Raw genomic sequence first — 57,530 nt, forward strand, 5'->3', positions numbered from 1 at the left:
CAGGGCATCCCGATCCTCGCCGACATGGCCTACATCGGTGCGGGCGACTGGGTCACCACTGCCAAGCGCCGCCCGCCAGGCGGTGAACTCACCCTCACCGAGCGGACCCAGAACCGGGCTCTGTCCGCAGCCTGGGCACCCGTCGAACGAGGCATGGCACGACTGAAGTCCTGGCAGATCTTCCGCAGATCCCGCATCAGCCCCAACCGCATGAGCGTCATCACCAAAGCCGTCCTCACCCTGGAGAAGCAACGCTGAAAACGCTCACTGATCGGGTGACGCCGGTGAGGACGAGGTGAGGGCCGCAACGCACAAGGCCCCCGGGCCGTTGGGGGAGGTGTTCGAAGTCTCAACCCATTGGCACAGGAGCCCTGTTGGTTCTCCATCCTGCCGCACTCGACCTCTCGCCCGCCCTGCCGGGCCGCACCCACGACCTGACCGCAGCCCGCACCCACCGCATCATCCGGATCTGCGAACGCCAGGGCGTCCCGATCCTGGCCGACCGCGCCTACCAAGACGCCGACCCCCGGCATCACGGCACCCGACGGACGCGCGCGGCTGGACCGCCCCTGCCGTTCCCCTGATCCGACGCTCGAGCCGAGCCGAGGCGCCGCCGCCATCGCCGCGCACCTGAGGTCAGGCCGTCCGTCGATCGCAGGCGCCGCACGCCTCGCCAACACCCGCGAGCGGACCGACACACCGGCACAAGTCGGCCAGGGAACCTGTGACAGACCCCTTCGAAGTGAACAAGGGCATCCGGTGGAGACGCCGTGACAGGATGTCGACGTTTCACCGGACGGCTGGATGTAGTCAACTCAAGGGGGATATAGGGAAGATGAAGATATTTCGGCGGCGCGGAGCCTCTCAGGGCCGGGATCGTACCGAGCAGGCGATCCAGGAGTACCGGACGGCCTACGAACGGGGGCTCGCCGCCGAGCAGAGCCAGGGGCCGGCACAGGCGCTGGCCGAGTTCGTGCGGGCGCAGCACGCCCTGGACCGTTTGGACGCCGCCTCCCCGGACCTGCCTGAGGTTCCCCAGGCCAGAGCGGGACTGCTCTACGCCATGGGACGGGCCAGGACTGATGTCGGAGACGTGACCGGTGCAGTCGCAGCCCTGGACCAGGCCGAGGAGCTGTACCAGCGGATGGAGTCGGAGCAGCTTGCCACCCGGAAGGAGGGTGAGCAGCGGGGTGACCGGCAGGAGACGGGTCCCGTTCCCGCGGTCTTGCTGACGGCCGATGTCCGGCTACGAAGGGCCCGGGCCTATGCCGAGTGGGACCGTCCCTTCAGCGCCCTCAGCGATCTGGACATGTCGATCGGTGGGTACATGCGGGCGGGAGCCTTCACTCCCTTCTCGGACCGGTCCGGGGACGCGGCCCGGATCCTCGCGGTCGGGGCGGGGATCCAACTGCGGGTAGGGGACCATGAACTGGCTCTGGAATGCGGCCAGGAGTCCCTCGCCCGATACCAGGAGATGGGCGGGATCGGCCCTGAGGCGATCCCGTACGCGATCGGTTTCGCCGCCCCGGTCGTCTCCATGCTGGAGGCGGCGCGTGGGCAGTGGGACGCGGCGCTGGCCGTGGACGGCTTGATTCTGGAGGCCGCAGAACTCGGCCGGGGCGGGAGTTCCGGGGCTCATGCCCGGATCGGTGTCCACCTGAGAGAGGCCGGGCGGGATGCGGAGGCGGCCGGACATCTGGCCATGGCCGCCCGCGGGTCGCATGATCGGATCGCGGAGATGGAGCGGGAGTTCGGGTCGGTGCTTGCGCCGAGTCTGCGGGAGGTGCTGCTGGAAGCGGAGCGGACGGAGTCCGCGAGGCTCGCAGGCGGCGTGCGGGCCGGCGCTCTGGATCCGCCGGAGATCCGGACGCTGCGACTCTCCCTCTGCGGCGGGGACGGAGCCAGGTTCTCGGCTACCGGCCGGATGAACGTGGTCAATGCTGTGCCACGTCAGGTCACTTCGCTCGCCCGGATCGGCCACCAGCTGATCGCATCCGACCGCCTTCCCGCGGCCCTGCGCGTACTCTGGGAGGCACTGCTCCTCTGCGATGCCGCCCGCCGCTGGACCACCTTGAACACCGGCGACTCCACCGCGACCGTGCCGCTGCGCGAGGCCGAGGAGAGAGCCTTGGCCGGAGCGGCCGTTCTCGTCGACATACTGGAACGAGCCGGGGATCCGATGAGCGACGCGCTCACCGCCGACCTGAGGAACGCCAGGGAACGCCTGGGCCTGTCGGCACACTGAGTATTTTCAGCGCTGACGGTCCTGGTGTCGGAGGGAGACCGACTTGCGGGTGCGGTGACGTTGTCATTACGAGGCCGTCGGGCTCGTTGCTCTTCGTCTGACTGGTCGTTGAGCGTGACTGGTCGTTGAGCGCGGCATGACTACGTGGGACGACGAGGGGACACCCTTGGTGGCCTTCGCACGGCTGACGGACGCCTCCTGGCTGGACAGCGACGACGGTGACCGCCGAGGGCGTGGTGAACTTCTTGGCTATGGCTCAGCGCAGCCCGGCTCCGGCCGGGGAGGCGACCTGCCCGGCGGACGATCGTCGGCAGGCAGGGCCCGGCTGGTCATGGTTGCCGTGGCGGCGCTCACGGTCGTTGCCGCTCTGGCGGTGTCGCTGGTCCGACCGGACACCGTGGCGCCGGCGCCCCTCGGCTACCTGGGGTGCTACGACTGGGCGAGGGTAATGGTGGCAGTGACCCGTTTGCCGGGTAACAAGACCCGCGAGGCGTCGCATCCGATCTCCAGAGTCTGGCCCGATCAGCAGGCCGGTCCGTCCGATCCGCTCGACATCGAGATGATGGTGCGCCATGCCTGGCAGAACCGGAAGGAACCGTCCGTCCGCTGAGGGACACGTCTCATGCTCTGTCCCGCGATGGTGGAAAGAGCCGGGAGGTACCGTCACGAGCCCGGTTGCGGTGTGCCTCGGCACGATCTGTTCCCGCGAAGCCGGCTGCCCTACGGGGCCGCGGGCGGGGTCTTCCTTTTCCGGCGTGCCCGGCCTCTCCTCGATGCGGCTGTGCTGCGAGTTCCGGGCCCCGACGTTTGTCGGCGGCCGGTCGGCGCCCGGCAACCGAGTCGTCCACCTCGTGCAGGAGCGTACGCGGCTGATCATCGCCTTGCACGACCGCTCTTGCCGGACAGCGGCGGAACGTCCGACATGGACCTGCGCGGTCTGTTGCAGCAGGGGTCGGTGCGGCCAGCGCCGGGCGAGGACGTGCAGCGGGGACGTAGCCGCGGCCGGGGAGTTGGAGGCGGCCACGCGGTCGTGGCAGGCCGCCGCCGATCCTCGAGTGCCAAAACCACGTGGCCGACGGGCGGCAGCGGCAGGCCCTGGCGGGCGATGTCGTCCCAGGCGATCCCGACGCCGGTGTGGCAGGAGCGGAACCGTCTCAGGGTCTCCGGCGGGCAGCCGCATCGAGCGCCGAGTGTCCGAGCACCCCCTGCCGGATGTAGTTCTTGCCATTCGGTACTCCGTCGTCCGAGCCGACGGCCGCTGTCCGTCGGGGGCTGCGGCCGCCGGCGTCAGGTGGTGAAGACCTTGCCCGGGTTGAGGATGCCCGCCGGATCCCACACCCGCTTGATGCCACGGTGCAGGTCCAGTACCGCCGGGCCCAGTTCGTCGGCCAGGCCGCGCATCTTCAGCAGGCCCACGCCGTGCTCGCCGGTGACCGTGCCTCCCAGAGCGAGCGCCTGGTCGACGACCTCTTCGAACACCCCGCGGCAGCGGGCGAGTTCCCGCTCGTCGCCGCGCGGCACGACCAGCATCGGGTGCAGGTTGCCGTCCCCGGCGTGCGCCAGGGTGGCGATGTGCACGCCGTGCCGCGCAGCGATGTCCTCGAGGCGGGCGAGCATCTCGGGCAGGAGACTGCGGGGGACGCAGACGTCCTCGCTGAGCACCATGCCCAGGCGTTCCAGCGCGGGGTAGACCAGGCGCCGGGCCGCGAACAGGGCGTCCGCCTCGGCCGGGTCGCCGGACCGCGCGCTCCAGGTGGCACCGGCCGCCTCGAAGCAGGCCAGCACGGTGTCCGCCTCCTGTGCGCCCACCGCGCCGGGCGCATCACAGCGGGCCAGCAACAGCACGTCGCCACCGTCGGTGAGGCCCATGTTCTTCCACTCGTCGACGGCGCGCAGGGAGAAACGGTCCACGAGTTCCAGGGCGCTCGGGACCACACCGGAGGCCACCGCCCGGGCGACGGCCCGGCCGGCGCTCTGCAGGTCGGCGAAGTAGCCCACGACGGTGTGCTCCTGGGTGCGCTCGCCCCGCAGCCGCACCGTGACCTCGGTGACCAGGCCCAAGGTGCCCTCCGAACCGACCAGCAGACCGGCCAGTTCGAAACCGGCCGAGCTCTTGGCGGTGCGCCGTCCCAGCCGGACCACGTCACCGCGACCGGTGACCACCTCGAGGCCCAGCACGTAGTCCCGGGTGACGCCGTACTTCACGCAGCACAGTCCGCCCGCGTTGGTGGCGACGTTCCCGCCGATGGTGGACCAGGGGGCGCTGGCCGGATCCGGCGGGTACCAGAGGCCCTTGGCGGCACACGCGGCACGCAGGTCCTCGTTGACGACGCCGGGCTGCACGACGGCCAGCCGCTCGTCCGGGTCGATGCGCAGGACCCGGTCCATCGCCGAGAAGGACACCACCACCGCGCCCTCGACCGCGTTGGCGCCGCCGGACAGGCCGGTGCCGGCCCCGCGGGCCACCACCGGCACGCCGCGCTCCGCGCAGTAGGCCACGACGGCCGCCACCTCGGCGGTGTCGTGGGGCTGCACCACGGCCGCCGGGAGCGCGTAGGGCGCGCCCGCCGCTTCGTCGTGGGCGAAGGACGCCACCCGGGACGGGTCGGTGATCACCCGTCCGGCCGGGAGGAGCCCTGCGAGATCAGTCGGTGTCGTGGTCACCCCGGCGAGGTTGGCATCCGGGGCGGCAGCCGTTCAATTGGCCGTTGGTACAGGCCGTGGCGCCTGTACCAACGGCCAATTGCCCGGTCCTCGAGACTTCGGCCAGCCTTGCTCCACGTCAGGTCAAGGCCGTTTCCGCATCAGGTTGAGGCCGTGTCCGCGATCCTCAGGAGGGTGAGTAGATGACGGCAGTGCTGATGGGAATCGGAGGCTTCCTCCCGCCCGTGGCGGTCACGAACGACGACCTCTCCCGCACCCTGGACACTACGGACGAGTGGATCCGTACCAGGACGGGCATCCGGGAGCGGCGGTTCGTCTCCGAGGGGCTGTCGACGGGGAGCATGGCTGTGGCAGCCGGTGAGCGTGCCCTGCGGTCGGCCGATGTGCCCGGGGTGGACGCCGTGGTCGTGGCGACCACCTCGCCCGAGCGTCTTTGCCCTGCGGTGGCGCCGGAGGTGGCGTCGCGGCTGGGTCTGGGACCGCTGGCCGCGTTCGACCTGACCTCGGCGTGCAGCGGCTTCCTGTACGGGCTCGCCACCGCGTCCGGCCTGATCGCCGCCGGCACCGCCGACACCGTGCTTTTCATCGGGTCGGAGGCGTTCACCACTCTCGTGAACCCGGAGGACCGGTCCACGACGCCGATCTTCGGCGACGGCGCGGGTGCGGTCGTCCTGCGCAAGGGCGAACCGGACGAGCCCGGCGCGCTGGGCCCGTTCGACCTCGGCAGCGACGGTGCGCTGGCCGACCTGCTGGCCATTCCGGCGGGCGGTTCCCGGCAGCGTTCCGCCGACGGGGGCCTGGGACACGGCACGGTGCCGACAGGTGACTGGTACCTGCGGATGGAGGGTCGTCCCCTCTACACGCAGGCCGTCGAGCGGATGACGCAGTCGGCGCAGGCGGCCCTCAAACGCGCCGACTGGTCCGCGGCGGACGTCGACTGGTTCGTCGGCCACCAGGCCAACATCCGGATCGTGCGTGCGGTCGCGGAGGAGCTGGATCTTCCCGGGGAGCGGGTCGCGGTGAACATCGACAGGGTCGGCAACACCCTGGCCGCGTCCGTGCCCCTGCTGCTGAACGACTACGTCGCCCGCGGGGACCTGAAGGCGGGTCAGCGGGTGCTGCTCTCCGCCTTCGGGGCCGGTCTGTCCTGGGGCTCGACCACACTCGTGTGGCCGGAGCTCCAGGCGGAGTTCGTCGACTGACGGCTCCTCGGTTCCGCGTCCCCTGTTCCCTCTTCACCTCTCCAACCCCTACAACCTTCCAGGAGGAGACATCATGAGTTCTGCCCACGACTCCGTCGTCGAGGTCTTCGTCGCCCGTTTCGATCTGGACGCCGAGGCGGTGGTGCCCGAGGCCACCTTCGACGACCTCGGTCTCGACTCCCTGTCACAGCTCGAACTGGCCACCGCCCTGAAGAAGCGCCTGGGCGTCGTGATCAGCGACGAGGAGCTGTCCGAGATCTCCACGGTCTCCGACATCGTCGCCCTGGTCGAGAAGAGGGGTGCCACGGTCCGATGACCGGCTTCGCGACCGCCGTCACCGGCATCGGGCTGGTGACTCCCGCCGGTATCGGCGTCAAGGAGAGCTGGGACCGCGTGGTCGAGGGCCGGCCGACGGCGGCGCACCACGCCGATCTGGAGGGCCTGCCGGTGACCATGGCCTGCAGGGTGCCCGATTTCGCCCCGGCCGCTCTCGGGCGCACCGCCTGGCAGTGGGACCGCTACTCCCAGTTCGCCATCGCCGCCACGCGCGAGGCGCTGGACCAGGCCGGGCTCGTCCCGGGCGAGTGGGCGGACAGCTCACGGGTGGCGGTGATCCTGGGCTCCGGCGCCGGCGGCACCGCCACGCTGGAGGCGCAGCACCGCGTACTGCTGGAGGAGGGACCGGAGGAGATCTCCGCCATGACCCTCCCGATGGGGCTGCTCAACATGGCCGCCGGCCAGGTGGCGATCGACATCGGGGCAAACGGGCCGTGCTTGGCCCCCTGCACGGCGTGCGCGGCCGGGGCCAGCGCGATCGGCCTGGGCCGCGAGCTGCTCCGGTCGGGGCTGGCCGACATCGTCGTGGCCGGTGGTGCCGAGGCGCCGATCACGCCGCTGTACCTGTCCTCGTTCGCGAGGATGCGGGCGCTGTCACGACGGCTCGACGATCCGGGGACCGCGTCGCGTCCCTTCGACACGGCCCGCGACGGGTTCGTGCTGGGCGAGGGCGCCGGAGTCGTCGTGCTGGAGTCCGAGGAGCACGCGCGGGCCCGGGGCGTGCGGCCGGTGGCCCGGGTCATCGGGTACGGCGCCTCCGCGGACGCGCACCACGTGACGTCCCCGCACCCGGAGGGCAAGGGCGCCGAACTGGCGGTCCGTGCGGCGCTCGCGGACGCCGGGCTGACCGGCCGGGACATCGGCTACGTCAATGCGCACGGCACCTCGACCCCGCTCAACGACGTCATCGAGGCGGGGGTGATCCACCGGGTGGCCGGCCCGGACGTGCAGGTGAGCTCAACCAAGGGCGTCACCGGGCACCCGCTGGGCGCGGCCGGTTCCATCGAGGCCGTGTTCGCGGCGCTCACCGTGCACCACGGGGTGATTCCGCCGTCGGCGAGTACCGCCGAGGTCGATCCGCAGGTGGAGGTGGACGTCGTGCACGGCGCGGCGCGCCACGCCCGCGTCGACGTGGCCCTGAGCAACTCGTTCGGCTTCGGCGGCCAGAACGCGGCCCTGTTGATCGCCTCGGCCTGACCCTTCCCGAGCTCCGCCTGATCGCGGCGGCTCTCTCCGCCGGTCCCCTCACGACCCCACCGCGGGAGTCACAGCCGCGGGAAAGGACCCACACATGACCTCGTCGGCCTCCGCCGGACTGTCCCGGCTGCTCTTCGACGGCAGGTACGAGCAGACGCACCAGGACCTGCACGAGCTGCTGCTGGACCCCGTCTTCGACTCCCGCGAAGGGCTGAACATGACCCAGGCCGGGAAACTGGCCTACGAACGGTCGCGAGCCGTGCACGCCGGACTGGAACGTCCGCGGGAGATCCTGGCCGATCCATGGCGGCTGTTTGCCTTGGCCGAGTGGCCGTCGCTGGTGGACGTCTCCACGTTCTCGCTGCTGATGGTGCACTACAACCTGGCCTTCGGCACCGTCGTGGAGCACGGTGACCGGGAGGACTTGAAGGACCTGTTCGATGAACTGGACCGGCTGGACTCCTTCAGCCCGTACATGGCCACCGAGCTGGGCTACGGCAACAACGTGGCCGCCCTGCGCACCGAGGCCGTCTACGACCCCGCCACCGAGACGTTCGTCCTGAACACGCCCGACGCCCTCGCGCAGAAGCACATGTCCTACAGCGGGTTCCAGGACGTCCCCAAGCTGGCCGTGGTGATGGCCCGGCTGAAGGCGGACGGCAAGGACCACGGCGTGTACCCGTTCCTCGTCCGGATCAGCGACGGGAAGCAGTTGTGCGAGGGTGTGCACGCCGCGCCGTGCCCGGAGAAGCCGGTGCAGGGCCTCGACAACGGCCTCACCTGGTTCGACAACGTGCGCGTCCCGCGTCGCCAGCTGCTCCATGGCGACATGGGCGGCTTCGACGACGACGGCGTGTTCCGTCCGGCGTCCGGCAATCGGCGCAAGCGGTTCCTGCAGGCGATGAACCGCATTCTGCCCGGCCGGCTGTGCGTGTCCAGCGCGGCGACGGGTGCGGGCAGGGCGAGCGTGTACATCGCGCTGCGGTTCGCGGCGCAGCGGCTCACCAACGCGCCCGGCCGCAACGACCTGCCGATCATCGAGTACCGCAGCCACCAGCTCGCGCTGTACACCGCGCTGTCCCGGACGTACGCGATGACGCTGCTGCTCAACCATGCCAAGCGGGAGTTCACGGCGGCGGCTCAGGACGCCCTCCCCGCCGAGCTGAACCATCTGGTGTCGATCACCAAGGCGCTGTCCACCTGGGAGATGACCGACGTCGTCGCCACCTGCCGGGAGCGCTGCGGTGCGCAGGGCATCTTCAGCGCGAACCGGATCGCGGACTACGGGTCGCTGCTCCAGGGCCTGGTCACCGCGGAGGGTGACAACCAGGTGCTGCTGGCCACCACCGCGGGGCAGATCATCGCGCAGTACGGCGACGGCGACGGCGCCGAGCCGGCCGTGGCTCCCGACCCGGCGGGCCGGGACCTGGGGGACCTCGCGTTCCTGGTGGCGGTGGTACGGCACCGGGAGGCGGAGCTGCTCCGGGAGGCCGCCGCGGCCATGGCGGACGACACCGGCGACCGGACGTACTTCGAGGCCTGGAACGGCACCATCAACACCGGCTTGGAGATGGCCCGGGCCCGGGGCGTGCGGACCGCGCTGGAGTGCTTCGCCGCCGCGGTCGGCACGCTGGAGGACGAGTCGGCGCGGACGGCGCTCGGCCTGCTGGCCGCGCTGTACGGGCTGAGCGAGATGCGCCGGGACGCCGGCTGGTACCTCGCGCGTGGTGTGCTGACCGCCGAGCAGGTGGAGCGGCTGCCCCGGGAGGCGGACCTGCTGTGCGCGCGGCTCCGGCCGTACACCGACGCCCTGATCGGCGGCTTCAACCTCTCCCCGGAGCTGCTGAGGGCGCCGATCGCCGCTGACGACTACGTGAGCGCCTTCCAGCAGCGCACCGGCGCCTTCGGACCGGCCGCCGACGCGGTCGCCGAGGGGAGCTGAGCGTCATGGCGAGGCACAGCTACTTCTGCCCGATCCGCTGGTCGGACATGGACGTATACGGAATCGTCAACAATGTCTCCTATGTGCGCTACCTGGAGGAGGCGCGGGTCGACTTCATCTTCCGGATGGCGCCGAACGACGGCGACGCCTTCTTCAAGGACGGGTCGGTGGTGGTGGAGCACCGGATCCGCTACCGGCGCCAACTGGTCCACCAGCACGAACCGGTGGAGATCGAGATGTGGGTCTCCGATCTCCAGTCGGCGACGGTGGCCGTCGACTACGTGGTCCGCGACGGCGACACCGTGTACGCCACCGCCTCGACCGTGATGGCGCCGTTCGACTACCGGGCCGGGCGGCCCCGGCGGCTGACCGAGGAAGAGATCCGCTTCTTCGAGAAATACCTCGAGCAGACACCGGCGGCCGACTGAGATGCGGCTGCTGCGGATCGGACCGCCGGGCGGTGAGCGGCCCTGCGCGGTGGGCCCCGGCGGCGTCGTGCGGGACCTGTCCTCGTGGGTGCCGGACTGGACGGGCGCGGCCCTGGACCCCGACGCGCTACAGGAGACGGCGGCGCGGCTGGCACGGGAGGCCGCAGGGCTGCCGGAGGTCGACTTGGCCGCCGGGCGGGTCGGCCCGCCCGTCCGGCCGGGCGGGCATCTGCTGTCGATCGGACTCAACTACCGGGCCCACGCCGCCGAGGCGGGCCTGGCAGTGCCCGGCGAGCCGATCGTGGCCAGCAAGGCGCCGACCACGCTGGTCGGCCCGTACGACGACCTGCTGCTGCCGCCGGGCGGTGAGAAGACGGACTGGGAGGTCGAGCTGGCCGTGGTGATCGGCCGGCGCGCGCAGTATCTGCCGGACCCCGCCTCCGCGCTGCGCCATGTCGCGGGGTACGCCACCGGCAACGACGTGTCGGAGCGGAGCTGGCTCCTGGAACGCGGTGGGCAGTGGGTGAAGGGCAAGTCCTTCGAGTCGTTCAGTCCGCTGGGCCCGTACCTGGTCACCCCGGACGAGGTGGGCGACCCGGGCCGACTGCGGCTGACCTGCCGGGTCAACGGCCGGATGATGCAGGGCGGGTCCACCGCGGACATGGTCTTCGACGTGTCCCACCTGCTCTGGTACCTGAGCCAGTGCATGGTGCTGCACCCCGGTGACGTGGTGCTGACCGGGACGCCTGGCGGCGTCGCGCTGGGCCGCCCCGACCAGCCGTACCTGCGGGCCGGTGACGTGGTGGAGGCGGAAGTGTCGGGGCTGGGCGCACAGCGGCAGCGGTGCCGGGCGGTGGTCCTGGGCGACGCCGGGACGGCCGCCCCTGTCCTGCCTGCCGCCTCCGCACGGACCCGGTCGTGACCGGGTGTCGGCCCGGCGCGGTCCGCACCACCCCGGGCCCCGCCGACCACGGCGCCTGTGAGTGCGTAGATCGCGGAAGGAGAGGAAACGGATGACCGTCCAGCAGGAAATCACGGAGCAGTTGCCGGGCCCGCGCACCGACATCCGGGCGCGGGTGGCCGACCTCCATGTGACCAGGGAAGGGGCGCGCGGCGGTCCGAGCGAGCGCGCGACCCGGGCCCAGCACGCCAAAGGCAAACTGACCGCCCGCGAACGGATCGGCGTACTGCTGGACGCGGGGTCGTTCAACGAGATCGAGCAGCTGCGTCGGCACCGGGCGGTCGGCTTCGGCATCGAGGACCGCAGACCGCACACGGACGGCGTGATCGCGGGCTGGGGGACCGTCGAGGGCCGCACCGTGTTCGTGTACGCGCACGACTTCCGGATCTTCGGTGGGGCGCTCGGCGAAGCGCACGCGGAGAAGATCCAGAAAGTCATGGACATGGCCATCGCGGCCGGTGCTCCCCTAGTCTCGCTCAACGACGGTGCCGGAGCGCGCATCCAGGAGGGCGTCTCGGCCCTGGCCGGCTATGGCGGCATCTTCCGCCGCAATGTGCGGGCCTCGGGGGTGATCCCGCAGATCTCGGTGATCCTGGGCCCGTGCGCGGGTGGCTCGGCCTACTCTCCCGCCCTGACCGACTTCGTGTTCATGGTCCGCGGCACCTCGCAGATGTTCATCACCGGACCCGACGTGGTCAAGGCCGTCACCGGCGAGGACGTCAGCCAGGAGAACCTCGGGGGCGCCGATGTCCACGCGGAGCTGTCGGGTGTCGCGCATTTCGTGTACGAGGACGAGTGGACCTGCCTGGGTGAGGTCCGGTACCTGCTGTCCCTGCTGCCGTCCAACAACCGGCAGAACCCGCCGTCCGTGCCGTGCGTCGACCCGGACGACCGGCGCAACGACGCCCTCCTCGGCCTGGTTCCGGCCGAGGGCCGGCTGCCGTACGACATGCGCCGGGTGATCGAGGAGATCGTCGACCACGGCGATTTCCTGGAGGTCCACGAGGGGTGGGCACGCAACGTCGTGTGCGGGCTGGCCCGGCTCGGCGGCCAAGTGGTGGGCATCGTCGCCAACCAGCCGCTCGCTCTGGCCGGGGTGCTCGACATCAAGGCCAGCGAGAAGGCCGCCCGGTTCGTGCGGACGTGCGACGCCTTCAACATCCCTCTGCTGTCGCTGGTGGACGTGCCGGGCTTCCTGCCCGGGGTGGACCAGGAGCACGAGGGGGTGATCCGCCGCGGAGCCAAGCTGTTGTACGCCTACTGCGAGGCCACGGTGGCGCGGGTCCAGTTGATCTTGCGCAAGGCGTACGGCGGCGCGTACATCGTCATGGACTCCCGCTCGATCGGCGCCGACCTCTCCTACGCCTGGCCGACCAACGAGATCGCGGTGATGGGCGCCGAGGGCGCCGCAAACGTCATCTTCCGCAAGCGGATCGCCGAGGCCGACGACCCGGAGGCCCTGCGCGCCCAGCTGGTCAAGGAGTACCGGTCCGAGCTGATGCATCCCTACTACGCGGCCGAGCGCGGTCTCGTCGACGACGTGATCGACCCCGTCGAGACCCGGGCGCTGCTCATCCGCGCCTTCCGGATGCTGCGGAGCAAGCACGTGGACCAGCCGTCCCGCAAGCACGCCAACATTCCCCTGTGACAACCCGTGATCCCATGCCCCGGAGCGCACCCATGACCATCACCTTCACCACCGAGACCGCTGTCCGCCGGCCGGCCGCCGAGCGGGCGGCACTGATGGAGTCACCCGCCTTTGGCGAGGCGTTCACCGATCACATGATCAGCATCGACTGGGAACGGGACCAGGGCTGGCACAACGCCCGGCTGCACCCGTACGGGCCGCTGGTGCTCGACCCGTCGGCCCAGGTGTTCCACTACGGCCAGGAGGTCTTCGAGGGCATGAAGGCGTACCGGCGCCAGGACGGCACGGTGGTGACCTTCCGCCCCGACGCCAACGCGGTCCGGCTGAACCGCTCGTGCGCGCGCATGGCGATGCCGCCGCTGCCCGAGGAAACCTTCGTCGAGGCTCTCGAGACGCTGGTCGGCGCCGACCGCGACTGGGTCCCGGACCGGCCCGGGCACAGCCTCTACCTGCGCCCCTTCATGATCGCCACCCAGCCCACCATCGGCTTCTACGGCCCTTCATCCGCCTACCGGTTCATGGTGATCGCCTCGCCCGCGGCCTCCTACTTCACGGCCGGGGCGAAACCGCTCACCGTGTGGCTCTCCCAGGACTACACCCGGGCGGCCCCCGGCGGCACCGGTGAGGCCAAGTGCGGCGGCAACTACGCGGGAACGCTGGTCGCACAGGCGCAGGCCAAGGAGATGGGCTGCGACCAAGTGGTCTGGCTGGACTCGGCGGAACGCCGCTGGGTGGACGAGATGGGCACCAGCAACCTCTTCTTCGTCTACGGCGACCGGCTGGTGACTCCGGAGCTGTCCGGGACGCTGCTGGCGGGCGTCACCCGGGACTCGGTGCTGACCCTGGCGGCCGAGCTCGGCCACCGGGCCGAGGAGGGACGGATCAGTGTGGAGCAGTGGCAGGCCGACGCGGAGTCGGGAGAACTGACCGAGGTGTTCTCCTGCGGCACCTCGTCGATGATCACCCCGGTCGGCTTCGTCCGGAGCGCGGACGGGGACTGGACGATCGGCGGCGGCGTGCCCGGCCCGGTCACCGAGCGGCTGCGCGCGGAGCTGACGGGGATCCAGGACGGTTCGCGACCCGACCCGTTCGGCTGGGTCCACAAGATCGCCTGACCGGCGTCCGCCGGGTCCGGGCCGACCGAAGATACAGAAGGGTGCGTGGAAGACATGAGCCGTTCGGTCCTCGTGACCGGAGGAAACCGGGGAATCGGCCTCGCCGTGGCGCGTGCCTTCGCGCAGGCCGGCGACAAGGTCTCGCTGACCTACCGCACGGGTGAACCGCCACGGGCCGCGACCGACCTCGGCTGCCTCGCCGTCACCTGCGACGTCACCGACTCCGCGCAGGTGGAGCGGGCGTTCAATGAGGTGGAAGCGGCACACGGTCCGGTGGAGGTGCTGGTGGCCAACGCCGGCATCACCCGGGACCGGCTGCTGCTGCGGATGGCCGAGAAGGACTTCACGGACGTGATGGACACCAACGTGACGGGCGTCTTCCGGGTGGTCAAGCGGGCCGCCGAGGAGATGGTCGACGCCCGGCGGGGACGGATCGTCCTGATCTCCTCGGCGGTCGGCCTGCTGGGCGCGGCCGGGCAGGCCAACTACGCGGCTTCGAAGGCGAGTCTGGTCGGCTTCGCCCGGTCCGTCGCCCGCGAACTGGGCACACGGGGGGTCACCTGCAACGTGGTGGCGCCGGGCATGGTCGACACCGACATGACCAAGGTGCTCGACGGGAAGCAGCGGGCGGCCGTCCTGGGCAAGGTACCGCTGGGACGCGGCGCAGAGCCGGCGGAGGTGGCGGCCGCGGTCCGGTACCTCGCCTCCGAGGACGCCGCCTACATCACCGGGGCCGTCCTGCCCGTGGACGGCGGCTGGGGCATGGGGCACTGAAGCCGGGCCGTGCGCGTGCTCAGGAGTGCTCCGAGACGAGTACCGCGCGCGTGCCGGGCTCCAGCGCGCGAAAGACGTGCGGGACGTCGGCCGGGTAGCTGATGTAGTCGCCCGGGTGCAGTTCCACCGGTTCGTCGGCGGTGCCCACCAGGGCCCGGCCGGTGCCGATCACGACGTGCTCCACGACGCCAGGCATGTGCGGGGCGGAGGAGCGCTGCGGACCCGGTTCGGCCGCGATGCTGTAGACGTCCCGCCGCGCCCCCGGGGGAGAGGCGGCCAGCAGGGTGGCGCGGTAATCGCTCTGCGCCGAACCGATGGCCGGTCCCTCGCCCGCGCGGATCACCTGGACGGGGGGACGGGAGGCGGCCAGCAGTCGGGAGAAGGGGATCTCCAGCGCCACGCACAGCGCCCACAGCGTCTCCAGGCTGGGATTGCCGGTGCCGGACTCCAGTTGCGAGAGCGTGGACTTGGCGAGCCCGGCACGTCGGGCGACCTCGGTGAGGGAGAGCCCCGCCCGGACCCGTTCCGCCCGCAGGGAGGCGGCGATCATCGCCAGGGGCGGCTTGAGAGGGGGGTCGACGTCGGACACGCGTGTTCGCTCCAATGGTCAATCGTTCGCCTTGACGAACAGCCTCCAGGGTGTTCACTATAAACGCCATGCGTACGTTATGGGAAACACTGGGCAAGGGGCCGTTGCGGGACATCGCGCTCGTCTGCATGGCCGTGGGGGTCATCGGTCTGTCGTACGGAGCCATCGCGGTCACCTCGGGCTTCCCCTGGTGGTTCCCGGTGCTCATGGGCGCCCTCGTCCTGGCGGCGTCGTCCGAGTTCCTCTTCGTCGGGATCATCGCCGCCGGGGGGAGCCCGATCGCCGCGCTGCTGGCGGGCCTGCTGGTCAACGCCCGCCACCTGCCGTTCGGTCTGGCGGTGCCCGACGTGCTCGGGCGGGGCTGGCGCAGGTTGCTCGGCACGCACCTGATGAACGACGAGACGGTCGTCTTCGCCATCGCCCAGGAGGGGCTCGCCCGCAAGCGGGCCGCGTACTGGGCCTGCGGCCTCGGCATCCTGGCCTGCTGGCCCGTCGGCGCCGCGCTCGGCGCGCTGCTCGGCAGCGTCGTCCGGGACACCGATGCCCTCGGCCTGGACGCCATGTTCCCCGCGGTGATCCTGGCCCTGATCCTGCCCGCGATGAAGGACCGGGCGCTGCGGCGGACCGCGCTGGCCGGCTCGGTGATCGCGCTGGCCCTCACCGCCTTCCTGCCGGCCGGGCTGCCGGTCCTGGTCGCGCTGGCCGCGCTGCCGCTGTTCCGGGTGAAGAGCCTCGAAGGAGCAGCGCGATGAGCGGTCCCTTTCCCCTGCTGCCGACGCTGGCGGCGATGTTCGCCCTGGCGGCCGGAACCTTCCTGCTGCGCCTCTCCGGTCCTGCCCTGCGGGCGAAGGTCACCTTCCCGAAGCAGGTCGAGAAGCTGCTGGAGGTCTCGGCGGTCGTGCTGCTCGCCGCACTGACGGCCACGGCGGCGCTCACCGAGGGCGACGGCTTCGCCGGTGCGGCCCGGGCGATCGGGGTACTGGTCGGCGGAGTGCTCGCCTGGCGCAGGGCGCCCTTTCTGGTCGTCGTCCTCGCGGCGGCCGGGGCGGCGGCGCTCCTGCGGCTCGCCGGCATTCCGTGACATCGCCCGAGCACCCTCGAAGAGCGCCTGGAGGCACCTCTCCGGGCGCTCTCGGCCATTTCACCGCCTTCCGAGAATTCAAGCCGCATGGCGAAATTCAGCAAGTTATCTCATATATTGGACATGATATTGCTCGCCCCGGTGACAAATGGGTAACTTGACGTAAGGCGACGATCTCCAGGGGTCGGCCACCCGTGTATGCGTTGCTCGGCTTTTGTTCGGGATGCCGTTCCATCGAGATGTTCGGGGGGAATCATCGTGGGTGGGGGAGCCGGACTCCTTCCGTTACTCGCAGCGCAGGAATCCCGCCATATGCCCAGATCGCGTCGGTCGTTCGCCTCGCCGCCCGCTCCCCGCAGGCGCCCGCAATTCCCTGCCGACGTCGACGTCGGCCCCGCGCCCTAGCGGCCGCCCGCAATTTCGAGGGAGCTCCGGTAAATCGCGGACGAAATTCCGCCATTTGCTGCGCCCATATCGAGCCGCCCGGAACGAGGCGAATCGGCGGGTTGGTTCTGGGTCGGTCGAGCCGACTCTGATTACGCCACCGGAAGTGACCGAAATCCACACGCTAGGCGGCGCAATTCGGCTGGCCGGGAATCGGCCTGCCCGACGTGCCCCGAGTCTGCCCTCATTCATTCCCGGAACGGTGACGCACCGTCCGCCACCCCCATGCCGCGCGGTCGACCGGCTGGACTGCCTACCCTTCCATCCGCCCTGCGAGCCCCACCGGCGAGGCCTGCCCGTGTTGACGCGCGCAGACTCACCCCATGAGACGACCCCTATCAGCCAGAGGACACCGAGGAGCCGTCATGTACACCGCAGAATCCTTGACGACGTCCCACCACCTCATCGCCGGCCGGCAGGCGGCCCTGGTCCACCACCTTGTCTGGGACGCCGCTCTGACACGGGTGCCGCTGTTATCCGAGCGGGAAATCGACGTCTTCCGGATGCTGGCGAAGGGGGCGTCGAACCGGGCCATCGCGACCCAGCTGGCCATCACCGAGCGCACCGCCAAGGCCCATGTCGCCCAGATACTGGCCAAACTCGACGTGGAGTCCCGTCTCCAGGCCGGCATCGTCGGATTCGCCTGGGAGATCCTCACCCACGACGCCGCGGTCCCTTGCGCCACCGACCCGACCAGGTGCCACACCCTGAGCGCTTCTCAACCTCACGCCGAGAGTGCGTGATTCCCTGGGCAGGGCCACTCGGCCCGCGTCCGGTCACGGACGGACCAGCGACTCTCCCCGCCGGCCCCTCCGCCGAGGATCCGCACCGCGGATGGTCCGCCCCGCCCGTTTCCGCGTGTACCCAGCGGACTGGCCCGCTTGATGTCGTTGTCGACCACGTAGCGCCTCGCGTCCAGCGTGACGCGGTGGTAGCAGCTCTCCGGTCGGCTGCCCCGTCCCTGCAACCATGCCGGGACCGGCGGCTGTGGCCGGCCGTTCGTGGAAGGCACCGCGGACATCGTCGTCCTGCACGCCGCTGGGAACCTACTGGGGTTCGGTGCTGTCCGGTTCGGGGAACATCGAGGGCTTCGTGAGCGGTGAGCCCTTCAGGCAGGTGGGGCGCACCACCTACGAGGAGTTCGCCGGCTACTGGTCGCAGCAGACCGGGCCGATGGCGGACGCCTTCAACGGGATGCGCAAGCCGGTCGCCTCGCAGACGCTCACCGCAGCGGAGTGGAACAACAGCGAGATCGTGGACGGCGACCTTATCGAGCGGCTCAGCACACTGAAGAACACCCCGGGCCGGAACATCAACACCTCCGGCAGCATCTCCGTGGTCCGCGCGCTGCTGGAGGCCGGTTTGCTGGACGACCTGCACCTGATGCTGTTCCCGATCGTCCTGGGCACCGGCACCCGACTGTTCCTCGAGCACGGTAAGCGGGTGGACATGACCCTGGCGGGAACCCACACCTTCGGCAGCGGCGTGGTGCACCTGCACTACCGTCTGGGCGCGGCGGCCTAAAACCCCGGTCCGGCCTGCGCCCAGATCCGCAGCGAAGCCACGAAGACGCGCCAGAGGGCCTCCAGGGCGAAGGTGTTCTCGTACGGCTCGCCCACGTCCGCGACGGGCAGCGCGGTGACCGGGACGCCGGGCGCGGCGTGCCGCTACGCAGTCGATGCCCGGTAGCCAGCTTGTACGTGCGGGTAGATGCATTGCGACGCAGCTTGCGCGAGATGGTCGACGGGACCCGCCCCAGCCTGCGAGCGATCTCGCGACCGCTGACGCCCTGCGTATGCCAGAGCGCGACGTCCTCCCGCTCAGCAAACGACAAGTACCGCCCGGACACTTCGGAAGGAAGACACGGATTCACGCCGCCGGCGTGCCGAAACCAACGGAACCCCACCGGTCCCGACACGCGCGCGACCGCACACGCGTCCTCGGTCTTGGCCCCGCGAGCAATCGCTGCCCAGAACTTGATCCTGTCCTCACGCCAGGCCACCGTCGGCCTACCCGGCGACGGAATCTGCCCGCGATGCGCGCGCACCCGCATGTGCTCCGCCGCCCTTGGTGACGTGAAGGGGGAACCGTAACCAGGGGCGGCGGAGCACATACGGGTGGGTGCTGGTCACCCTCCTGTCAGGGCAGGGTCCATTTCTGGGCGCCGGTGCCGTTGCACGTCCAGAGTTGGACCTTCGTGCCGTCCGCGGTACCGCCGCCCGAGATGTCCAGGCACTTGCCGGACTGCGGGTTGCGTACGGCGCCGTCGGTCTGGGCGGTCCATTTCTGGGCGCCGGTACCGTTGCACGTCCAGAGTTGGACCTTCGTACCGTCCGCCGAGCCGCCGCCCGAGACGTCCAGGCACTTGCCCAGGGCCTTCACCGTGCCGTCGGCGGCCACCGTCCACTTCTGGGCGCCGGTGTTGTTGCAGGTCCACAACTGGACCTTCGTGCCGTCCGTGGTGCCGGCGTTGTCGACGTCCAGGCACTTGCCGAGCGCCTTCACCTCACCCGAACGGGGCTCGGGCTGGCCTGCGTTCTGCTTGATCCGGATGTTGCGGAAGGAGACGTCGTCGCCGGTCCCGTGGTTCTGGAGGCCGATGTGTCCCTGGCGCAGACTCCGCACCGGATCGGTGTTGGTGAAGTCGTTGATCTTGCGGCCGTTGAGGAAGATCTCCAGCCGCTCGCCGGTGACCCGGAGTTCGTATGTGTTCCACTCGCCCGGCGGGTTCAGCGCGGCGTCGCGCGCCGCGATGTCGGCGGACTGGAAGCCGTAGACGGCGCCGGTGGTGCGGTCGGCCGAGTCGGTGGCGTCGATCTGGATCTCGTAGCCGTTGTTCACCGCGGACCACGGGTCGTCGGAGGCCGGGAAGCCCACGAAGACACCGGAGTTGTCGTCCCCGGCCGTTCTCCAGTCGAGCTTGAGGGAGTAGTCGCCGGTGAACTCCTTGGCGGAGTACCACAGCATGCCCATCCCGCCCTGGGAGGTGAGGGTGCCGTCGGCGAGGGCGAAGCCACCGGGGCCCGCCTGCTTCCACCCGGTGGTGGAGGAGCCGTCGAACAGGGAGGTGTACCCGGTCTCCGGACGGCAGTCGGCGTCGGTCATCCCGGCGGCCCAGCGGATCCCGCCGAGGAGGTGCCGGCGGAAGGCGGGTTCGGCGTACGACTCGTCGGTGTGACCGCCTCCGGTGTAGAAGGCCCGGCCGCCCTGGTAGTCCTTGCACCAGGCGATCGGATGGTCGCCGGACATGTTCCCGCCCGAGTAGCTGGACTCGTCCAGGGAGGCCAGGACGTGGGCGGTGGTGCGCGGGTTGGTGCGGTAGTTGTACCACTCGTCCGTGCGCTGCCAGGTGCCGCCCAGGTGGGCGGTGGCGTCGTGCGCCCGGTCCTCCACCTTGACGGTGGCGGACTGGACGGCCGGGTGCGAGTGGAAGAGGGCTCCGGCCAGGCCCTCGTAGAAGGGCCAGTCGTACTCGGTGTCGGCGGCGGCGTGCACGCCGACGTACCCGCCGCCGCCCTGGACGTACTGTTCGAACGCGGTCTGCTGGGCGGCGTCCAGCACGTCACCGGTCGTCGACAGGAAGACGACCGCCCCGTACTGGCCGAGGTTGCCAGTGGTGAAGGCCTGCGCGTCCTCGGTGGCGTCGACGGTGAAGTTGTTCGCCGCGCCCAGGTCGCGCAGGGCCGCGACGCCCTCGTCGATCGAGGAGTGCCGGAAACCGGCCGTCTTGGAGAAGACGAGGACCTTGTACGCGGGATCGGCCGCCGTGCGCGCTTCCACGGCGACGGAAGGGCTCGCCGTCGAGGGCAGTGCCGAGGCCTGCGGGGCCAGAGCGAGCGCGGCGCCGGCGAGCAGGCCGAGAACCGCGGTGAGAGGGGTGCGCATGACGATCGCCTCCTTTCTACGGAAGGTCTGCGGAAGGGTTGCAGGAGATCTGCGGAAGGGCTATGGAAGGGTCCATTTCTGGGCGCCGGTGCCGTTGCAGGTCCACAGCTGGACCTTCGTACCGTCCGCGGTACCGGCGTTGTCGACGTCCAGGCACTTGCCGGACTGCGGGTTGCGCACGGTGCCGTCGGCCTGGCCCGCCCACTTCTGGGCACCGGAGTTGTTGCAGGTCCACAGCTGGACCTTCGTACCGTCCGCCGAGCCGCCGCCCGAGACGTCCAGGCATTTGCCCAGGGCCTTCACCGTGCCGTCGGCGGCCACCGTCCACTTCTGGGCGCCGGTGTTGTTGCAGGTCCACAGCTGGACCTTCGTACCGTCCGCCGAGGCACCGCCCGAGACGTCCAGGCACTTGCCACCCACCCCCTTCACCTCACCCGAACGGGTGCCGCCGGAGGTCGTGAAGGAGAACTCGTCCACGTCGAACAGCGAACCGCTGCCGCCCTTGAAGACGAGGTGGAGGGTGGTGGAACCGGTCGGCCGGTCGGTGAGTGCGGTGGTCACGTCCTGGAAGGTCTCCCAGTCGCCGGTGACCGGTACGGCGGCCGTGCCGAGCAGGGTGCCGGTCGGCGAGCCGGCGCGCACCTCGATCGTGCCGCCCGCTCCCGCCGAGGAGACCCGGGCGGTGAAACGGTCCGCGTTCTGCAAGACGTACGGCCGGAAGGCGACCCAGTCGCCGTTCTCGATGTAGCCGACGGTCCTTCCGCCGTGCGCGGGGGCGTGGGTGACGATCTGGACCCCCGACGAATCGCCGTAGTGCTCGGCCTGACGGTGGCTGGGCTGGGTGACGTGCTGGTCGTGCGCGGTGAGTGCGGGCTGGCCGCCCGCGCCCTTGTCGGTGTACTCGGCGTCGACGACGCCGAAGACGTTGGCGTTGGGGTCGTGCTCCCCGTCCGCCAGGGTCTGCAGGGTGCCCGTGCAGCCGGTGGCCGAGGTCTGCGGGTGACCGTGGCTGTCGTGCCCCACGACGAAGGTGACCTTCACCCTGGAGCAGTCGATCGTGCCGTCCTCGGGGTCGGTCACCGTCACCTTGAAGGGGATCGCCGCGCCGAAGTCGTGGATGCTCCCGTCGGCGGGCAGGTCCAGCCTGACCGTGGGCGCCGTGTTGCCGACCGTGATCCGCACCGAGGCGGTCGCCGACCTGCCGGTGCTGTCGGTGACCTTCAGCGTGGCCGTGTACTGGCCGTCGGCGGTGTACGTGTGGGAGGGGTCGGCGGCCGTGGAGGTGCTGCCGTCGCCGAAGGTCCAGGCGTGGGCGAGGGCGTCGCCGTCGGGGTCGGAGCTGCCCGCCGACGAGAACGAGACGGTCAGCGGCGCCTTGCCGGAGGTGACGTTCGCACCGGCCTGGGCGATGGGGGCGAGACCGCCCGTGACGTGCTCGATCCGGTACAGGGCGGAGTTCTCGTCCCCGTTGAAGTACCCGGTGCCGTAGTCGAGGACGTACAGGGCGCCGTCCGGGCCGAAGGCCATGTCCATCACTTGGGTGCCGCTCCAGGGGAACGCGTTGATGGACTGGACGGTGCCGTCGGTACCGGATTTGATGCGCTTGATCCAGCGGCGGCCGAACTCGCCGGCGAAGTAGTCGCCGTCGTAGGTCTGCGGGAACTTCACCTCGGAGGTGGAGGCCGCGTCGTAGCGGTAGACCGGGCCGCCCATCGGGGACTCCGAGCCGTTGCCGAACTCCGGTACGGATCCGCCGTCGTAGGGGATCCAGGCGGGCTGGGCGGGCGGCAGGTCGGTGAGACCGGTGTTGTTCGGAGAAGTGTTCCTCGGGGCGGCGCAGTTGAACGCGGAACCCGAGGCGCCCGTGGCGAAGTCGTAGTCGACGTAGGCGTCGTTGTCCCCGGTGCAGTAAGGCCAGCCGTAGTTGCCCGCCCTGGTGATCCGGTTGAACTCCACCTGGCCGGCGGGGCCGCGCGAGGGACTGGCGCTGCCGGCGTCGGGGCCGTAGTCGCCGAGGTGGACGACTCCCGTGGCCTTGTCGACGCTCATCCGGAAGGGGTTGCGGAAGCCCATCGCGTAGATCTCGGGACGGGTCCTCGCGGTGCCGGGCGGGAAGAGGTTGCCGCTCGGCACCGTGTACGAGCCGTCGGCGGCGACCTTGATCCGCAGGACCTTGCCGCGCAGGTCGTTGGTGTTGCCCGAGGAACGCTGCGCGTCGTAGGCGGGGTTGCGGGAGGGGCGCTCGTCGAGGGGGGAGTAGCTGTCCGAGGCGAACGGGTTGGTGTCGTCGCCGGTCGACAGGTACAGGTTGCCGGCCGCGTCGAAGTCGATGTCGCCGCCGACGTGACAGCACAGGCCGCGGGAGGCCGGTACGTCGAGGATCTTCTTCTCGCTGCCGAGGTCGAGGGTGCCGTCGGTCCTCAGGACGAACCTGGACAGCCGGTTGACCCCGTCGAACGGGGCGAAGTCGGCGGCCGTGCCGTTCGCGGGCGCGTCTCCGGCCGGAGTGCCGAGCCTGGGGGCGTAGTAGAGGTAGACCTGCCGGTTGGACGAGAAGGCCGGGTCCGCCGCCACGCCCTGCAGCCCCTCCTCGTCGTGGTCGTACACGTCGAGCCTGCCCGCCACGATGGTGGTTCCCGCGGAGTTCGTCAGCCGGAGCGTGCCGTCGCGCGACGTGTGCAGGACGGAGCGGTCGGGGAGGACCGTCAGCGTCATGGGCTCGCCCGTCTCGGCCACGCCCTTGGCGAGCGTGACCTGCTGGAACTCCGGCGCTGCCGATGCACGGGTCTCGCCGCCGTGGTGCGCGGGCGCGGCGCCGGCCGGTGACACGGGCAGCAGGCAGCCGGCGGTGCACACCACGGCGGTGATCAGTAAGCGGACACGTTGATGTCTGAGCCTTCTCGTGCGCACGGAGGTCTCCCGACGTGTGGGGGTGGCGGCAGCCTCGTCGGTCTGCCGGGGGTGCTCGCCGGCGCGCGCCGTCACGCCGTGGGGGCCGGTCCGCGGTTCCGTGACCGGTTGGTTTCAAGGAAGTTAGCGGGCTTTGTCGAACTCGGTAACCCGGTGCGCGCATGTTCTCGCAACTTTCTCCATGATCGGGACAAAGTGCTCGCCGCGTTCGGCCGGGCGGATCGTCCGACCGGCTGGTTGTGGCCAACGGGCCCTTTGCTGGGCGGAGTTGATCGACCGCGCGGCCAAGTGGTCGGAGCTTTGACTGCATTCAGGACAAAGCATGGACGGTGATGGGGGAAGTCCCTACTGTGTCCGACGCAACGGTGCGGACCCGTTGGGAACCTCCGCCCGTGGCACCTCCGTGTCCGGGGCGACGGCGCGCTCCGGCAGTGGTACCCCCACTTACCCGATCGGGCCCCTCGGTTCCGAGGGGTCGTCAGGAGGTCACGTGTATCCACGGCTGTACCCCCGTCAGCCGGCCAGACGCCTGGTCGGAGCACTCGTCGTCTCGCTCCTCACCCTCGGTCTGTCGGCGACGCCGGCCCCCGCGGAGGCGTCCGGGTCCGCGGAGCTGCCCCCGCAGGAGCCCGGCGTCACGCTCCGGGTCTTCGACATCCAGGCCCCGATGAGCGGAATCTGCACGCTGAAGCCGGGCCAGACCCCCAACATCGACAAGCTGAAGCCGGTGATCGACTGGTCCTCGGTCGACGACTTCGGCCTGGAGAGCAACTTCGTCACCCACGTCATCGGCAACCTCACCGCCCCGCAGACGGGCAGCTACACCCTCCGCCTCATCAGCGACGACGGCTCCCGCCTCCTGATCGACGACCAGGTGGTGATCGACCACGACGGACTGCACGGTCCGGACCCCAAGGACGCGACCGTGAACCTGACGGCGGGCCTCCACGCGCTGCGCATCGAGCACTTCGAGCGTGACGGAGGCCAGCAGATAACGTTGTCGTGGAAGCCGCCGGGCGCCACCGGCTTCGCGGTCGTACCGAACTCGGCGCTGAGCACGGACGCGGGCGTCGTCCGCGTGACCGCACCGGGCCGCAAGGAGTGCGAGACCGGCGCGGACTCTCCCGGCGACGGCCTGCCGTTGACCGGAGTGCACCCCGACTACACCCTCACCGACCTCAGGCCCAGCGGTTTCCAGCCGCAGATCTCCGCGATGGACTGGCTGCCGGACGGCCGCCTGGCCGTGACCACCTGGGGCGGCAGCGACAACACCGCGGGAGAGGTCTACCTGCTGTCCAACGTCACGGGCGACACCGGCCCCGGCAGGGTCACGACGAAGAAGATCGCCTCGGGCCTGAAGGAACCCATGGGGATCAAGTACGTCGACGGCAAGCTCTACGTCTCGCAGAAACACGAACTGACCGAACTGAACGACACCAACGGTGACGAGGTCACCGACCAGTACCGGCGGGTCGCGACCTGGCCCTTCGGCGGCAACTTCCACGAGTTCGCCTTCGGCCTGCTCTACAAGGACGGGTTCTTCTACCTGAACCTGTCGGTCTCCATCAACTACGGCGGAGCGACCACGAACCCGCAGCCGGCGGCGAACCGCGGGACCACCATCAAGGTGAACCGGCAGACCGGAGAGGTCTCCTACGTCGCCGGAGGGCTGCGCACCCCCAACGGCATCGGATGGGGCCCCGAAGGCGACATCTTCGTCACCGACAACCAGGGCGGCTGGCTGCCCTCGTCGAAACTGCTCCACGTCAAGCAGGGCCGGTTCTTCAACCACTACACCAACCCGGCCGGACCGTTCGACTCCAAGCCGGTCACCAAGCCGGTGCTCTGGCTGCCCCAGAACGAGATCGCCAACTCGCCCAGCACCCCCCTCCAGTTGACCGAGGGCCCGTTCGCCGGGCAGATGCTGTTCGGCGACGTGACGTACGGAGGGATCCAGCGCGGCTTCCTGGAGAAGGTCGGCGGCGAGTACCAGGGCGCGGTCTTCCGGCTCACCCAGGGCCTGGAGGCGGGCGTGACCCGGATCAGCGTCGGTCCCGACGGCGCGCTGTACGCGGGCGGGCTGGGCGCGGACGGAAACTGGGGCCAGGAGGGCAAACTCAAGTACGGGCTGCAGAAGTTGACGCCGAACGGCTCCAACGCCTTCGACATCCGCGCCATGCGCGCCGTACCGGGCGGCTTCGCCCTGGAGTACACCCAGCCGCTCTCGACGGAGACGGCCACCGACCTGGTCAAGCACTACAAGATCAAGCAGTGGGGTTACACGCCGACCGCGGACTACGGCGGCCCCAAGATCGGTGAGGAGGCGCTCACCGCGCAGTCGGCCTCCCTCTCCGCCGACCGCAAAACGGTCACCCTGACCATCCCCGGTCTCAAGGCCGACCGGGTGGTCCACGTCCGCTCGCCCCGCCCCTTCAGCTCGTCCACCGGCGAGTCCCTGTGGAGCACCGAGGCGTGGTACACGCTCAACCAGGTGCCCGGGGGAACTCCCGGAACGGGTGAGGTGAAGGCGCTGGGCAAGTGCCTGGACGTCGACAACTCCGGTGCGGCGGACGGTACGAAGGTCCAGCTGTGGACCTGCAACAACACCGGCGCGCAGAAGTGGACGGTGGCCGCCGACGGCACGGTGAAGGCGCTGGGCAAGTGCCTGGACGTCTCGGGCGGCGGCTCGGCGGACGGTACGAAGGTCCAGCTGTGGACCTGCAACAACTCCGGTGCCCAGAAGTGGGCGGGCCAGGCCGACGGCACCGTGCGCAACCCGCAGTCCGGCAAGTGCCTGGACGTCGACAACGCCGGTACCGCGGACGGTACGAAGGTCCAGCTGTGGACCTGCAACGGCACCGGCGCCCAGAAATGGACCCTGCCCTGACACGGGCCCGGCCGTACGTGGTTGCACCGTAAGTGAGGGGTGGGGACCGGGAGATCCCGGTCCCCACCCCCGTCTTTGTCCTTGATGAGGAAAAAGTCGAACCGTATCTGTGCGCAAGTTCTTCCCCACCGGGCGGAGCGCTGCTACGTTCCACTCGGAAGTGGACGGGAGACGCGGAGATTCCCCGCACCGGGGACGGACGCGGACCCCGTCCTCCGGACCGGACCGGGGCAAGTGCCCGGACGGCTCGACCCGGACGACAGGGAAGGGGGAGGCACGTGAGGCGCATGACGGCTCGCCCCGCGAACGCACACCAGACGCGGCTGCTCCGGCTGCTGCGCGATGGCGGCCCCCACTCGCGCGCCCAGCTGGGCGACCGGATCGACCTCTCCCGTTCCAAGCTCGCGGTCGAGGTGGACCGGCTCCTGGAGACCGGCCTCGTCGTCGCGGACGGCCTCGCCGCCTCCCGGGGCGGACGCCGCTCGCACAACATCCGCCTCGCGCCCGAACTGCGCTTCCTCGGCGTCGACATCGGCGCGACCTCGATCGACGTCGCGGTGACCAACGCCGAACTGGAGGTCCTGGGACACCTCAACCACTCCATGGACGTGCGGGAAGGCCCCGTCGCGGTCTTCGAGCAGGTCCTGTCGATGGTCGGCAAGCTCAAGGCGACGGGGCTGACGGACGGACTGGACGGTGCCGGCATCGGCGTACCGGGCCCCGTCCGCTTCCCCGAGGGCGTCCCGGTGGCTCCGCCGATCATGCCCGGATGGGACGGTTTCCCCGTCCGGGAGGCACTCAGCCAGGACCTGGGATGCCCCGTGATGGTCGACAACGACGCGAACCTGATGGCCATGGGGGAGCAGCACGCGGGCGTCGCCCGGTCCGTGGGCGACTTCCTGTACGTCAAGATCGGCACCGGCATCGGCTGCGGCATCGTCGTCGGCGGAGAGGTCCACCGCGGCACGACGGGGAGCGCAGGCGACATCGGGCACATCCAGATCGACCCGGAGGGCCGGGCCTGCGGCTGCGGCAACAGGGGATGTCTGGAAGCCCACTTCGGCGGCGCCGCGCTCGCCCGCGACGCCGAGGACGCGGCGCGCGAGGGACGCTCGGTCGCCCTCGCCGCCCGGCTGGAAGCCGTCGGCACGCTGACCGCGGCGGACGTCTCCGCGGCCGCCGCGGCGGGGGACGCCATGGCCCTGGAACTGATCCGGGCGGGCGGTGACCGGGTCGGCCAGGTCATCGCCGGCCTCGTGAGCTTCTTCAACCCCGGCATGGTCGTGATCGGAGGCGGGGTGACGGGACTCGGGCACACGCTGCTGGCGAGCGTGCGGACCCAGGTGTACCGGCGCTCCCTCCCGCTCGCGACCAGGAACCTGCCCATCGTCCTGGGCGAACTCGGCTCCACCGCCGGTGTGATCGGCGCGGCCCGGCTCATCAGCGACCACCTGTTCTCACCGGCCTGATCCGAGTCGGTCGGCACCGAGAGGTGCCCGACACCCAACACGCCGGCACCGCGAGGCGTCCGGTACGTCGGCACCGCGAGGCGCCGAGCACGCAAGCACCGCGCGGTGTCCAGCATGTGAGCCCCGCGAGGTGCTGAGCAACAGGCACACCCGTACGACCTGCCGCACCCGCACCCGCACCCGTACCGCCGTACCACCCGTACTTCCCGTACGTCCGCACCCTGTAGCCGCACCACCCGCGCGAAGCCGCGGCACCGCACCGCATCTCACCGCACACGGCAGGACCGCCCTCCGACGTGCGTGCTCCTCCGCCCCGACGGCCGCACCGCCGTCGGAACACCCCGCCACGCCCCCGCTCTCGCGTCCGCCCTGCCCGTTCACGGCCCGCAACAGCCGAGGAATCCCCATGGCACCAGAACCGCCCCTGCTCACCATGTCCGGCATCACCAAGTCCTTTCCCGGAGTCCGCGCCCTCGACGGCGTCGACCTGGAGGTCCGGGCCGGGGAAGTCCACTGCGTCCTCGGCCAGAACGGCGCCGGCAAGTCCACCCTGATCAAGGTCCTCGCCGGCGCCCACCAGCCGGACGGGGGCAGGATCACCTGGTGTGGACAGGAGGTGACGCCGGGCTCCCCGATCGCGGCCATGCGCCTCGGCATCGCCACCATCTACCAGGAACTCGACCTGGTCGAGGGCCTGTCCGTCGCCGAGAACGTCTTCCTCGGCCACGAGCCCACCACCGCGGGCTTCGTCGTCCGGACACGAACCGCCCGCACCGCCGCCGCCCGACTGCTCGAACGCCTCGGCCACGGCGAGATCGACCCCGCGCGCCGGGCCGGCGAACTCTCCGCCGCCCAGCGGCAGATCGTCTCCATGGCCCGCGCGCTCTCCCACGACGTGCGCCTCATCGTCATGGACGAGCCGTCCGCCGCCCTCGACCCGGACGAGGTCGACAACCTCTTCCGGACCGTCGGCGACCTGACCGCCGAAGGCGTCGCCGTCGTCTACATCTCCCACCGCCTGGAGGAGATCCGCCGGATCGGCGACCGGGTCACCGTTCTCAAAGACGGCAGGACCGTCGCGGGCGGACTGCCCGCGAAGTCCACCTCGACCGACGAGGTCGTCACGCTGATGACCGGGCGCAGCGTCGAGTACGTCTTCCCGGAGCGGTCCCCGCAGGACGCCCCCGCCACGGCCGAACCCGTACTGCGTATCGAAGGGCTCACCAGGAAAGGGGAGTTCGCCCCCCTCGACCTGGAACTGCGCCCCGGCGAGATCGTCGGCCTCGCCGGACTCGTCGGATCGGGACGCTCCGAGATCCTGGAGACGGTCTACGGCGCGCGCAGGCCGACCGGCGGACGCGTCCTCGTCGACGGGGTCCCCCTGCGGCCGGGCAGCGTCCGCGCGGCCGTCCGCGCCGGCGTCGGCCTCGCCCCCGAGGAACGCAAGGCGCAGGCCCTGCTGCCGATGGAGTCCGTCACCCGCAACGTCACGGTCTCCACCCTCTCCCGCTTCTCCCGCGGCGGCTGGCTCGACCAGCAGCGGGAACGCGACGCCGCCCGGCGGACGACCCGCGAACTGTCCCTGCGGCCCGACGACCCCGACGCCCGGATCCGGACCCTGTCCGGCGGCAACCAGCAGAAGGCGGTCCTCGCCCGCTGGCTCCTGCGCGGCTGCAAGGTCCTGCTCCTCGACGAGCCGACCCGGGGCGTCGACGTCGGCGCCCGCGCCGAGCTGTACGGCGTCGTCCGGCGGCTGGCCGACGAGGGCCTCGCCGTCCTCCTCGTGTCCAGCGAGGTGCCCGAGGTCCTGGGGCTCGCCGACCGCGTGCTGGTGCTGCGCGAGGGAAACGTCGTCCACACCGCCGACGCCCGGGAGCTCGACGAGCACCGCGTACTCGACCTCGTGATGGAAGGAAGCCCGACGGCATGACGCAATCAACCACTCCGGCGGGGCACGGCACGCCGGCCACACCCCTCGCTCCCGTACCGGCCGGGAAGAGCGCGGCGCACCGGCCGCCGGGTCTCCGCCCGGACGTGCGCACCCTGTCCCTGCTCGGCGTCCTGGCCGTCCTGGTGGCCGTCGGGGGCGTCACCAGGCCCGACGAGTTCCTGTCCGTCAGCAATCTGCAACTCGTCCTGACCCAGGCGTCCGTCATCGGCGTCGTCACCGTCGGCATGACCTTCGTCATCACCAGCGGCGGCATCGACCTGTCGGTCGGGGCCATCGTGGCACTGGCGTCCGTCTGGGCCACCACGGTGGCGACCCAGGAGTACGGATTCGCCGGCATCCTCTTCACCGCCGTGGCCGTGGGACTGGGCTGCGGCCTGGTGAACGGACTGCTCATCGCGTACGGCGGGATGGTCCCCTTCATCGCCACCCTCGCCATGTTCGCCTCCGCCCGCGGTCTCGCCCTCCAGATCACCGACGGCAAGACCCAGATCGTGACCGTCGAGTCCGTGCTCGACCTCGGCGTCAAGGACGCCTACGTCCTCGGGATCCCGCCGCTCGTCCTCGTCTTCGCCGCCGTCACCCTCGTGGGCTGGCTCCTGTTCAACCGCACCACCTTCGGCCGCCGGACGGTGGCCGTGGGCGGCAACGCGGAGGCCACCCGGCTCGCCGGCATCGACGTACGCCGCCAGCGCCTCTACCTCTACCTGCTCTCCGGACTGTGCTGCGGCATCGCGGCCTTCCTGCTGATCGTGCTGGCCGGCTCCGGCCAGAACACCAACGGCAACCTCTACGAACTCGACGCCATCGCCGCCGCCATCATCGGCGGCACCCTCCTCAGCGGCGGCCGCGGCACGGTCGTCGGCTCCGTCCTCGGAGTCCTGGTCTTCACGACGATCACCAACCTCTTCGCCCTGAACAACCTGGAGAGCGCCGTCCAGCAGATCGCCAAGGGCGCGATCATCGTCGCCGCCGTCTTGGTCCAGCACCGCGCTCTGCGCGGCGACTGACCCCACCCGTCCCCGCGTCCCACGCCCACAGCCCCGTGCGGCGCCGCCGTCACCGCCTCGCTCGGCGCCGCACGGCCCCGACCCCACCACCCGGTTCCGGAACTCCCGCACCCGGAAAGCCCAGTCGAAGAGGTAAACCCGCCATGCCAGAATCCCGCGTCCACAGCCGCAGACACCTCCTCCTCGGCGGCGCCGCCGTCTCCACCGGCGCCCTCCTCACCGCCTGCACCAGCAACGAGCCCAAGGACCAGAAGCCCGCCACGAACGCGGGCCCCGCCGCCGACGACAAGCCCGGCGCCCCCGTCACCATCGGCTTCGCCGGCCCGCAGGCCGACCACGGCTGGCTCAACGCCATCAACGAGAACGCCAAGCGGCGCGCCGAGAAGTACTCCGACGTCACCCTCGAGATCACCGAGGGCTCCAACGACACCGCCGCCCAGATCGGCCAGGTCCAGACCCTCATCAACAAGAGGGTCGACGTCCTGGTCGTCCTGCCCGCCGACGGCAAGGCACTCACCCAGGTCGGCCTCCAGGCCATGAAGGCCGGCATCCCCGTCGTCAACCTCGACCGGATCTTCGCCTCCCCGCAGGCCTACCGCTGCTGGATCGGCGGCGACAACTACGGCATGGGCCTCAACGCCGGCCGGTTCATCGGCGAGAAGCTCAAGGACAAGAAGGACGCCACCGTCGTCGAACTCGCCGGCATGGACAGCCTGGAACTCACCCGGCAGCGCACCCAGGGCTTCGACGACGCCCTCAAGAACTACCCCAACATCCGCAAGGTCGCCCGCCAGGCCGCCGAGTTCACCGTCGAGTCCGGCCAGGCCAAGATGGCCCAGCTCCTCCAGGCCCAGTCGAAGTTCGACGCCCTGTGGAACCACGACGACGACCAGGGCGTCGGCGCGCTGCGCGCCATCGCCCAGGCCGGCCGCAAGGGCTTCCTCATGGTCGGCGGTGCCGGAGCCAAGTCCGCCATGGACGCCATCAAGGCCGACGACGGCGTCCTGAAGGCCACGGTCCTCTACCCGCCCACCATGGCCGCCTCCGCGATCGACCTCGCCCGCGCCCTCGGCCAGAAGAAGGGCGTCGGCGGCATGGCCGAACTGGAGATCCCCGCCTCGATCACCCTCTACTCCGCCGTCGTCACCAAGGAGAACGTCGACGACTACCTGCCCACCGGCTTCAGCTGACCGGCGCGAGCGCCGCCCGGCCGGGTGTGCGGCGGTGCGACGGCCGATCGCCCCGCCCGGCGGAGCCCCGGCTCTCCGCGCGCCGCGGAACCGACATCCCCACCGGTCACGGCCGGTGTCTGCGAGAGGAGACCAAGTGGAACAGAGGGACAGCGAAAGGGTCCCGCCGACGCTCGGCATCGGGATGGTCGGGTACGCGTTCATGGGCGCCGCCCACTCCCAGGGCTGGCGCACCGCCGGCCGCGTCTTCGACCTGCCGCTGCGCCCGGTGCTCGCCGCCGTGGCGGGCCGGGACCCCGAGGCCGTGCGCGCGGCGGCCGACAGACACGGCTGGGCCGCGGCGGAGACCGACTGGCGCGAGCTGATCGCCCGCGACGACGTCCAGCTCGTCGACATCTGCACGCCGGGTGACCGGCACGCGGAGATCGCGATCGCCGCGCTCGACGCGGGCAAGCACGTGCTGTGCGAGAAGCCGCTCGCCAACTCGGTGGCCGAGGCCGAGGCCATGGCGGTCGCCGCCGACCGGGCCAGGGAGCGCGGCCAGGTGGCCATGGTCGGATTCAACTACCGCCGGGTGCCGGCCCTCGCGCACGCCCGCCGGCTCGTCGCGGACGGCTGGCTCGGCGCCCTGCGGCACCTTCGCCTCACCTATCTCCAGGACTGGCTCGTCGATCCCGACTTCCCGCTGACCTGGCGTCTCCAGCGGCGGCACGCGGGCTCCGGCGCGCTCGGGGACCTCGGAGCGCACATTGTGGACCTCGCACAGTTCCTGGCGGGGGAGCCGCTGGTCGGGGTCTCGGCACAGCTGGAGACGTTCGTCAGGGAACGGCCCCTTCTCGCGGGGGTGTCGGCCGGACTGCACGCCTCCGGCGGCCCGGGGCGCGGCCCCGTCACCGTCGACGACGCGGCCGTCTTCACCGGCCGGCTCGCCTCCGGCGCGCTCGCGACGTTCGAGGCGAGCCGGATGGCACCGGGCCGCAAGAACGCGCTGCGTCTGGAGATCAACGGCGAGCGGGGCTCCCTCGCCTTCGACCTGGAGCGGCTCAACGAACTGCTCCTCCACGACCACCGGGAACCGGCGGCCACCGCCGGATTCCGCCGGATCCTGGTCACCGAGGCGGAACACCCCTACCTGGAGGCCTGGTGGCCGCCCGGCCACGGACTCGGCTATGAACACACCTTCGTCCACCAGGCGCGCGACCTGGTGACGGCCGTCGCCGCGGGGACGGACCCCGTGCCGTCGTTCGCGGACGGACTCCAGGTCCAGCGCGTGCTGGCCGCCGTGGAGGAGAGCGCGGCGAAGAACGCCGTCTACACCCCCGTCCCCGCGCCCGCCCCGACACCGCGGGCCGAGCGTGCTGAGGCACAGGTCTGAGGAGGAGAGCCGATGCCACGCCCGTTCACGCTGTTCACCGGCCAGTGGGCCGACCTGCCCCTGGAGGAGGTCTGCCGGCTCGCTCGCGACTTCGGCTACGACGGCCTCGAACTCGCCTGCTGGGGAGACCACTTCGAGGTGGACAAGGCCCTCGCCGACCCGGCGTACGTCAAGGGCAGACGGGAACTGCTCGACGCGTACGGACTGAGGTGCTGGGCGGTCTCCAACCACCTGGTGGGGCAGGCCGTCTGCGACGACCCGATCGACGAGCGCCACCGGGCGATCGTGCCCGCCCGGATCTGGGGCGACGGCGACGCCGAAGGGGTGCGGCGACGGGCCGCCCGCGAGCTCGCGGACACCGCGCGGGCCGCGGCGGCGCTCGGCGTCGACACCGTCGTCGGCTTCACCGGCTCCTCCATCTGGCACCTGGTGGCGATGTTCCCGCCGGTCCCCGAGCACATGGTCGAGCGCGGCTACGAGGACTTCGCCGAGCGCTGGAACCCGGTCCTCGACGTCTTCGACGCCGAGGGAGTGCGCTTCGCCCACGAGGTGCACCCCAGCGAGATCGCCTACGACTACTGGACGACGAAACGGGCCCTGGAAGCCGTCGGGAACCGGCCGGCCTTCGGCCTCAACTTCGACCCCTCCCACTTCGTGTGGCAGGACCTCGACCCGGTCGGTTTCCTCTACGACTTCCGCGACCGGATCTACCACGTGGACTGCAAGGAGGCCCGCAAACGGCTCGACGGGCGCAACGGGCGCCTCGGCTCCCACCTGCCCTGGGGCGACCCCCGGCGCGGCTGGGACTTCGTCTCCGCCGGCCACGGCGACGTCCCCTGGGAGGACGTCTTCCGGATGCTCCGCTCGATCGGCTACGCGGGCCCGGTCTCGGTGGAGTGGGAGGACGCCGGCATGGACCGGCTCCAGGGCGCCCCCGAGGCGCTCGCCCACCTCAAGCGGTTCGACTTCGACCCGCCGAGCGCCTCCTTCGACGCCGCCTTCTCCGGCCCGTGAGCCGCGAGCGCCGCCCATGAACCGGCGGCGGGCGAGGAAGCGTCGTACCCCCCGCCCGCCGTCTTCTCCACCTGCGAGACCTGCGAGACCTGCGAGACCTGCGAGACCTGCGAGACCTGCGAGCCCTGTGAGACCCGCAAGGACACCGACACGGCAGGGAGGCGGCCAGTGCACCACGCAAACGCGACGGGGAGACCGGTCCACGACCGGCGGGCACGCACCGGGGTCTGGTTCGTGGGGGCACGCGGATCGGTGGCGACCACCGCCGTCGCCGGATGCGCGGCCGTCACCACGGGCCTGTACCCGCCGACCGGCATGGTCACCGAGACACCGGCCTTCGCGGGGGCCGGTCTGCCCCGGCCGGCCTCGCTCGTCTTCGGCGGCCACGACACGGCCGACTGCCCCCTGCCGAAACGCGCCGAGGACCTCACCGGAGCCGGCGTGCTGCCCGGCGGCCTCGCCCGGGCCGTCCACACCGAACTGGCCGCGGCCGACCGGGAGATACGGCCGGGCGGACCGCTCGCCGGGGACACCCGCACCGACGAGGAACTGATCACCCGCTTCACCGACGACCTCACCGCCTTCCGCTCGCGCCGGGAACTGGCCCGTGTCGTCGTCGTCAACGTCTCCTCCACCGAGCCGCTTCCGGCACCGGACGCCACCCGCCTGCCGCCCAGCTCCCTGTACGCCGCCGCCGCGCTGCGCGCCGGCTGCCCCTACGTCAACTTCACGCCCTCGACGGGACTGCACAGCCCCCTCCTCACCGAGGCCGCCGAGGCGAGCGGCCTTCCCCACGCGGGCCGCGACGGCAAGACGGGCCAGACGCTCCTGCGGTCCGTCCTCGCCCCGATGTTCCTCCAGCGGGCCCTGACCGTCCGGGCCTGGTCCGGCACCAACCTGCTGGGCGGCGGGGACGGGGCGGCCCTGGCCGACCCGGCCGCGGCCGCGGCCAAGAACGCCGGGAAGGAACGCGTCCTCACCGACACGCTCGGCGCCGGCGTCCAGGGCGAGGTCCACATCGACGACGTCCCCGCGCTGGGGGAGTGGAAGACCGCCTGGGACCACGTCGCCTTCGACGGCTTCCTCGGGTCCCGCATGATCCTCCAGACGATCTGGCAGGGATGCGACTCGGCCCTCGCCGCCCCCCTGGTCCTGGACCTGGCGCGGCTCGTCGCCCGCGCCCACGAGGCGGGCCTCACCGGCCCCCGCCCCGAACTCGGCTTCTACTTCAAGGACCCCGACGGCGGGCCCGCAGGACTGGCCCGGCAGTTCGACGCGCTCCTCTTTTTCGCCGACCGCCTCCGGGAAGCCGGATGATCCGCCCCCTGTCGCTCCGGCTCGTGCCCGCCCGCGCCACGGACACCTCACCGGCACCGACACCCCCGCCGGTGAAGAGCGCCGGGACGGCCCGGACCGCCCTGCCGCACGGCAGCGCCCCCGCCCGCAGGAGCACCGCCGCGCGGGACACGGCGAGGGCGTGGAGCGAACTCCTGCGCGTCTCGGCACTGCCCAGCGTCCCCGGTGACGCCCTCGCCGGGGCCGCGGCCGCGGGGCTGCGGCCCGGCAGGGGCACCGTCTGGGCCGTCGGCTCCTCGCTGTGCCTCTACGAGGCGGGCATGGCGCTCAACGACTGGGCGGACCGGCACGAGGACGCCGTCGAACGCCCCCACCGTCCCCTCCCCTCCGGCCGCGTCCGCCCCGGAGCGGCCCTGGGCGCCGCCGGACTCCTCACCGCCACCGGCCTCGCCCTCGCGGCCCGCGCCGGACGCCCCGCCCTGACGGTCGCCACGGCCCTGGCCGCTACGGTCTGGGCGTACGACCTGCGCCTCAAACACACCGCGGCAGGCCCGGCGGCCATGGCCACGGCCCGGGGCCTGGACCTCCTCCTCGGCGCCACGGCGACGGCGTCCGGAAACCGGAGCGGCACGCCGGGCACGGCACGGCCGAACGGCGTCATCGCCGGAGGGACGACGACGGGCGGTGCGCGCCGGGCGTCCGGACCGCGTGACGCCGTGGCGACGACCGCCGCCGAAGCAGCGGCCACGGCCATGGCTGCGGCGGGGGACTTCCGCCGGCCGGCCGGGCCGCGTACCGCGGTACCCGCGGCGTTATCCGCGGCGGCGGCACTCGCGACGCACACCTACGCCGTCACCACGGTGTCCCGGAACGAGGTCCACGGCGGCTCCACGACCGCCCCCCTGGCGGCGCTCGCCGCGACGGCGGCCCTCGCCGTCCTCACCGCCGCGCCCGGCCCGGCCCCGTACCGGCCCGGCACCCGGGAGGAACCACCGTCCGCACCGCACCGCGCCCCCGGCCGGGCCACGGCGGAACGGGTCACCTTCCTCCTCGCCACCGCCTACTTCCGCACCGCCGCCCGCCCCCTTCTCCACGCCGCTCTGAACCCGTCCCCGTTCCTCACCCGGCAGGCCGTCGGCGAGGGTGTCCGGGCGATGATCCCCCTGCAGGCCGCGCTCATGGCCCGCTCCGGGGCGGCGGCCGGAGGGCTCGCCCTCCTCGGCCTCGCCCCCCTGGCCCGCCGGCTCGCGCGAAAGGTCAGTCCCACATGAGCGAGTCCCGCGCGACCCCCGGCCCGGCACCCCTCCGCTACGGCTACGGAACCAACGGACTGACCGACCTCCGGCTCGACGACGCCCTCGCGCTCCTCGCCGACCTCGGCTACGACGGCGTCGGCCTCACCCTCGACCACATGCACCTCGACCCGCTCGCCCCCGGCCTGGCCGCCCGCACCGCACGCGTGGCACACCGGCTCGGCGAACTCGGCCTCACCGTCACCGTCGAGACCGGCGCCCGGTACGTCCTCGACCCCCGCCGCAAGCACGGCCCCTCCCTCCTCGACCCCGACCCGGACGACCGTGCCGCACGCGGACGGCTGCTCGTCACCGCGGTGCGCACCGCCGCGGACCTCGGCGCCCACGCCGTGCACTGCTTCAGCGGCACCGCCCCGCCCGGCACCGATCCGGACACCGCCTGGAAACGTCTCGCACAGGAGCTCCGGCCGGTCGCCGAGGCCGCCGAGACCGCCGGTGTCCCCCTCGCGATCGAACCCGAGCCGGGCCACCTCCTCGCCACGCTCGACGACTTCCACCGTCTGCGCGCCGCCATGGGAGACCCCGCGTCCCTCGGCCTCACCCTCGACATAGGCCACTGCCAGTGCCTGGAACCGGTGTCACCGGCCGCCTGCGTACGGGCCGCCGCGCCCTGGCTGCGCCACGTCCAGATCGAGGACATGCGGCGCGGCGTCCACGAACACCTGCCGTTCGGCTACGGCGAGATCGACTTCCCGCCGGTCCTCGACGCCCTCGCCGCCACCGGCTACCGGGGACTCACCGTCGTCGAACTGCCACGCCACTCCCACGCGGGCCCCGAACTCGCCCGCACCTCCCTCGCGTTCCTCCGCGCCCTGGACCCGGAAGGAGCCCCGCCCCCGTGACCCCCACACCCGTCCCCGCCACACCCGAAGCCCTCGCCGTCCTGCGCACCGCCCTCGACACGCGGCTCACCGGTCCCGCCCGCGCGTGGCTGGACGACGCGCTGGTCGACGTGCGGGCCGAGACCGCCCCGGCCGGTCGTACGCCCCCGGCCGCCGCCTCCACCCGTACCGCCACCCCCGCCGGTGCCGCCGCCTCCACCCGTAGCACCGTCCCCGCCTGGGAGCTGCGCTTCGCCGCCGCCGGCCGCCACTGCGGCCACGAGCACGCCGACGCCGTCCGCGTCCTCCTCCTCACCGAGGCCCGCCCCGGCCCGGAGACCCTCGCCCGCCTCTACCACCAGGGCAGCGCCGCCGAACGCCGCGCCGTGCTCCACGCCCTGCCGCACCTCGTCGACGGCCCCGAGGGGCTGCCCCTCGTCGCCGACGCGCTGCGCACCAACGACACCGGCCTCGTCGCCGCGGCCCTCGGCCCCTACGCGGCCGCCCACCTCGACCAGCACTCCTGGCGGCACGCCGTCCTCAAGTGCCTCTTCACCCAGGTCCCCGTCGCCGTGGTCGCGGGCCTCGGGCACCGCGCCCACGGCGACGCCACGCTCGCCCGCATGCTCGCCGACCACGCCGCCGAACGCACCGCCGCCGGCCGCGACGTCCCCCACGACCTGCACCGTGTGCTCGCCCTGACGGCCCAGGCACGTCCGTAGCCCGAGGAGTCCCGATGCGCATCTTCGACCCCCACATCCACATGACCTCCCGCACCACCGACGACTACGAGGCCATGTACGCCGCCGGTGTCCGCGCCCTCGTCGAACCGTCCTTCTGGCTCGGCCAGCCGCGCACCTCCCCGGCAGCCTTCCTCGACTACTTCGACGCCCTCCTCGGCTGGGAGCCCCACCGGGCCGCCCAGTACGGCATCGCCCACCACTGCGCCATCGCGCTCAACCCCAAGGAGGCCAACGACCCCCGCTGCGTCCCCGTCCTCGACGTCCTGCCCCGCTACCTCGTCAAGGACTCCGTCGTGGCCGTCGGCGAGATCGGCTACGACTCCCAGACCCCCGCCGAGGACACCGCCCTGGCCGCGCAGCTCCAGCTCGCCGCCGACCACGCCCTGCCGGCGCTCGTCCACACCCCGCACCGGGACAAGCTCACCGGGCTGCGCCGCACGATCGACGTCGTCCGTGAGTCCGCCCTGCGCCCCGACCACGTCCTCCTCGACCACCTCAACGAGACGACGGTCGCGGAGGCCAGGGAGAGCGGCTGCTGGCTCGGCTTCTCCGTCTACCCGGACACCAAGATGGACGAGGAGCGGACGGTCGCGGTCCTGAAGACCTACGGGACGGAGAAGGTCCTGGTCAACTCGGCCGCGGACTGGGGGAGGAGCGACCCGCTGAAGACCCGTCGGGTCGGCGAGGCGATGCTCGCCGCCGGCTTCGACGAGGACGACGTCGACCAGGTCCTGTGGCGCAACCCCGTCGCCTTCTACGGCATCGGTGGCCGCCTCCGGCTCGACGTCACACCGCCGCAGGGACCGCACGAGGGCAACTCCGTCCTCCGCGGCGGGGAATGAGAGGAGCCCCCGATGCGCTTCCGCCACCCCGACGGGTCCGTCGTCCACCTCGCCTACTGCACCAACGTCCACCCCGCCGAGACCCTCGACGGCGTCCTCGCCCAGCTCCGCGACCACTGCGAGCCCGTCCGCCGACGCCTGGGACGCGACCGGCTCGGCATCGGCCTGTGGCTGGCGAGGGCGGCGTCCCGCACCCTGGTCGAGGACCCGGCGGCGCTGCGCGGCCTGCGGGCCGAGCTGGACCGCCGCGGACTCGAGGTCGTCACCCTCAACGGCTTCCCCTACGAGGGCTTCGGTCACGACGAGGTCAAGTACCGGGTGTACCGGCCGGACTGGACCGAGCCCGAGCGCCTCGCGTACACCACCGATCTCGCCCGTCTCCTCGCCGCGCTCCTGCCCGAGGACGTCACGGAGGGAACGGTCTCCACCCTGCCGCTTGCGTGGCGCCGGGGATCCGGCCCGTCCGGGAACGCGGCCGTGCGGGACGGCCTCTCCGCCCTCACCACCCTCGTTGAACGCCTCGACGTCCTGGAGGAGATGACGGGCAGATCGATCCGGGTGGCCCTCGAACCCGAGCCCGGCTGCGTCGTCGAGACCACCGCCGACGCCATCGGCCCTCTCACCGCCCTCGGCGCACCGCACCGCGTGGGCGTCTGCGTCGACACCTGCCACCTCGCCACGTCCTTCGAGGACCCGGCCACCGCCCTGCCCGCCCTGGACACGGCGGGCGTCACCGTCCCCAAGGCCCAGCTGTCCGCCGCCCTGCACGCCGAGCACCCGCACCTGCCCGCCGTGCGCGAGGCACTGGCCGCCTTCGCCGAACCCCGCTTCCTCCACCAGACCCGCACCCGCACCCCCGACGGCCTCCGCGGCACCGACGACCTCGGCGAAGCGCTCACGGGAAGGGCCCTGCCCCGCACCGGCCCCTGGCGCTCCCACTTCCACGTCCCCCTGCACGCGCGGCCCGCCCCGCCGCTGGCCTCCACGCTCCCGGTGCTCGAAGAGGCGCTGGCCCTGCTCGTGGGCGGTCCCGCTCCCCGTACGCGCCACCTGGAGGTCGAGACCTACACCTGGCAGGCGCTCCCGCCCGAGCTGCGGCCCCTCACCCGCGCCCGGCTCGCCGACGGCATCGCCGCCGAACTCTCCCTGGCACGCGACCTCCTGACCGACCTCGGCCTCAAGGAACTGCCGTGACCGACACGCCCGGCACCTCCGCCGCGCCCGCCACCCGGCGCCCCACCCCGCTCCTCGTCCTGGACGTCGTCGGCCTCACCCCCCGGCTCCTCGACCACATGCCGAACCTGAAGGCGCTCGCCGCCGCCGGCTCCGAGGCGTCCCTGACCACCGTCCTGCCCGCCGTCACCTGCACCGCCCAGACCACCTTCCTGACCGGCACCCTCCCGTCGGAACACGGCATCGTCGGCAACGGCTGGTACTTCCGGGACCTCGGCGACGTCCTGCTGTGGCGCCAGCACAACGGCCTCGTCTCCGGCGACCGCCTCTGGGACGCCGCCCGCCGCGTCCACCCCGGCTACACCGTCGCCAACATCTGCTGGTGGTACGCCATGGGCGCCGACACCGACTACACCGTCACCCCCCGGCCCGTCTACTACGCCGACGGCCGCAAGGAACCCGACTGCTACACCCGGCCCCCGGCGCTGCACGACGAACTGACCGAGAAGTTCGGCACCTTCCCCCTCTTCCACTTCTGGGGCCCGGGCGCCGACCTCGTCTCCAGCCGGTGGATCGCCGAGGCCACCCGGCACGTCATGCGCACCCGCGACCCCGACCTGACCCTCTGCTACCTCCCGCACCTCGACTACGACCTCCAGCGCTTCGGCCCCGAGGACCCCCGGTCCCACCGGGCCGCCGCCGAGCTCGACACCGTCCTCGGCCCGCTCCTCGACGACGCGCGCCGCGAGGGACGCACCGTCGTGGCCCTGTCCGAGTACGGCATCACCCGCGTCGACCGGCCCGTCGACATCAACCGCGCCCTGCGCCGCGCGGGCCTCCTGGAGGTCCACACCCAGGACGGCATGGAGTACCTGGACCCCATGGCGTCCCGGGCCTTCGCCGTGGCCGACCACCAGATCGCCCACGTCTACGTCCGGCGTCCCGCGGACCTCCCGGCCGTCCGGGAGACGCTCACGGACCTCCCCGGTCTCGCCCGGCTCCTCGACGAGGACGGCAAGAAGGAGCACGGCCTCGACCACCCGCGCTCGGGAGAACTGGTCGCCCTCGCCGAGCCCGACTCCTGGTTCACCTACTACTACTGGCTCGACGACGCCCGCGCCCCCGACTTCGCACGGCTCGTCGAGATCCACCGCAAACCCGGCTACGACCCCGCCGAACTCCTCATGGACCCGGCCGACCCCTACGTGCGGATCAGGGCGGCCAGGGAGATCGCCCGCAAGAAGCTCGGCATGCGCTACCGGCTCGCCGTCGTCCCCCTCGACCCCTCACCCCTGCGCGGCAGCCACGGCCTCCCTCCCGCGAACGAGGACGAGGGACCGGTCGTCGTGTGTTCCGACCCCCGCGCCGTGAGCGGCCGGGTCGCCGCCACCGAGGTGAAGTCCCTGCTGCTGCGCCTGGCCGGCGCCGGAACGGCCACGGACGGCCAGGACCCCCCGGCGGTCGCCGGGACACCCCACCGGTGATCTTCTCGCCGCTGTGACTCCATACGGTGGCCCGGAGCCCCGAATCGGGCCCGGACCTCGTGACCACGCTCGACGCCTACTAGCGTCACGACATGAACCGCGGCGCGGCGGCGGTGTCCCTCGACGCCCACCCGCGCACCCTGGACCACCGCCTGCGCCGGGCCGCCGAACTCACCGGCATCGGCCCGGGCTCGGCGCACGGCATACGCACGCTCAGCGCCGTCGTGACACGGCGGCCGTCGGGCGCGTGGACCTGACAGCCACGCCGAGCGCCGGCCCGGGAGGCCGCCGAACGGCGCAGGCGAACGGCCGCGCGGGACACGCTCCGGAAGAACTCGGGCGCCACTGTCGATCCGGCCGCGTCTCGTTCGACATCCTCATGTAGGACGCATCGCCGTACGAGGAGGCGACAGGACCTTATGAGGGAACACATGGATCAGCTGCTGCGCGTGCAGAACTTCACCGTCTCGAGCGACGGCGTGGCCGCCGGCGAGGACCAGAGCCTGGAGCGGCCCTTCGGCCACCACGTCGATCCGGGAAAGCTCTTCGCCTGGGCCGGCGCCACGGCGAGCTGGCCCAACCGCACCGAGCCCGGGGGAAGCCGGGGCCTCGACGACTACTTCACCCGGGACTTCGGCCACAACATCGGCGCCGAGATCATGGGCCGCAACAAGTTCGGACCCCAGCGCGGCCCGTGGCGCGACCATGACTGGCGCGGCTGGTGGGGTGACGAGCCGCCCTTCCACACCCCGGTGTTCGTCCTGACCCACCACGAGCGTCCGTCGTTCACGCTCTCCGACACCACGTTCCATTTCGTGGACGGCGATCCCGCCGCCGTTCTCGCGCGGGCGCGCGAGGCCGCGCAGGGCAAGGACGTCCGGCTCGGCGGCGGAGTGACCACCGTCCGGGAGTTCCTCGACGCCGGTCTCGTCGACACCCTGCACGTGGTCGTCTCCCCGGTGAAGCTCGGGTCCGGGCTGCGCTTGTGGGACTCGCCCGAACAACTGCTGGACCGGTTCCACATGGAGGCCGTGCCCAGCCCGAGCGGCGTGACGCATCACCTTTTCTGGCGCAGGTGACGGGAGGGGCGACGGCGACGGAAGGCGGGGGCCACGGCGGTCAGAGGTGGGTGAGGACGTTGACGACGTTGCCGTCGTGGTCCCGGTAGAAGAAACGCCGTACGCCCCACTCCTCGTCCGCCGGTCCGTACAGGATCTCCAGACCGGCGGCGCGGGCCCCGGCCAGGGCCGCGTCGAGGTCCTCCACCTCGAGGGAGGCCGCCGGGTTCACCGGCCCGGTGGGGTCCTTGGTGATCAGACTGACCTGTACGGAGTGGTCCGTGGGCGGAGCGAGGGTGGCGATCCAGCCGTGATTCATGATCACTTCCATTCCGGTGACCCGGACATGGGCTTCCACTGCGGAATCGAGATCGCTCACCGTGAGCAGCGGCATCGCGCGGAGTGCAGACATGTGCGCCAGCGTAACCAGCGCGCCGCGCGGCCCGGGGAGCTTTTCCGCCTGCTTCCACCCTCGTCCTACGAGCCTCCGGCAGCCGTACCTTCTCTTCGCATCGGCCCGGCCGCCGGAGCACACCGCACGGTCCGGTACCGACGGTCGACTGCCGGCGCAAGGCCCTGGCCATTACTCCAGCCGTAGATCGTGACTGGCTGGAGTCGGCTCGTCCTCTCCGGGGCTTGCGAGGCTTGGCCCAGTTGCCGCGTGGCCGGTTTCGTTCCTCGGCCAGCACGGCGGCGTCGAACTCGACCTTGGTGGTGACCGTCCGTGGTTCGGGTTCGAGCACGGCCGCAGCCGATCGCCACGGGACGGCCAAGACCCAGCCGACGAGAGGCATGGTCTCGTTGTAGTGGGGGTGAACTGCGCGGTGGTGAGGGCCGGCATCCGGTGATTCGGGTTGCGCGCGTGTTCGATGAACGCCTCGGAGAGCAGGACGTGGTGCGTTTCGACGTAGTGGGGAGGTCCTGTCGCGAGCAGACCCGAGGTGCCGGGTGGGCCCGCGTTGTCAGTGGCGGCTGCAACGCTGATCGGATGAACGGTGATGAACAGCTGCTGAACCGGCGTGTCTACGGCGTGGACCACGAGGACCCCAACCCCGGCCCGCTCCCGCACCGGACCTACGCCGCATTGGTCGGCGGACCGCTGGACGGCCTGCTGCTGGACATCCACGGATGGCGGGCCGAAGAGGTCGACGACGGCGTGGCCCTGCCCACCGAACTCGGTCGGTGGCCCGGCGGCCGCGCCCTGTACGATCCGCGCCCCGACGAATCCCGCGTGCCCGGCTCGGGTGTGACGTGCCGTTTCTACTACTCCGGCGACACGCCCTGACCGCAGCCACACCCTGGCTGCCACCCCGGCCACGCCTGGCAGGCGCGCTGTCGGCCTGCTGACCGGCACCGGCTCGCCGCATCAGTCCTCGGTGGCCGTCCCGCGACGTCAGCCGACCACGCGCGAGGCAAGGCTCTGGTCGGCGGTGGTCGCAGAGAGCGGACTCGTGCCGCTTTGTCGGGCACCCCGCTCGACAGCGGCACCGGCCAGAGGACGATGGCAGACCCGGACCGCGTAAGAGGGTGGGCTGCAAGGGCCAGGGCGGAGCCGCGCTGCACGGGCTGGTGGTTTGCGCATTCAGGTGCTCGTCGGTGGCGCCGCCGCGAGATGATCGTTTCTGCTTCGGCAGTCATCCCGCATGACGATCACGAAGACGCTGATCTACGCGCTGGCCACGACACAGGCCCATGACCCGATCCGGTCGGGGAGCGTGCGTGAGCTGATCGCTGAACTCCCGGTGGCGGGCGAGGTCAGGACCGGCTACGAGCACAGCAAGTTCCGTCATTGGATCGAAGCTCCCACGACATGGGCCTCGGCCTCGGCGACTCACCCTGCCCTGGACCGCAGCCCCTCAGTACCCCGTGCCGCCTTCGCTCCGCGGTCAATTCGACGGACCGGCTGGAGGGCCGCACGAAGAAAGGGCGATCGCCCACTGGACGCGCGTTCCGGCGTGGGACCTCAAGCGCTCGTGGTTTCCGCGTCGCGCCGGGCCCACGGGGGCTGCGGAACGACCGGTTTGCCGAGAACGGACCACCGGTTGCACCATGTGCGGGACACAGCCTTCGACCGATGCGCAGAAGGGTGCCATGTCGATGCCGACATCGATGCCGGCCCGGGGTGATGTCGCCCGGGACCTGTGGCGGCTGCTCGAGCCGCTCCACGCCGTCGTCTACTTCGCGCCGGAGCCGCTGGAAGAGTTCAGAGCGGTGGGCTACCGCGGTTTCTGGATGGGTTACTTCGCCGGACGAGCCGCCCCTCTGGGGCATGTCGGCGCCGATGTCGTGCACGCGCTGTTCTACAACTTCCCTTATGCGCGGGTGAGCCGCGCCCTGCCGGCGGCCTGGAGCTTCGCCCCGCCGAACGAGGCACTGGAAGCGCGAGTACGAGGATCCGTGCGTGCGCTCAGCCGGGCACTCGGCCCCGCGGCCGACGGCGCAGAAGTGGCACGGGCCGCGGAGCTCGCCACGCGTGCCGCTCGCTCGGCTCCCGCCGAAGGCCGGGCTCTCTTCGCGGCCAACCGCTCCCTGCCGGTGCCGCAGGAGCCTCTGGCCCAGCTGTGGCAAGCCGCGACGCTTCTTCGCGAACACCGCGGTGACGGTCACGTCGCGGCCCTGGTCGCCGCCGGGATCGGTGGTCGCGAGTCGCACGTCCTTCACGCGACCGCAAGCGGGATCCCCCGCGATGTCTACGTGTCGGCACGCGACTTCGGCGAAGCGGAGTGGACATCACGACGCGACGCCCTCGAGGAGAGAGGGCTCATCGAGGGCGACCGGCTGTCTCTACGTGGACGACAGCTCGTGGCCGGGGTCGAGGAACGAACCGACCGACTGGCCGCCACCGCCTACGACACGCTGACCACCGGCGAGACCGACGAACTCGCCCGGCTCCTGCGCCCCTTGACTCATGCCGTGGTGCGCCAGGGCGACATTCCCCTGGACAACCCTATGGGGCTCGACCTTCGAGAGTCACTCGACCAGTCGTGAGCTCGGCTGCCGCACCGTGCGTCAAGGGCCTTGGATCAGTTTCTTGATCTCGGGCAGCTCGGTGTCGGAGTCGAGGTTGATGAAGATGACGTCGTCGGACGATTCCTTCAACGCGATCGCGATGCCGGGATCCACACCCTTGATCGCATAAGCCGTTGTCGATGTCGGCGTCGCCTGCCCGTCATTGTCGTCATCGGGTGTGTCGTCGCAGGCGGGGAGCGTGGCGGTACCGAGTTTGTCGCCCGGGGCGAAGCCCTTTGCCTCGGCTCCCGTGTACGTGCGGTTCTCGTACTCGACCCGGTACGCGCAGGATGACGCGGAGTCGCCGTCGTCGTCGCTGGTGCCCGACGCTGTGCAGGCGACGGACGTCGTGACCAGGACCACGGTCAGCAGAGCCCATGCTGATCCGGCCCTGACGAACGGGTGTGCGGCCATCATCGATCTTCCTCCTTGCCCAACGTCCTCGTCTTGGCCGAACGCAGGGTCGAGTTTTCGTACATCGTGAGGCTGCTGTGCGCCCCGCTGATGTCCTTCAGTCCGAAGAGGTGTTCGGCCTCATGAGTACCGACGCTGCGGGTGTCGTATTTGTTCGCGCAACTGGCGGTCGGCTTGTTCGTGAAGTCGTTGTCGTGCGTGTCGAATCGGGTGTCGGCCTCACAGAGGTCGTTCTTGATGCCCGCCGCGGGCCAGGTCCACGAGCAGGTCGTTGCGACGGTGTCGGTCCTGAGGTTTCCCGCGTCCCAGGTGCTCAGTCCGTGCTCCCCTTGGACGGTCCTCCGGGCAGGCCGCCGTCACCGATGTACCGGTTGTGGGTGCCGTACTCCTTCTGGTCTTTCGTCGCGTACGTTCCGTCCCTCCTCCATGGGTGACAGCGCGAGCGGTGCCACCCGCATGACAGGGTTGGAGGGCAGTCTGCGGGAGAGCGCGTGGCAGCAGGCGAGTGTCTCCAGCAGGTGCCGCGTGGCCGGTGACGAGGGGGCGATTCTGCCGGCGATCCGATCCCTGAGGTGCGGGGCGGCAGGCACAGGCCCGGGTGGGTTCCATGGGCGTCAATGCACGGCGGTGGAGAGGGGATTGACATCGCAGCGATCGATTTCGCCGGGCCGTCGCCGGAGGCAGACCAACCCGCACGTCTGCTGCGGATGGCGTGGGTCCATGAGCTGTTCGCAGCAGACACCATGACTGCCCTCGGCTCCGATCAGGCCCTGAGCGTCTGGCGGAGCACGGGGATGCCGAATCCGTCGTTCCTCCGCGACAATGCAGCGTTGCGCCGTCACGGAGGGGTGGCATGGGGAGAAGGCGTGCGTCCTGGGCAGGCGGAATCGTCAGGGCGATGGTCGTGGCAGTCGTCGTGTACGGCGTGTCCGCGTGTTCCGGCAGCTCGGAGGTCGAGTGCTCCGGTGGCGCGTACGAAGCGGAGTGTCATCCCGTGTACCGGCCGCCTACGGGTGCAGAGTCGACCACGGTGTCGCCGCCCGCCGTGCCGACTCCGACGAGTCCCTGTCCCTCGGACTGGAGCGAGGTCTGGAAGCGCGTGCACGACAGGAAGTGGGACCAGACCTGCCCGCTTCCCAGCCCCTTGACCTCCGCTGTGTCATCCGTTCTGCCAGGACTGCCGGCCGGTGGGCGGACATGACTCGATGAGGCGCCGGGGACTCGGACCGCTCTAGGGCGTGTCTTAAGGATCTTGCCCTCAGCATGTCAGGGTGGTGGTCCCGACTTCCCGTGCTGCAAAGCCCCGCGCGCCGCCTGCGGTCTTTAGCCTCAGCTCGCCGGCCCGAACTCCTCCGGGAGGGCGGCCACCACGAGGGCGACGGCTTCCTCCGGCGTCTCGGTGCGCGCAACCAGCCTGCCTTTGTTCCGCACCCCGTACAGCCCCTCGTCGTACGGGCAGATGAGGTACCCGACCCGCGTCTTCCAGAACTCCTCGACACCGGTGGAGAACCAGAGGTTGAAGTGACTGTTGACCGGCATCAGCTGGCGGAGCACCGGCTGGGCGTACGCCGCCGCCAGCACCGCGTGGGGGCGCGGGTGCCGGTCGTACGGCGGCATGTGGATGCGGTCGAGCTTGGCGCACCACGTCAACTCGACCGCACCGAACGGCTCCCGCTCGTGGTCGAGGGCCCAGGGCCTGAAGCGGATGAACTGGGCGCGCGCTCTGGTCTCCTCGAGGCCCGCGCCGCCCGTCCACGCCGCTGTCGCTCTGACCGCTTCGGCCAGGTCTGCGGTCCACCCACAGGCCAGACGTGTGCCGTTGTCCTGGAGGTTCACCTGGAAAGTCCGACGCCCTTCTCCGGGCGGATACACCATCACGCGCCGACCGCTCCTCGCGTTGACGTACTCTGCGAGGCGATCCCATTTCCCGTCCGACTCGGGCAGGTCAAGCCCGAGTCCCTCGGCCGTACGCCCTAGCGCAGCCCGGAGGGCTCCGTCATCGTCCCAGCCACCCTCGCCAAGCCCCGCCCCGAAGTTCATCGCACCAGTGTGGCCGAATCACCCCGGCCTGACGACCGCCACTTTCCGATCATCGGATCGTTGGCCCGGTCGTGCCGTTGACTGACGCGCAGTGGGCGCGCATAGAGCCGTTGTTGCCGGATCGGACGCCGAAGCGGGGCGGGCGGTGGCGTGATCACCGCCAGGTGATCGACGCGATCGCTTGGAAGTTCCAGACCGGTTCGCAGTGGATACACCTGCCCCGCGAGTACGGATCGTGGAAGGGCGTCTACACCCGGCTGCGGAACTGGGCGATCGACGGCACCTGGGAGCGCGTCTTCACTGCCCTGCTCGCCCAGGCCGACGCCGAAGGCGACCTGGAATGGGTCGTCTCGGTCGACTCCACTATCGTGCGCGCCCATCAGAACGCAGCCGGGGCCCGAAAAAGGGGGCCCCGGCCGACGAACCAGACCACCACGCCATCGGACGCTCCCGCGGCGGGTTGACCACCAAGATCCACCTCGCGGCGGACAGCCGCTGCCGCCCGCTGTGCTTTGTCCTCACCCCGGGGCAGGCCAACGACGCACCCGCTTTCCAGCAGGTCATGTCCGCCCTGCGCGTGCCCAGGACGATCGGCAGGCCTCGGACCCGACCCCTGGTAGTCCTGGCGGACCGGGCCTACTCGTCGAGAGCTATCCGCGAGCACCTGCGCAGGCGCAGCATCCGTGCGGTGATCCCGCAGCCCGCTGACCAGATCGCCAACCGCAAGCGCAAGGGCCGGCGGGGCGGCCGCCCGCCCGCCGAGTTCGACCGCACGGCCTACAAGCAGCGCAACACCGTTGAGCGCTGCATCAACCGCCTGAAGAACTGGCGCGGCCCGGCGACCCGCTACGAGAAGACCGCCACCGTGTTCCGCGCCGGACTCCACATCGCCAGCATCTTCATCTGGTCCGCCCGCTGATCGGAAAGAAACGCCCTGGATCACCACAGCGGGCAGGGGCCGTCTGCTCGTCAGGGGTGCAGGTGGGTCAGGCGGGTCTCGGGTCGGGCCAGCATGGTGGTGGCGTGGGCCAGGACATGGGGGAGGGTCCTCCGGCATTGCTTCGGAGGACCCTCGAGCAGGGCTGCTTTTCCAACCACGCAGGCGCCTGGGTACCCACCCCGGTCCGCCGGTCACACGGCAAGCGGGCGTGATGCTGCACGGTGCCGGGATCTGCTCCTACTGGGTGGTGAGCATGCCTTTGCGGAGTTTGGCGAGAGTGCGGCTCAGGAGTCGGGAGACGTGCATCTGGGAGACGCCGAGGTGTTCGCCGATCTGGGCCTGGGTGAGTTCGTCGACGAACCGCATGTGGATGATGCGGCGTTCGCGTTCGTCGAGGGAGGCGATCAGGGGGGCCAGGGCGTGGAAGTCCTCGACGAGTTCGAGGGCTGCGTCGTCGGCGCCGATGAAGTCGGCGAGCGCCGCCTCGCCCTCGTCGCCCTCGTCGCCGGCGTTGATGGCGGCGTCGAGCGAGGTCGAGTTGTAGCCGTTGGAGGCCAGCCGTGCCTCGTTGACCTCTTCCTCGCTCAGACTCATCAGCTGGGAGAGTTCCTGGACGGTGGGGGTGCGGCCGAGGCGGCTGCGGAGTTCCTCGGTGGCCCTGGCGAGCTGGACGCGGGCTTCCTGGAGGCGGCGCGGGACGTGGACCGCCCACGTGGTGTCGCGGAAGAAGCGCTTGATCTCACCGGTGATGTAGGGGATGGCGAAGGAGGTGAACTCGACTTCGCGGGTGAGGTCGAAGCGGTCGATGGCCTTGATCAGGCCGATCGTGCCGACCTGGACGATGTCCTCCATCTCCTCGGCGCCGCGGCTGCGGAAACGGGAGGCCGCGTACTGGACGAGGGAGAGGTTCATCTCGATGAGGGTGTTGCGCGCGTAACTGTACTCGGGCGTGCCCTCCTCCAGGACGGTGAGGCGGTCCAGGAAGAGCCGGTTCAGCTGCCGGGCGTTCGTGGGGGAGACCCGCGCGGGATCAGCGATCTCCGGCAGGGTGCCTGTCGCCGTCTCGCTCTTCTCGGTCACCATCGTCATATCGGGCCCCTCCCACTGGTCACGTCATAACCCCGTGTCCTGCCCCGGCCCGGCAGAGCCCGGCGCGGCGCGTTTACCCCGGCCGGATGCTCATATGCCAGCCGGTCAAGGTAACGGAGGGCTCACAAAAGAGCGCCCGATGGCGTCATCGTCGGGCCCGATGCCGAGTGCGGCGGGTGAGCCAGGCGCTGGCCAGGCCGATCGCGGCGCTGACGGCGACGTCGCTGGGGTAGTGGGCGCCGCTCTGTACGCGTTCGACGGCCACCATGGCGGCCGGCACCGCGCACAGGACGCCGGCCCACGGCAAGGTCGGAGCGACGGCGGCGGTGAAGGCAGGGTGAGGCACTGACGGCCAGCCGCTTGGTCAATCTCCGGTCGGTGTCACGAATTTCTGCTGTCACGCCCATGGACTGCGAATGTTTTGCAGGTCAGCAAATATGCTCGCAGCCGGTGCAGCGGCCCGCTCACGTGGCTTTGTTCACGAGAACGGGCTCTGGCTCAACTTCTGTGACGCCATCACTGCCCGTCACGACGACAGGACTCTGTTCCGCAGGAGTTGGGAGCCAGAGTTGCCGAACATCTGTGCCGGGCACGACCGGCGCCGGTGGTTCGGCACCTGCCTATGGACTCGGCTCTGACCTGGACCGCTTCCAACTCCTTTGCTGTCCGGCTGAGTACGTGTACTCAGGTGCTGGCTGCCGGACTCCTCCATGCTGGGGCGGCGAACGCCGGACCGTCTCAGGGGGACATACGCATGGACCACGCCCTGCAACTGCGCACTGCCACGCCTCGGGATCACGACTGGATCCACGAACTGCGCCACCGCGTGTACGCGGAGGAGCTCGGTCAGCATCCGGTGGATCCGTCGGGAAGGCTGAGTGACGGACTCGACGGCGACAACATCTATCTCGTGGCCGCGCGCGGCGAGACGCGGATCGGCTTCGTCAGCCTTACCCCGCCGTGGGTCGGCCGCTACTCCCTCGACAAGTACCTGACGCGCGAGGAGCTGCCGGTCCTGACCGAGGAGGCGCCGTTCGAGGTCCGCGTCCTGACCGTCGAGGAACACTGGCGGTCCACCGCGGTGGCGCCACTCCTCATGTACGCGGCGCTGCGCTGGGTCGCGGCGCGGGGCGGCCGCCGGGTGGTGGCGATGGGACGCACGGAACTGCTCGACATGTACCTCGCCGCCGGGCTGCGGCCGGTGGGACGCACGGTCCGCTCGGGCGCGATCTCGTTCGAGGTCCTCAGCGGCTCCGTGGCCGAGCTGACGAGGACGGCCGCGGAGCGCCACGGCCGGATCCTGGAGCGGCTGAGGACGGGCCTCGACTGGCGGCTCGACGTGCCCTTCGCGCCGCGTGCGGACGGCTGTGAGCACGGCGGGGCGTTCTTCTCGGCGATCGGCACGGACTTCCGGACCCTGACCCGCCGTCACGAGGTGGTCGCGGCGGATGTGCTGGACGCCTGGTTCCCACCGTCCCCAGGCGTCCGCGCGGTCCTCTCGGAGGATCCCGAGTGGGCGGCCCGGACCTCGCCACCGACGGGCGCGGAGGGACTGCTCGCGGAGATCGCCGCGGTCCGCGGGCTCCCGGCGGAGTCGCTGGTCGTCGGGGCGGGCTCGTCCGATCTGATCTTCCGCGCGTTCGGCCGGTGGCTGACGCCGGGGAGCCGGGTGCTCCTGCTCGATCCCGGCTATGGGGAGTACGCCCATGTCACCGAGCGGGTGATCGGCTGCCGGGTCGACCGGCTCCAGCTGCGCCGGGAGGACGGCTGGCTGCTCGACCCGGCCCGGCTCGCCACCGCGACCGGCGACGGACGGTACGACCTCGTGGTGGTGGTCAACCCGAACAATCCGACCGGCCGCCACGCCCCGGCCGACGCGCTGCGCGCGGTGATCGAAGCCTCGCCCGTGCGGACCCGGTGGTGGATCGACGAGGCGTACCTGGGATATGTCAATCCGGCGGACTCGCTCGCCGGGCTCGCCGCGGTCGACGCCCGGGTCGTGGTCTGCACCTCGCTGTCGAAGATGTACGCGCTGTCGGGGATGCGGGCCGCGTACCTGGTGGCCGGCCCGGAGACGGCCGGGGATCTGCGGCGCTGGACGCCGCCGTGGCCCGTGAGCCTGCCGGCCCAGCTGGCTGCCGTGACGGCGCTGCGCGACCCCGCGTACTACGCGGAGCGCTGGGCCTGCACCCATGTGCTGCGCCGGAGACTGGCGTACGACCTCGAGGAGTTGGACGGGTTCTCCTCGGTCGACGAGGGAGTGGCGAACTTCCTCACGGTGACCCTGCCGCCGGACGGACCGAGCGCGGCGCGGCTGGTGCGCGAGTGCCGGCGGCACGACGTGTTCCTGCGTGACCTGTCGCCGATGTCCCCGGCGTACGAGGGGCGGACCGTCCGGATCGCCGTCCGCGACACGGCGGAGAACACGAGAATCGTGGCGGCGTGCCAGAGCGCCCTGGACGCGCTGCGCACGCCGGCCGCACGGGTGTCGGCCGCGCCGGGACGGTCCTCCCGGTGACCACGGTCGCCGGTCTCGTACCGTACCTCGGCGGGGCACTGGCGGTCGGAGGCGTCACCGTGGCGGCGACCCGGCGCCGTGAACTGATGGTCCGCTGGTGCGTGTGGGCGCTCGGAGTGCCCCTGGTGACCGCCGCGTTCTGGCTCGGTCCACCAGGGATCGCGGTGCTCGTGGCTGTGGTCGGTGTGGTCGCCGTGGCGGAGTTCGGCGGGCTGCTCCTGCTGGGTCCGGTGGACCGGGCAGTGCTGGACGCGGCGATCGTCGGACTCGTCCTCACCGCCTGGCTGGCCCCCGGAGAGGTGCTCCGGACGGCGGCGGCCGGGGCGCTTGCCATCGCCGGGGTGCCGTTGCTCTCGGGCGACGCGGAGCACGGGCTCCGCCGCCTGGGGGCGGGCCTGCTGGGGCTCGTGTGGCTGGGCACCCTGGCCGGCCTCGTATCGTCCGGCGCCCTCGGCCTCGTCCTGTTCGTGGCCGTGTCGATCGCCGACATCGTCGCGTACGCGACGGGTCGCCGAATCGGTGGCCCCCGGCTCTCCCGGCTGTCGCCCGCCAAGCGGTGGAGCGGCACGCTGGCTGGGGCCGCGGCCGGTCTCCTCACGCTGGCCGTGCTGTCCTCCCTGACGTGGCAGACGGCGGTGGCCGTGGCGGTCGGCGGCCCGCTCGGGGACCTGCTGGAGTCGATGATCAAGCGGGGCGCCGGCGCCAAGGACGCAGGCCGGTGGCTGCCCGGCTCCGGCGGCATCCTCGACCGGATCGACTCCCTCCTCGTCGCTCTGGCGGTGCTGTTGGTGCTGAAGTGAGCCACGGGGCGGTGCTCCTGGAGGCAGCCTCCGCGCCTACCTGCATGAACAACTCCAGCTCAAGACCGTCCGCACTCAATACCCCGACCTCAACGCCTCACCGCCACGTCCGCTCCTTCGCGACCGTGCTCACCGAACGCCAGGGCGAGCGACTTCCGCAGTGGCTCGACGCCGTCCGACAGGACGACCTGCCCAGCCTCCACACCCTCGCGGCCGGCATCGACCGAGACCGCGACGCGGTCATCGCCGGCCTGACGCTGCCGTGGAGCTCCGGCGTCGTCGAAGGCCACGTCAACCGGATCAAAATGATCAAGCGCCAGATGTACGGCGGTGCCGGCTTCAGCCTCTTGCGGAAACGAGTCCTGCTGGCGTCCTGACGACAGTCACGAGCTCTGCTGGAGTCGCTCCGCGGCCTGAGCAGGAGTGTCGTAGTAGCCAGGCCGTGCCAGCAGGACCGAGCTGAAGTGGTAGCCCTGCTCTTCCTCGGGCTCGTCGTCGGCTGCGAACGGACGCCAGAAGCTCAGCAGCAAGTCCGGGGCGATGAACGAGGCATCGTCGTCAGGATCTTCCTCCATCGAGGTGAACTCGCCCATGCGCTGGACAACCTCGCGAGCCGGAAGCGCGAACACGTCCACACCCTGAAACAACACTCGGTCCGTCCGGGACGACGGCCTTCCCAGCTCGATGGCTTCAAGCATGTCTCGCATGCAGTGGATGCTGATCATCAGTCCGCTGGGACGGAACACGTGCTGCCCCGGCCGATCAGACTCCGAAACCTCAGAGAGATCGCGGAGCGAGTCCAGCGCCGCGTTGGCCGCGTGCCGAGTCATACCGATCCGCAACGGGCCAACGCCGGTCGGTGGGGCGAGGTCGAAGTTCATGCGGGCATGATCCCAAACAGGTCTGTCAACGAGTCACGAAGGGTTATCCAGCCACGGCAGATTACAGAGCGTGAGAGCTCCACAGAAGTTGGACCAGAACCCAAACTCGGATACAGACGGTGTCCGTTTCACCTGCGAAGTCAGATGAGCCAGACCACCTCGCACAGAACGTGGCAGCCAGCGCGCTGCGGCTCTCGGGAGATGAGATGGCGCGCCTCGCCTCGCTGCGTCCGGACGAGCCGACCGGAATCCATTCCACCGACCAACGCTCACGCTGAAAGGGCCTGCCAGCGTCCTACTGGCGGGCCCTCCAGGCGGGGCAGCGTCTTGAGAACCGATACTTTCGCGAGGTCTGCACGCGCCGAGTGATTACGACGTAATCACCGCCGCACAGCTCATGCGGACGCATGAGCTTCTGGAGACGCGGAAGGAACCGGGGAGTGCTGCCAGCTGTGCGCCGACGCCCTCGGACTTTCGGATGTGAGCCCCGGGAAGGGTGACCAGAGCCCTGGCTTGGGCTGCGTCAGCATCAGCGCTCTGGCTTCTCGGCCGTCCAGATGACGTACCGGGACTCATCCTGGGCAGGCGGGGAGATGGGGTACTGCGGGCCGGGCTCAGGAGTGGGGGAGGGGTACTTCGTGTTCGAGGAGTTCGCCACCAGGACGGTGCGCACCGGTGAGGCTTCCGTCTTCGTTCGGTACGGGGGCGAGGGCCCGCCTCTGCTGTTGTTGCATGGTCACCCGCGCACGTCGGCGACCTGGCACCGGGTCGCGCCCGCGCTGGTGCGGCGCGGGTTCACCGTTGTATGCCCCGACCTGCGTGGTTACGGGCGCTCTCGCGGTCCGGCGCCTGCTTCTGATCATGTCCCGCATTCCAAGCGTGCCGTGGCCAAGGACATGGTTGAGGTCATGCAGGCGCTCGGGCACCAGCGCTTCGGGCTCGTCGGTCACGATCGTGGGGCCGCCGTGGCGCTCCGGCTGGTGCTGGACCACCCCTTTGTGGTGGACCGGGTGGCGTTTCTGGACGGCCTGCCGCTGAGCGAGCACCTGAGCCGTGCGGATGCCCGGTTCGCCACTGCGTGGTGGCACTGGTTCTTCTTCGCTCAGCCGGAGATTCCCGAACGCGTCATCAACGCCGATCCCGACGCCTGGTACCGCGGCGACCTCGAGATCATGGGGCAGGAGAATTACGACGAGTGGCGGGCCGCCACCAGGAATCCGGACGTCGTCCGCGCCATGCTGGAGGACTACCGCGCCGGACTCACGGTGGACCGCTGGCACGAGGAGGCGGACCGCGCCCGGGGTGCACGGATCGACTGTCCCGTCCTGGTGCTGTGGTCGCTACGGGACGACCTGGAGGACCTGTACGGCGACCCGCGCGCCATCTGGCGCGATTGGGCCGATGACGTCCGGGGCCACGGTATCGACGCCGGTCATCATGTGGCCGAGGAAGCCCCCGGCCCGCTCTCCGCCGCCCTGGGCGACTTCTTCGCCCGCTGACTACCCCGGTCCGGCGTTGAAACGGCATGCGTCTCCATGGCCGAGGTGGTGTCCAAGGAACCTCATGGTCGACAGCGGATGACGGTGGTCGCTGCTGCTGTCGAGCATGGATCAGCGCTGCCCGCAGGCCGGCACCAACCGCTCGCAGAAGTCAGCGAGATCGTCGGCGTCGGAACGCTCCCTGTGCCTTGTCAGCGGCGAGTCGGTTGCAGGCGCTCGATGCGGTCAAGGTCGCCGGTGAGAAGGTTCCGGTGGCTGATGGTGAAGTCTCCGTTGGGCAGGGTCTGCCCTTCGCCGTAGTACCGGCCCACAACTGCGGTGGGAAGGAAGGCGCGCAGGCTGTGGCGCATGTTCCTGGGGTAGTCGACGGGTTCACCCCAGCTGGCAGGGGCTTGGTCGGTGGAGAGCAGGACCCAGTGGTCCACGGTCACGGCGGCGTCGAGGTCCGGTGCCGCTCCGGTGTGGCTGTCCAAGGCCGGCATGGTCAACTGGTCGGGGTCGAGCGGCGGATACCACAGCAGCAAGGGCTTGGCGCGTTGCGCGTCGGTGTTGTCGAAGCAGCACACGGCGATGGTGTGGTCAGGAAAGTGGTCGGCGTAAAAGCGCAGGAGGTCCGGGTCGAGCTCTGGGCGGCGGTGCAGCGGCACTTGCCACAGCGCGGTGGGCACCGCGGTGGGGTCGGTGGCCAGGAGCACCGTGTAGATGTCATGGTCGAAGACCTGGACGGGCTGCGGTTCCGCGCTCATCCACGCGATGTCGTGTCCGGCGGCGACGGGTTCGACAGCGGCGACCATGCGGCGTAGGACGTCGCCGGTGCGCCCAGCGGAGAGGAAGTGCCTGGGGGTGAGCTGCCTGGTGGGCAGGTGCAGCAGCATGGCGTTCGGTCCGTCCGCCAAATTGACGGCGGTGTTCTGGTAGCCCAGGACGTGGATCAGGCCATGCACCGGGTGGTGCTGCCTTCCGCAGTACACGATCGTGCCGGAGAACGCGGCCTCACCTGTCGAGATGCACATGGCGGCAAGGTACCGCTCGGTCGTCCGGGATGAGTTCGGTGGTAGCGAGGCAGGCGTCGACCAGGTCGGGGCGGTACTGGATCTGCTTGAGCCTGCGCTTCAGGGCCCGGGTGATCTGCCCGAGATGGGCGGCGGTGAGATTGCCGATCTCCCGTTTGACGAGCGACCGGATATCCTCCTGCGGATTTAGGTCGGGCGCGTAGGAGGGCAGCTGGAAGACGGTGAGCCAGTGGGCGTTCCCGTCGATGAACTCACGCATTCCGGCGGTCAGGGGAAGATGTCG

General features: G+C 71.0%; 49 protein-coding genes and 5 pseudogenes (1 of these 54 running past the window's edge). 40 read left to right on the forward strand and 14 right to left on the reverse strand.

What is annotated here, in order from left to right:
- The 4 genes and pseudogenes from CW362_RS19190 to CW362_RS19205 form a co-directional block, all read left to right on the forward strand.
- Window positions 1-258 (forward strand): transposase family protein (locus CW362_RS19190; RefSeq protein WP_162684126.1); only part of this gene is annotated, 258 nt, incomplete at its 5' end.
- 137 nt (window positions 259-395) lie between these two features.
- A pseudogene (locus CW362_RS19195) lies at window positions 396-521 on the forward strand (IS5/IS1182 family transposase); the annotation flags it as partial.
- A 203-nt stretch (window positions 522-724) separates the two neighbouring features.
- Window positions 725-2,245, forward strand: a complete 1,521-nt coding sequence (locus CW362_RS19200; protein ID WP_162684127.1) for a hypothetical protein — start codon at window positions 725-727, stop codon at window positions 2,243-2,245.
- A 136-nt stretch (window positions 2,246-2,381) separates the two neighbouring features.
- Window positions 2,382-2,855, forward strand: a complete 474-nt coding sequence (locus CW362_RS19205) for a hypothetical protein (RefSeq protein WP_103550745.1) — start codon at window positions 2,382-2,384, stop codon at window positions 2,853-2,855.
- Window positions 2,856-3,532: 677 nt separating this feature from the next.
- Here CW362_RS19205 and CW362_RS19210 read toward each other — a convergent pair.
- Complete coding sequence (locus CW362_RS19210) at window positions 3,533-4,909, reverse strand: FAD-binding oxidoreductase (RefSeq protein WP_103550746.1); 1,377 nt, start codon at window positions 4,907-4,909, stop codon at window positions 3,533-3,535.
- A 182-nt stretch (window positions 4,910-5,091) separates the two neighbouring features.
- On the opposite strand from CW362_RS19210, the gene CW362_RS19215 reads away from it, so the two are divergent.
- The 9 genes from CW362_RS19215 to fabG all read left to right on the forward strand — a co-directional run bounded on the left by CW362_RS19215 (window position 5,092) and on the right by fabG (window position 14,512).
- Window positions 5,092-6,111 carry a beta-ketoacyl-ACP synthase III gene (locus CW362_RS19215; protein WP_206300994.1) on the forward strand — a complete coding sequence of 340 codons (1,020 nt, stop codon included), beginning with the start codon at window positions 5,092-5,094 and terminating at the stop codon, window positions 6,109-6,111.
- Window positions 6,112-6,184: 73 nt separating this feature from the next.
- The gene (locus CW362_RS19220) at window positions 6,185-6,427 is read left to right on the forward strand and encodes an acyl carrier protein (protein WP_103550748.1); all 243 of its coding nucleotides are present in this window, start codon (window positions 6,185-6,187) and stop codon (window positions 6,425-6,427) included.
- Complete coding sequence (locus tag CW362_RS19225; protein ID WP_103550749.1) at window positions 6,424-7,644, forward strand: beta-ketoacyl-[acyl-carrier-protein] synthase family protein; 1,221 nt, start codon at window positions 6,424-6,426, stop codon at window positions 7,642-7,644. The genes CW362_RS19220 and CW362_RS19225 overlap by 4 nt, the downstream gene beginning before the upstream one ends.
- Before the next feature lie 94 nt (window positions 7,645-7,738).
- A complete protein-coding gene (locus tag CW362_RS19230; protein ID WP_103550750.1) occupies window positions 7,739-9,586 on the forward strand; it encodes an acyl-CoA dehydrogenase family protein in 1,848 nt (615 codons plus the stop codon).
- 5 nt (window positions 9,587-9,591) lie between these two features.
- On the forward strand, window positions 9,592-10,014 hold the full coding sequence (locus CW362_RS19235) for an acyl-CoA thioesterase (RefSeq protein WP_103550751.1): 423 nt from the start codon (window positions 9,592-9,594) through the stop codon (window positions 10,012-10,014).
- 1 nt (window position 10,015) lies between these two features.
- Window positions 10,016-10,936, forward strand: coding sequence for a fumarylacetoacetate hydrolase family protein (locus CW362_RS19240; RefSeq protein WP_103550752.1), 921 nt, complete (start codon window positions 10,016-10,018; stop codon window positions 10,934-10,936).
- Between the two features lie 91 nt (window positions 10,937-11,027).
- Window positions 11,028-12,623, forward strand: coding sequence for an acyl-CoA carboxylase subunit beta (locus tag CW362_RS19245; RefSeq protein WP_103550753.1), 1,596 nt, complete (start codon window positions 11,028-11,030; stop codon window positions 12,621-12,623).
- A 32-nt stretch (window positions 12,624-12,655) separates the two neighbouring features.
- Window positions 12,656-13,738, forward strand: coding sequence for a branched-chain amino acid aminotransferase (locus CW362_RS19250; RefSeq protein ID WP_103550754.1), 1,083 nt, complete (start codon window positions 12,656-12,658; stop codon window positions 13,736-13,738).
- A gap of 54 nt (window positions 13,739-13,792) precedes the next feature.
- A complete protein-coding gene (gene fabG, locus CW362_RS19255) occupies window positions 13,793-14,512 on the forward strand; it encodes a 3-oxoacyl-ACP reductase FabG (protein ID WP_103550755.1) in 720 nt (239 codons plus the stop codon).
- Between the two features lie 19 nt (window positions 14,513-14,531).
- On the opposite strand, the gene CW362_RS19260 is transcribed toward fabG, so the two are convergent.
- Entirely contained in the window at window positions 14,532-15,062 is a 531-nt protein-coding gene (locus CW362_RS19260) for a helix-turn-helix domain-containing protein (RefSeq protein WP_103550800.1), read from the reverse strand.
- A gap of 107 nt (window positions 15,063-15,169) precedes the next feature.
- Between CW362_RS19260 and CW362_RS19265 the strand changes: the two genes are divergently transcribed.
- The 4 genes from CW362_RS19265 (at window position 15,170) to CW362_RS19280 (ending at window position 18,150) form a co-directional block, all read left to right on the forward strand.
- Window positions 15,170-15,853, forward strand: a complete 684-nt coding sequence (locus CW362_RS19265; protein WP_103550756.1) for an AzlC family ABC transporter permease — start codon at window positions 15,170-15,172, stop codon at window positions 15,851-15,853.
- A complete protein-coding gene (locus CW362_RS19270; protein ID WP_167455625.1) occupies window positions 15,850-16,182 on the forward strand; it encodes an AzlD domain-containing protein in 333 nt (110 codons plus the stop codon). The genes CW362_RS19265 and CW362_RS19270 overlap by 4 nt, the downstream gene beginning before the upstream one ends.
- An 809-nt stretch (window positions 16,183-16,991) precedes the next feature.
- A complete protein-coding gene (locus CW362_RS19275; RefSeq protein WP_206300995.1) occupies window positions 16,992-17,369 on the forward strand; it encodes a helix-turn-helix domain-containing protein in 378 nt (125 codons plus the stop codon).
- A 244-nt stretch (window positions 17,370-17,613) separates the two neighbouring features.
- Complete coding sequence (locus tag CW362_RS19280; RefSeq protein WP_162684129.1) at window positions 17,614-18,150, forward strand: dihydrofolate reductase family protein; 537 nt, start codon at window positions 17,614-17,616, stop codon at window positions 18,148-18,150.
- Between the two features lie 146 nt (window positions 18,151-18,296).
- Here the strand turns inward: CW362_RS19280 and CW362_RS44560 are convergent.
- The 3 genes and pseudogenes from CW362_RS44560 to CW362_RS19295 form a co-directional block, all read right to left on the reverse strand.
- Window positions 18,297-18,679, reverse strand: a pseudogene (locus CW362_RS44560) (helix-turn-helix domain-containing protein); the annotation flags it as partial.
- An 86-nt stretch (window positions 18,680-18,765) separates the two neighbouring features.
- Window positions 18,766-20,511, reverse strand: coding sequence for a ThuA domain-containing protein (locus CW362_RS19290; protein ID WP_103550759.1), 1,746 nt, complete (start codon window positions 20,509-20,511; stop codon window positions 18,766-18,768).
- Window positions 20,512-20,571: 60 nt separating this feature from the next.
- Complete coding sequence (locus tag CW362_RS19295) at window positions 20,572-23,421, reverse strand: carbohydrate-binding protein (protein WP_103550802.1); 2,850 nt, start codon at window positions 23,419-23,421, stop codon at window positions 20,572-20,574.
- A gap of 490 nt (window positions 23,422-23,911) precedes the next feature.
- Between CW362_RS19295 and CW362_RS19300 the strand changes: the two genes are divergently transcribed.
- The 16 genes and pseudogenes from CW362_RS19300 (at window position 23,912) to CW362_RS19375 (ending at window position 43,065) form a co-directional block, all read left to right on the forward strand.
- Window positions 23,912-26,308 (forward strand): RICIN domain-containing protein, encoded by a 2,397-nt coding sequence (locus CW362_RS19300; RefSeq protein WP_103550760.1) that lies wholly within the window; start codon window positions 23,912-23,914, stop codon window positions 26,306-26,308.
- Window positions 26,309-26,595: 287 nt separating this feature from the next.
- On the forward strand, window positions 26,596-27,777 hold the full coding sequence (locus CW362_RS19305; protein ID WP_103550761.1) for an ROK family transcriptional regulator: 1,182 nt from the start codon (window positions 26,596-26,598) through the stop codon (window positions 27,775-27,777).
- A 406-nt stretch (window positions 27,778-28,183) separates the two neighbouring features.
- On the forward strand, window positions 28,184-29,707 hold the full coding sequence (locus tag CW362_RS19310; protein WP_103550762.1) for a sugar ABC transporter ATP-binding protein: 1,524 nt from the start codon (window positions 28,184-28,186) through the stop codon (window positions 29,705-29,707).
- On the forward strand, window positions 29,704-30,735 hold the full coding sequence (locus CW362_RS19315) for an ABC transporter permease (protein WP_103550763.1): 1,032 nt from the start codon (window positions 29,704-29,706) through the stop codon (window positions 30,733-30,735). The genes CW362_RS19310 and CW362_RS19315 overlap by 4 nt, the downstream gene beginning before the upstream one ends.
- Before the next feature lie 143 nt (window positions 30,736-30,878).
- Window positions 30,879-31,925, forward strand: a complete 1,047-nt coding sequence (locus CW362_RS19320) for a substrate-binding domain-containing protein (RefSeq protein ID WP_103550764.1) — start codon at window positions 30,879-30,881, stop codon at window positions 31,923-31,925.
- 136 nt (window positions 31,926-32,061) lie between these two features.
- Window positions 32,062-33,300 (forward strand): Gfo/Idh/MocA family protein, encoded by a 1,239-nt coding sequence (locus CW362_RS19325; RefSeq protein ID WP_103550765.1) that lies wholly within the window; start codon window positions 32,062-32,064, stop codon window positions 33,298-33,300.
- 12 nt (window positions 33,301-33,312) lie between these two features.
- Window positions 33,313-34,314, forward strand: a complete 1,002-nt coding sequence (locus tag CW362_RS19330; RefSeq protein ID WP_103550766.1) for a sugar phosphate isomerase/epimerase family protein — start codon at window positions 33,313-33,315, stop codon at window positions 34,312-34,314.
- Window positions 34,315-34,482: 168 nt separating this feature from the next.
- Window positions 34,483-35,631: an inositol-3-phosphate synthase gene (locus tag CW362_RS19335; protein ID WP_103550767.1), complete on the forward strand. Its 1,149-nt coding sequence runs from the start codon at window positions 34,483-34,485 to the stop codon at window positions 35,629-35,631.
- Window positions 35,628-36,881, forward strand: a complete 1,254-nt coding sequence (locus tag CW362_RS19340) for an SCO3242 family prenyltransferase (protein ID WP_103550768.1) — start codon at window positions 35,628-35,630, stop codon at window positions 36,879-36,881. Before CW362_RS19335 ends, CW362_RS19340 begins: the two co-directional genes overlap by 4 nt.
- Complete coding sequence (locus CW362_RS19345) at window positions 36,878-37,765, forward strand: sugar phosphate isomerase/epimerase family protein (RefSeq protein WP_103550769.1); 888 nt, start codon at window positions 36,878-36,880, stop codon at window positions 37,763-37,765. Before CW362_RS19340 ends, CW362_RS19345 begins: the two co-directional genes overlap by 4 nt.
- The gene (locus CW362_RS19350) at window positions 37,762-38,466 is read left to right on the forward strand and encodes an EboA domain-containing protein (protein WP_103550770.1); all 705 of its coding nucleotides are present in this window, start codon (window positions 37,762-37,764) and stop codon (window positions 38,464-38,466) included. The genes CW362_RS19345 and CW362_RS19350 overlap by 4 nt, the downstream gene beginning before the upstream one ends.
- 14 nt (window positions 38,467-38,480) lie before the next feature.
- Entirely contained in the window at window positions 38,481-39,329 is an 849-nt protein-coding gene (locus CW362_RS19355) for a TatD family hydrolase (protein ID WP_103550771.1), read from the forward strand.
- A 12-nt stretch (window positions 39,330-39,341) separates the two neighbouring features.
- On the forward strand, window positions 39,342-40,523 hold the full coding sequence (gene eboE / locus CW362_RS19360; protein ID WP_103550772.1) for a metabolite traffic protein EboE: 1,182 nt from the start codon (window positions 39,342-39,344) through the stop codon (window positions 40,521-40,523).
- A complete protein-coding gene (locus tag CW362_RS19365; protein WP_103550773.1) occupies window positions 40,520-41,986 on the forward strand; it encodes an alkaline phosphatase family protein in 1,467 nt (488 codons plus the stop codon). Before eboE ends, CW362_RS19365 begins: the two co-directional genes overlap by 4 nt.
- A 17-nt stretch (window positions 41,987-42,003) precedes the next feature.
- Window positions 42,004-42,243 (forward strand): annotated as a pseudogene (locus CW362_RS19370) (helix-turn-helix domain-containing protein); the annotation flags it as partial.
- Between the two features lie 174 nt (window positions 42,244-42,417).
- Window positions 42,418-43,065, forward strand: a complete 648-nt coding sequence (locus CW362_RS19375; protein WP_103550775.1) for a dihydrofolate reductase family protein — start codon at window positions 42,418-42,420, stop codon at window positions 43,063-43,065.
- A gap of 40 nt (window positions 43,066-43,105) precedes the next feature.
- Here CW362_RS19375 and CW362_RS19380 read toward each other — a convergent pair whose 3' ends face one another.
- On the reverse strand, window positions 43,106-43,456 hold the full coding sequence (locus CW362_RS19380; protein WP_240657835.1) for a VOC family protein: 351 nt from the start codon (window positions 43,454-43,456) through the stop codon (window positions 43,106-43,108).
- A 576-nt stretch (window positions 43,457-44,032) separates the two neighbouring features.
- Between CW362_RS19380 and CW362_RS19390 the strand changes: the two genes are divergently transcribed.
- Both CW362_RS19390 and CW362_RS19395 read left to right on the forward strand, forming a co-directional pair.
- Entirely contained in the window at window positions 44,033-44,329 is a 297-nt protein-coding gene (locus CW362_RS19390; RefSeq protein WP_103550776.1) for a hypothetical protein, read from the forward strand.
- Between the two features lie 806 nt (window positions 44,330-45,135).
- Entirely contained in the window at window positions 45,136-46,032 is an 897-nt protein-coding gene (locus CW362_RS19395; RefSeq protein WP_240657864.1) for an SCO6745 family protein, read from the forward strand.
- A 21-nt stretch (window positions 46,033-46,053) separates the two neighbouring features.
- Here CW362_RS19395 and CW362_RS19400 read toward each other — a convergent pair whose 3' ends face one another.
- A complete protein-coding gene (locus CW362_RS19400) occupies window positions 46,054-46,470 on the reverse strand; it encodes a DUF6281 family protein (protein WP_103550777.1) in 417 nt (138 codons plus the stop codon).
- Between the two features lie 1,326 nt (window positions 46,471-47,796).
- Entirely contained in the window at window positions 47,797-48,303 is a 507-nt protein-coding gene (locus tag CW362_RS19410) for a DUF6193 family natural product biosynthesis protein (protein ID WP_103550778.1), read from the reverse strand.
- Between the two features lie 275 nt (window positions 48,304-48,578).
- Between CW362_RS19410 and CW362_RS19415 the strand changes: the two are divergent.
- Window positions 48,579-49,426, forward strand: a pseudogene (locus tag CW362_RS19415) (IS5 family transposase).
- A gap of 258 nt (window positions 49,427-49,684) precedes the next feature.
- Here the strand turns inward: CW362_RS19415 and CW362_RS19420 are convergent.
- Complete coding sequence (locus tag CW362_RS19420; protein ID WP_103550779.1) at window positions 49,685-50,536, reverse strand: RNA polymerase sigma factor SigF; 852 nt, start codon at window positions 50,534-50,536, stop codon at window positions 49,685-49,687.
- Window positions 50,537-50,681: 145 nt separating this feature from the next.
- The gene (locus tag CW362_RS19425) at window positions 50,682-50,843 is read right to left on the reverse strand and encodes a phosphatase PAP2 family protein (protein ID WP_240657865.1); all 162 of its coding nucleotides are present in this window, start codon (window positions 50,841-50,843) and stop codon (window positions 50,682-50,684) included.
- A gap of 447 nt (window positions 50,844-51,290) precedes the next feature.
- Between CW362_RS19425 and CW362_RS19430 the strand changes: the two genes are divergently transcribed.
- From CW362_RS19430 to CW362_RS44565, 3 genes are read left to right on the forward strand one after another with little or no spacing between them, the layout of a single operon-like run.
- The gene (locus tag CW362_RS19430) at window positions 51,291-53,054 is read left to right on the forward strand and encodes a pyridoxal phosphate-dependent aminotransferase (protein ID WP_103550780.1); all 1,764 of its coding nucleotides are present in this window, start codon (window positions 51,291-51,293) and stop codon (window positions 53,052-53,054) included.
- Window positions 53,051-53,854: a phosphatidate cytidylyltransferase gene (locus tag CW362_RS19435; RefSeq protein ID WP_206300996.1), complete on the forward strand. Its 804-nt coding sequence runs from the start codon at window positions 53,051-53,053 to the stop codon at window positions 53,852-53,854. Before CW362_RS19430 ends, CW362_RS19435 begins: the two co-directional genes overlap by 4 nt.
- Window positions 53,855-53,898: 44 nt before the next feature.
- Window positions 53,899-54,231 (forward strand): transposase, encoded by a 333-nt coding sequence (locus CW362_RS44565; RefSeq protein ID WP_376454445.1) that lies wholly within the window; start codon window positions 53,899-53,901, stop codon window positions 54,229-54,231.
- 6 nt (window positions 54,232-54,237) lie between these two features.
- Here CW362_RS44565 and CW362_RS19445 read toward each other — a convergent pair whose 3' ends face one another.
- On the reverse strand, window positions 54,238-54,735 hold the full coding sequence (locus CW362_RS19445; RefSeq protein WP_103550781.1) for a hypothetical protein: 498 nt from the start codon (window positions 54,733-54,735) through the stop codon (window positions 54,238-54,240).
- A 638-nt stretch (window positions 54,736-55,373) separates the two neighbouring features.
- Between CW362_RS19445 and CW362_RS19450 the strand changes: the two genes are divergently transcribed.
- Window positions 55,374-56,234, forward strand: a complete 861-nt coding sequence (locus tag CW362_RS19450) for an alpha/beta fold hydrolase (protein ID WP_103550806.1) — start codon at window positions 55,374-55,376, stop codon at window positions 56,232-56,234.
- A gap of 191 nt (window positions 56,235-56,425) precedes the next feature.
- On the opposite strand, the gene CW362_RS19455 is transcribed toward CW362_RS19450, so the two are convergent.
- The 3 genes and pseudogenes from CW362_RS19455 to CW362_RS45650 form a co-directional block, all read right to left on the reverse strand.
- Window positions 56,426-57,247 carry a hypothetical protein gene (locus CW362_RS19455; RefSeq protein WP_103550782.1) on the reverse strand — a complete coding sequence of 274 codons (822 nt, stop codon included), beginning with the start codon at window positions 57,245-57,247 and terminating at the stop codon, window positions 56,426-56,428.
- A pseudogene (locus CW362_RS19460) lies at window positions 57,228-57,524 on the reverse strand (hypothetical protein); the annotation flags it as partial. The pseudogene CW362_RS19460 and the gene CW362_RS19455, both read right to left, overlap by 20 nt.
- Window positions 57,515-57,530, reverse strand: the final stretch of a protein-coding gene (locus CW362_RS45650) for an IS110 family transposase (RefSeq protein ID WP_376454448.1). The gene runs 338 nt beyond the window's last position; 16 of the gene's 354 nt are visible here — the last part of the coding sequence; its start codon lies off the right edge, out of view; the stop codon is at window positions 57,515-57,517. The gene CW362_RS45650 and the pseudogene CW362_RS19460, both read right to left, overlap by 10 nt.

It is taken from the genome of Streptomyces populi (genome assembly GCF_002911015.1).
In the GTDB taxonomy this organism is placed as follows: Bacteria; Actinomycetota; Actinomycetes; order Streptomycetales; family Streptomycetaceae; genus Streptomyces; species Streptomyces populi.

What these genes read in the sequence shown, in the direction of transcription:
- CW362_RS19205 (WP_103550745.1), top strand. Translation starts at nt 2,382, where the DNA reads ATGACTACGTGGGACGACGAGGGGACACCCTTGGTGGCCTTCGCACGG.
- CW362_RS19215 (WP_206300994.1), top strand. Translation starts at nt 5,092, where the DNA reads ATGACGGCAGTGCTGATGGGAATCGGAGGCTTCCTCCCGCCCGTGGCG.
- CW362_RS19220 (WP_103550748.1), top strand. Translation starts at nt 6,185, where the DNA reads ATGAGTTCTGCCCACGACTCCGTCGTCGAGGTCTTCGTCGCCCGTTTC.
- CW362_RS19225 (WP_103550749.1), top strand. Translation starts at nt 6,424, where the DNA reads ATGACCGGCTTCGCGACCGCCGTCACCGGCATCGGGCTGGTGACTCCC.
- CW362_RS19230 (WP_103550750.1), top strand. Translation starts at nt 7,739, where the DNA reads ATGACCTCGTCGGCCTCCGCCGGACTGTCCCGGCTGCTCTTCGACGGC.
- CW362_RS19235 (WP_103550751.1), top strand. Translation starts at nt 9,592, where the DNA reads ATGGCGAGGCACAGCTACTTCTGCCCGATCCGCTGGTCGGACATGGAC.
- CW362_RS19240 (WP_103550752.1), top strand. Translation starts at nt 10,016, where the DNA reads ATGCGGCTGCTGCGGATCGGACCGCCGGGCGGTGAGCGGCCCTGCGCG.
- CW362_RS19245 (WP_103550753.1), top strand. Translation starts at nt 11,028, where the DNA reads ATGACCGTCCAGCAGGAAATCACGGAGCAGTTGCCGGGCCCGCGCACC.
- CW362_RS19250 (WP_103550754.1), top strand. Translation starts at nt 12,656, where the DNA reads ATGACCATCACCTTCACCACCGAGACCGCTGTCCGCCGGCCGGCCGCC.
- fabG (WP_103550755.1), top strand. Translation starts at nt 13,793, where the DNA reads ATGAGCCGTTCGGTCCTCGTGACCGGAGGAAACCGGGGAATCGGCCTC.
- CW362_RS19260 (WP_103550800.1), bottom strand. Translation starts at nt 15,062, where the DNA reads ATGATCGCCGCCTCCCTGCGGGCGGAACGGGTCCGGGCGGGGCTCTCC.
- CW362_RS19265 (WP_103550756.1), top strand. Translation starts at nt 15,170, where the DNA reads ATGCGTACGTTATGGGAAACACTGGGCAAGGGGCCGTTGCGGGACATC.
- CW362_RS19270 (WP_167455625.1), top strand. Translation starts at nt 15,850, where the DNA reads ATGAGCGGTCCCTTTCCCCTGCTGCCGACGCTGGCGGCGATGTTCGCC.
- CW362_RS19275 (WP_206300995.1), top strand. Translation starts at nt 16,992, where the DNA reads ATGTACACCGCAGAATCCTTGACGACGTCCCACCACCTCATCGCCGGC.
- CW362_RS19290 (WP_103550759.1), bottom strand. Translation starts at nt 20,511, where the DNA reads ATGCGCACCCCTCTCACCGCGGTTCTCGGCCTGCTCGCCGGCGCCGCG.
- CW362_RS19305 (WP_103550761.1), top strand. Translation starts at nt 26,596, where the DNA reads ATGACGGCTCGCCCCGCGAACGCACACCAGACGCGGCTGCTCCGGCTG.
- CW362_RS19310 (WP_103550762.1), top strand. Translation starts at nt 28,184, where the DNA reads ATGGCACCAGAACCGCCCCTGCTCACCATGTCCGGCATCACCAAGTCC.
- CW362_RS19315 (WP_103550763.1), top strand. Translation starts at nt 29,704, where the DNA reads ATGACGCAATCAACCACTCCGGCGGGGCACGGCACGCCGGCCACACCC.
- CW362_RS19320 (WP_103550764.1), top strand. Translation starts at nt 30,879, where the DNA reads ATGCCAGAATCCCGCGTCCACAGCCGCAGACACCTCCTCCTCGGCGGC.
- CW362_RS19330 (WP_103550766.1), top strand. Translation starts at nt 33,313, where the DNA reads ATGCCACGCCCGTTCACGCTGTTCACCGGCCAGTGGGCCGACCTGCCC.
- CW362_RS19340 (WP_103550768.1), top strand. Translation starts at nt 35,628, where the DNA reads ATGATCCGCCCCCTGTCGCTCCGGCTCGTGCCCGCCCGCGCCACGGAC.
- CW362_RS19345 (WP_103550769.1), top strand. Translation starts at nt 36,878, where the DNA reads ATGAGCGAGTCCCGCGCGACCCCCGGCCCGGCACCCCTCCGCTACGGC.
- CW362_RS19355 (WP_103550771.1), top strand. Translation starts at nt 38,481, where the DNA reads ATGCGCATCTTCGACCCCCACATCCACATGACCTCCCGCACCACCGAC.
- eboE (WP_103550772.1), top strand. Translation starts at nt 39,342, where the DNA reads ATGCGCTTCCGCCACCCCGACGGGTCCGTCGTCCACCTCGCCTACTGC.
- CW362_RS19375 (WP_103550775.1), top strand. Translation starts at nt 42,418, where the DNA reads ATGGATCAGCTGCTGCGCGTGCAGAACTTCACCGTCTCGAGCGACGGC.
- CW362_RS19380 (WP_240657835.1), bottom strand. Translation starts at nt 43,456, where the DNA reads ATGTCTGCACTCCGCGCGATGCCGCTGCTCACGGTGAGCGATCTCGAT.
- CW362_RS19390 (WP_103550776.1), top strand. Translation starts at nt 44,033, where the DNA reads ATGAACGGTGATGAACAGCTGCTGAACCGGCGTGTCTACGGCGTGGAC.
- CW362_RS19395 (WP_240657864.1), top strand. Translation starts at nt 45,136, where the DNA reads ATGTCGATGCCGACATCGATGCCGGCCCGGGGTGATGTCGCCCGGGAC.
- CW362_RS19400 (WP_103550777.1), bottom strand. Translation starts at nt 46,470, where the DNA reads ATGATGGCCGCACACCCGTTCGTCAGGGCCGGATCAGCATGGGCTCTG.
- CW362_RS19420 (WP_103550779.1), bottom strand. Translation starts at nt 50,536, where the DNA reads ATGACGATGGTGACCGAGAAGAGCGAGACGGCGACAGGCACCCTGCCG.
- CW362_RS19430 (WP_103550780.1), top strand. Translation starts at nt 51,291, where the DNA reads ATGGACCACGCCCTGCAACTGCGCACTGCCACGCCTCGGGATCACGAC.
- CW362_RS44565 (WP_376454445.1), top strand. Translation starts at nt 53,899, where the DNA reads ATGAACAACTCCAGCTCAAGACCGTCCGCACTCAATACCCCGACCTCA.
- CW362_RS19445 (WP_103550781.1), bottom strand. Translation starts at nt 54,735, where the DNA reads ATGAACTTCGACCTCGCCCCACCGACCGGCGTTGGCCCGTTGCGGATC.
- CW362_RS19455 (WP_103550782.1), bottom strand. Translation starts at nt 57,247, where the DNA reads ATGTGCATCTCGACAGGTGAGGCCGCGTTCTCCGGCACGATCGTGTAC.